General features: G+C 64.6%; 44 protein-coding genes. 16 read left to right on the top strand and 28 right to left on the bottom strand.

The window, feature by feature from the left end; all coding sequences use genetic code 11:
- The first annotated feature begins 1,131 nt into the window (after window positions 1-1,131).
- Window positions 1,132-3,270 carry a TonB-dependent receptor gene (locus QU44_RS11875; protein ID WP_033922428.1) on the top strand — a complete coding sequence of 713 codons (2,139 nt, stop codon included), beginning with the start codon at window positions 1,132-1,134 and terminating at the stop codon, window positions 3,268-3,270.
- A 132-nt stretch (window positions 3,271-3,402) separates the two neighbouring features.
- Here QU44_RS11875 and QU44_RS11870 read toward each other — a convergent pair whose 3' ends face one another.
- The 3 genes from QU44_RS11870 to QU44_RS11860 are packed head-to-tail and all read right to left on the bottom strand — an operon-like array spanning window position 3,403 to window position 5,824.
- Complete coding sequence (locus tag QU44_RS11870; protein ID WP_033922426.1) at window positions 3,403-4,806, bottom strand: sensor histidine kinase; 1,404 nt, start codon at window positions 4,804-4,806, stop codon at window positions 3,403-3,405.
- Window positions 4,807-4,808: 2 nt separating this feature from the next.
- Window positions 4,809-5,486 (bottom strand): response regulator transcription factor, encoded by a 678-nt coding sequence (locus QU44_RS11865; RefSeq protein ID WP_033922447.1) that lies wholly within the window; start codon window positions 5,484-5,486, stop codon window positions 4,809-4,811.
- Between the two features lie 26 nt (window positions 5,487-5,512).
- Window positions 5,513-5,824 carry a PepSY domain-containing protein gene (locus tag QU44_RS11860; protein WP_231621723.1) on the bottom strand — a complete coding sequence of 104 codons (312 nt, stop codon included), beginning with the start codon at window positions 5,822-5,824 and terminating at the stop codon, window positions 5,513-5,515.
- A gap of 142 nt (window positions 5,825-5,966) precedes the next feature.
- Here QU44_RS11860 and QU44_RS11855 point away from each other — a divergent pair, with 142 nt between their 5' ends.
- The 3 genes from QU44_RS11855 to QU44_RS11845 are packed head-to-tail and all read left to right on the top strand — an operon-like array spanning window position 5,967 to window position 8,353.
- Window positions 5,967-7,760 carry an ABC-F family ATP-binding cassette domain-containing protein gene (locus tag QU44_RS11855; RefSeq protein WP_033922422.1) on the top strand — a complete coding sequence of 598 codons (1,794 nt, stop codon included), beginning with the start codon at window positions 5,967-5,969 and terminating at the stop codon, window positions 7,758-7,760.
- A gap of 27 nt (window positions 7,761-7,787) precedes the next feature.
- Window positions 7,788-8,066: a ribbon-helix-helix domain-containing protein gene (locus tag QU44_RS11850; RefSeq protein ID WP_052134748.1), complete on the top strand. Its 279-nt coding sequence runs from the start codon at window positions 7,788-7,790 to the stop codon at window positions 8,064-8,066.
- Window positions 8,063-8,353 carry a type II toxin-antitoxin system RelE/ParE family toxin gene (locus tag QU44_RS11845; protein WP_033922421.1) on the top strand — a complete coding sequence of 97 codons (291 nt, stop codon included), beginning with the start codon at window positions 8,063-8,065 and terminating at the stop codon, window positions 8,351-8,353. The genes QU44_RS11850 and QU44_RS11845 overlap by 4 nt, the downstream gene beginning before the upstream one ends.
- On the opposite strand, the gene QU44_RS11840 is transcribed toward QU44_RS11845, so the two are convergent.
- The 5 genes from QU44_RS11840 to QU44_RS11820 are packed head-to-tail and all read right to left on the bottom strand — an operon-like array spanning window position 8,350 to window position 16,016.
- Window positions 8,350-9,165, bottom strand: coding sequence for an ATP-binding protein (locus QU44_RS11840; RefSeq protein WP_033922444.1), 816 nt, complete (start codon window positions 9,163-9,165; stop codon window positions 8,350-8,352). The two genes, QU44_RS11845 and QU44_RS11840, sit on opposite strands and share 4 nt — an antisense overlap.
- A 55-nt stretch (window positions 9,166-9,220) precedes the next feature.
- The gene (locus QU44_RS11835) at window positions 9,221-11,194 is read right to left on the bottom strand and encodes a tetratricopeptide repeat protein (protein ID WP_033922420.1); all 1,974 of its coding nucleotides are present in this window, start codon (window positions 11,192-11,194) and stop codon (window positions 9,221-9,223) included.
- Window positions 11,178-12,533, bottom strand: coding sequence for a PEP-CTERM-box response regulator transcription factor (gene prsR, locus QU44_RS11830; RefSeq protein WP_033922418.1), 1,356 nt, complete (start codon window positions 12,531-12,533; stop codon window positions 11,178-11,180). Before prsR ends, QU44_RS11835 begins: the two co-directional genes overlap by 17 nt.
- A complete protein-coding gene (gene prsK, locus QU44_RS11825; protein ID WP_033922416.1) occupies window positions 12,530-14,638 on the bottom strand; it encodes an XrtA/PEP-CTERM system histidine kinase PrsK in 2,109 nt (702 codons plus the stop codon). The genes prsR and prsK overlap by 4 nt, the downstream gene beginning before the upstream one ends.
- A complete protein-coding gene (locus QU44_RS11820; RefSeq protein WP_033922415.1) occupies window positions 14,628-16,016 on the bottom strand; it encodes a TIGR03013 family XrtA/PEP-CTERM system glycosyltransferase in 1,389 nt (462 codons plus the stop codon). The genes prsK and QU44_RS11820 overlap by 11 nt, the downstream gene beginning before the upstream one ends.
- A 164-nt stretch (window positions 16,017-16,180) precedes the next feature.
- Between QU44_RS11820 and QU44_RS11815 the strand changes: the two genes are divergently transcribed.
- Window positions 16,181-17,236, top strand: a complete 1,056-nt coding sequence (locus QU44_RS11815; protein ID WP_081988007.1) for a mannose-1-phosphate guanylyltransferase/mannose-6-phosphate isomerase — start codon at window positions 16,181-16,183, stop codon at window positions 17,234-17,236.
- A 39-nt stretch (window positions 17,237-17,275) separates the two neighbouring features.
- Here the strand turns inward: QU44_RS11815 and fdxA are convergent, their stop codons facing one another.
- Genes fdxA through QU44_RS11800 form a run of 3 tightly spaced genes read right to left on the bottom strand, consistent with a single transcriptional unit; the run spans window position 17,276 to window position 20,475 of the window.
- On the bottom strand, window positions 17,276-17,617 hold the full coding sequence (gene fdxA / locus QU44_RS11810) for a ferredoxin FdxA (RefSeq protein ID WP_033922413.1): 342 nt from the start codon (window positions 17,615-17,617) through the stop codon (window positions 17,276-17,278).
- 37 nt (window positions 17,618-17,654) lie between these two features.
- On the bottom strand, window positions 17,655-17,945 hold the full coding sequence (locus QU44_RS11805) for a S4 domain-containing protein (protein ID WP_052134745.1): 291 nt from the start codon (window positions 17,943-17,945) through the stop codon (window positions 17,655-17,657).
- A gap of 22 nt (window positions 17,946-17,967) precedes the next feature.
- Window positions 17,968-20,475: a helicase-related protein gene (locus tag QU44_RS11800; protein ID WP_033922409.1), complete on the bottom strand. Its 2,508-nt coding sequence runs from the start codon at window positions 20,473-20,475 to the stop codon at window positions 17,968-17,970.
- Window positions 20,476-20,719: 244 nt separating this feature from the next.
- Between QU44_RS11800 and QU44_RS11795 the strand changes: the two genes are divergently transcribed.
- On the top strand, window positions 20,720-22,231 hold the full coding sequence (locus QU44_RS11795) for a M23 family metallopeptidase (protein ID WP_033922408.1): 1,512 nt from the start codon (window positions 20,720-20,722) through the stop codon (window positions 22,229-22,231).
- A gap of 145 nt (window positions 22,232-22,376) precedes the next feature.
- Here QU44_RS11795 and QU44_RS11790 read toward each other — a convergent pair whose 3' ends face one another.
- The 9 genes from QU44_RS11790 to QU44_RS11750 form a co-directional block, all read right to left on the bottom strand.
- Window positions 22,377-24,071, bottom strand: coding sequence for an ATP-binding protein (locus QU44_RS11790; RefSeq protein WP_081988009.1), 1,695 nt, complete (start codon window positions 24,069-24,071; stop codon window positions 22,377-22,379).
- 87 nt (window positions 24,072-24,158) lie between these two features.
- Window positions 24,159-24,923, bottom strand: coding sequence for a TIGR02186 family protein (locus tag QU44_RS11785; protein WP_033922407.1), 765 nt, complete (start codon window positions 24,921-24,923; stop codon window positions 24,159-24,161).
- Window positions 24,920-25,834, bottom strand: coding sequence for a sulfite exporter TauE/SafE family protein (locus QU44_RS11780; protein ID WP_033922406.1), 915 nt, complete (start codon window positions 25,832-25,834; stop codon window positions 24,920-24,922). The genes QU44_RS11785 and QU44_RS11780 overlap by 4 nt, the downstream gene beginning before the upstream one ends.
- Window positions 25,835-26,016: 182 nt before the next feature.
- On the bottom strand, window positions 26,017-27,513 hold the full coding sequence (rpoN, locus tag QU44_RS11775; RefSeq protein ID WP_033922405.1) for an RNA polymerase factor sigma-54: 1,497 nt from the start codon (window positions 27,511-27,513) through the stop codon (window positions 26,017-26,019).
- A 57-nt stretch (window positions 27,514-27,570) separates the two neighbouring features.
- Window positions 27,571-28,347 carry an LPS export ABC transporter ATP-binding protein gene (gene lptB, locus QU44_RS11770; RefSeq protein WP_033922441.1) on the bottom strand — a complete coding sequence of 259 codons (777 nt, stop codon included), beginning with the start codon at window positions 28,345-28,347 and terminating at the stop codon, window positions 27,571-27,573.
- Between the two features lie 114 nt (window positions 28,348-28,461).
- The gene (locus QU44_RS11765) at window positions 28,462-29,004 is read right to left on the bottom strand and encodes an LptA/OstA family protein (protein ID WP_033922403.1); all 543 of its coding nucleotides are present in this window, start codon (window positions 29,002-29,004) and stop codon (window positions 28,462-28,464) included.
- Window positions 29,004-29,648 (bottom strand): LPS export ABC transporter periplasmic protein LptC, encoded by a 645-nt coding sequence (lptC, locus tag QU44_RS11760; RefSeq protein WP_033922401.1) that lies wholly within the window; start codon window positions 29,646-29,648, stop codon window positions 29,004-29,006. Before lptC ends, QU44_RS11765 begins: the two co-directional genes overlap by 1 nt.
- Window positions 29,641-30,261, bottom strand: a complete 621-nt coding sequence (locus QU44_RS11755; RefSeq protein ID WP_033922399.1) for a ribonuclease D — start codon at window positions 30,259-30,261, stop codon at window positions 29,641-29,643. Before QU44_RS11755 ends, lptC begins: the two co-directional genes overlap by 8 nt.
- 48 nt (window positions 30,262-30,309) lie before the next feature.
- Complete coding sequence (locus QU44_RS11750) at window positions 30,310-31,125, bottom strand: TerC family protein (RefSeq protein WP_033922397.1); 816 nt, start codon at window positions 31,123-31,125, stop codon at window positions 30,310-30,312.
- A gap of 211 nt (window positions 31,126-31,336) precedes the next feature.
- On the opposite strand from QU44_RS11750, the gene QU44_RS18880 reads away from it, so the two are divergent.
- The 3 genes from QU44_RS18880 (at window position 31,337) to QU44_RS11735 (ending at window position 34,027) form a co-directional block, all read left to right on the top strand.
- Window positions 31,337-32,155, top strand: coding sequence for a cold-shock protein (locus QU44_RS18880; protein WP_033922396.1), 819 nt, complete (start codon window positions 31,337-31,339; stop codon window positions 32,153-32,155).
- A gap of 97 nt (window positions 32,156-32,252) precedes the next feature.
- The gene (locus QU44_RS11740) at window positions 32,253-32,993 is read left to right on the top strand and encodes a glutaminyl-peptide cyclotransferase (RefSeq protein ID WP_231621722.1); all 741 of its coding nucleotides are present in this window, start codon (window positions 32,253-32,255) and stop codon (window positions 32,991-32,993) included.
- A gap of 83 nt (window positions 32,994-33,076) precedes the next feature.
- Window positions 33,077-34,027: a glutathione S-transferase family protein gene (locus QU44_RS11735; RefSeq protein ID WP_033922439.1), complete on the top strand. Its 951-nt coding sequence runs from the start codon at window positions 33,077-33,079 to the stop codon at window positions 34,025-34,027.
- 120 nt (window positions 34,028-34,147) lie between these two features.
- Here QU44_RS11735 and QU44_RS11730 read toward each other — a convergent pair whose 3' ends face one another.
- The 5 genes from QU44_RS11730 to QU44_RS11710 form a co-directional block, all read right to left on the bottom strand.
- A complete protein-coding gene (locus QU44_RS11730; protein WP_033922395.1) occupies window positions 34,148-35,743 on the bottom strand; it encodes a cisplatin damage response ATP-dependent DNA ligase in 1,596 nt (531 codons plus the stop codon).
- 12 nt (window positions 35,744-35,755) lie between these two features.
- Window positions 35,756-35,938, bottom strand: a complete 183-nt coding sequence (locus QU44_RS11725) for a DUF1328 domain-containing protein (protein ID WP_033922394.1) — start codon at window positions 35,936-35,938, stop codon at window positions 35,756-35,758.
- Window positions 35,939-36,140: 202 nt separating this feature from the next.
- Window positions 36,141-36,641 carry a Dps family protein gene (locus QU44_RS11720; protein WP_033922438.1) on the bottom strand — a complete coding sequence of 167 codons (501 nt, stop codon included), beginning with the start codon at window positions 36,639-36,641 and terminating at the stop codon, window positions 36,141-36,143.
- Window positions 36,642-36,793: 152 nt separating this feature from the next.
- Complete coding sequence (locus tag QU44_RS11715) at window positions 36,794-37,195, bottom strand: VOC family protein (RefSeq protein ID WP_033922393.1); 402 nt, start codon at window positions 37,193-37,195, stop codon at window positions 36,794-36,796.
- Window positions 37,196-37,207: 12 nt separating this feature from the next.
- Window positions 37,208-37,537 carry an ArsR/SmtB family transcription factor gene (locus QU44_RS11710; protein ID WP_231621724.1) on the bottom strand — a complete coding sequence of 110 codons (330 nt, stop codon included), beginning with the start codon at window positions 37,535-37,537 and terminating at the stop codon, window positions 37,208-37,210.
- 35 nt (window positions 37,538-37,572) lie between these two features.
- On the opposite strand from QU44_RS11710, the gene QU44_RS11705 reads away from it, so the two are divergent.
- Both QU44_RS11705 and rpmG read left to right on the top strand, forming a co-directional pair.
- Window positions 37,573-38,463: a PhzF family phenazine biosynthesis protein gene (locus tag QU44_RS11705; RefSeq protein ID WP_033922392.1), complete on the top strand. Its 891-nt coding sequence runs from the start codon at window positions 37,573-37,575 to the stop codon at window positions 38,461-38,463.
- A 127-nt stretch (window positions 38,464-38,590) separates the two neighbouring features.
- On the top strand, window positions 38,591-38,758 hold the full coding sequence (rpmG, locus tag QU44_RS11700) for a 50S ribosomal protein L33 (RefSeq protein WP_033922433.1): 168 nt from the start codon (window positions 38,591-38,593) through the stop codon (window positions 38,756-38,758).
- A 43-nt stretch (window positions 38,759-38,801) separates the two neighbouring features.
- On the opposite strand, the gene QU44_RS11695 is transcribed toward rpmG, so the two are convergent.
- Window positions 38,802-39,164, bottom strand: a complete 363-nt coding sequence (locus tag QU44_RS11695; RefSeq protein ID WP_033922432.1) for a response regulator — start codon at window positions 39,162-39,164, stop codon at window positions 38,802-38,804.
- Between the two features lie 38 nt (window positions 39,165-39,202).
- On the opposite strand from QU44_RS11695, the gene QU44_RS11690 reads away from it, so the two are divergent.
- The 5 genes from QU44_RS11690 to QU44_RS11670 all read left to right on the top strand — a co-directional run bounded on the left by QU44_RS11690 (window position 39,203) and on the right by QU44_RS11670 (window position 43,618).
- Entirely contained in the window at window positions 39,203-39,478 is a 276-nt protein-coding gene (locus tag QU44_RS11690) for a DUF3572 domain-containing protein (protein WP_052134742.1), read from the top strand.
- A complete protein-coding gene (locus tag QU44_RS11685; RefSeq protein ID WP_033922390.1) occupies window positions 39,478-40,104 on the top strand; it encodes a hypothetical protein in 627 nt (208 codons plus the stop codon). Before QU44_RS11690 ends, QU44_RS11685 begins: the two co-directional genes overlap by 1 nt.
- 17 nt (window positions 40,105-40,121) lie before the next feature.
- Window positions 40,122-40,586 carry a RidA family protein gene (locus tag QU44_RS11680; protein ID WP_033922388.1) on the top strand — a complete coding sequence of 155 codons (465 nt, stop codon included), beginning with the start codon at window positions 40,122-40,124 and terminating at the stop codon, window positions 40,584-40,586.
- Between the two features lie 195 nt (window positions 40,587-40,781).
- Window positions 40,782-41,624 (top strand): TorF family putative porin, encoded by an 843-nt coding sequence (locus QU44_RS11675; RefSeq protein ID WP_033922386.1) that lies wholly within the window; start codon window positions 40,782-40,784, stop codon window positions 41,622-41,624.
- 143 nt (window positions 41,625-41,767) lie between these two features.
- On the top strand, window positions 41,768-43,618 hold the full coding sequence (locus QU44_RS11670) for a CocE/NonD family hydrolase (protein WP_033922384.1): 1,851 nt from the start codon (window positions 41,768-41,770) through the stop codon (window positions 43,616-43,618).
- 9 nt (window positions 43,619-43,627) lie between these two features.
- Here the strand turns inward: QU44_RS11670 and QU44_RS11665 are convergent, their stop codons facing one another.
- Together QU44_RS11665 and QU44_RS11660 are read right to left on the bottom strand one after the other, a co-directional pair.
- Window positions 43,628-44,389, bottom strand: coding sequence for an ABC transporter permease (locus tag QU44_RS11665; RefSeq protein ID WP_033922383.1), 762 nt, complete (start codon window positions 44,387-44,389; stop codon window positions 43,628-43,630).
- Window positions 44,390-44,683: 294 nt separating this feature from the next.
- Window positions 44,684-45,619 carry an ABC transporter ATP-binding protein gene (locus tag QU44_RS11660; protein WP_033922429.1) on the bottom strand — a complete coding sequence of 312 codons (936 nt, stop codon included), beginning with the start codon at window positions 45,617-45,619 and terminating at the stop codon, window positions 44,684-44,686.
- Window positions 45,620-45,681 lie beyond the last annotated feature (62 nt).

Here is a 45,681-nt window from a genome sequence, read left to right as displayed (position 1 = left end):
CAGATCACCGGGTTGATGGAGGTGCTCAGCTTGCTATCCACGGACAAACCATAGCCTGCTAAATTGAAAGGGTTAATGTCCAATAATTCATTATTTCATCTTTGTTCCCGCCATATTCACGACGTTTTTTGAATAATGGTCCGTATTATACATTTATGTTGTAACTATATTTGACAATAGCCATACCGGAGTAAGCTTTTGCATTAGTCAAACAGATTATGTTTTATAGTCCGTTTGAGAGTGTTAATATCCTGGTTCAAAATCATCTGGTTTTATTTTTAGGAGAGATTCATACCATTATTGTCATATTTCGAAATAGCGTATCAGATCCTTGTTCCAACTCAGATATTGCCTGCCGGCCCAAATAATCCGCTACTGGTGTAGTGATATTTCATTCAGCTTTCCGTAATTCCCGGATCAACCGTCGGTGTCCAAATCAACCTGGTCTTCCAGGAAACGACACGGTTCCGGCAAGGCATTGGCCCTGGTGCCTTGCAGGCGCAATTCATCGACGCCAATGGCAACGTCAACATCTATCCGCGAGAGCGTTTTTTCGGGTCGACCGCTATCGGCTTCCTCCACCAGACGGTCTTGCCGTGACAGATGGGGTGATTGGGGCTCACCCTCGACTCGCTGGGTGGCTGCTCCTTGCAGATAGTAGAACGTGGTCCGTGTTGAGCGGCCACCACCATGAGGAGGAGCAACCATGCGCTATTATGCGGGCCTGGATGTATCGTTGGAAGAGACGGCGATCTGCATTGTCGGTGAAACGGGTGTCAACGGACACCGAAGTTTCCCTTAAAGTTGGCGCTTAAAATTCCCTGTTCTGGCTGGGGCGGGTTGGGTTCTGGTGATCAGCCGGATGCGAGATCGGCGGGTGCCTTCGATGTTGGGCGCGCCGCCGCTACCTTTCTCGATCGGCTTTGGCACCATCGTCGCCCCGCGCAGCCACGCGGTCGCAAACGGCGCTCCGCTTCCCGCAATGCCCGTCGTTCATCTGTGACATAACCGCATCACTTCAGCCGTTTCGCGCGCTTTTGCGCGAACATCCCGCATTGCCACAAAAACGTCTTGAGACTTTATAACATCGCAGTATGAAAGGCGCGTTCCTCAAGCGCCACGGACCCTTTCATGCTGTTTCGTACCCTATTAGCGACGTCGACCATGCTGGTCGCCTGCCCCGCCCTTGCCCAACCGATGGACGACGTCACCGCTTCGGCGACGACTGCCGAGGCTGAAGTGCAGCGCGGCGATCACACCAGCCAGTCGAACGACATCATCCTGACCGCACCTTATCAGCGCAACCGGCTCGACGTATTGTCGGGAACCACGGTGTTGTCGGGCGAAGTGCTGACGCGCGAGCTTCGGCCGACGATCGGCGAGACCCTCGCCCGCCAGCCCGGCGTATCTGCCACGTCGTTCGGCCCCAATGCCTCGCGCCCGGTGCTGCGCGGCTTTCAGGGCGATCGCATCCGCGTGCTGATCGACGGCATCGGCAGCATCGATGCTTCGACGACATCGGTCGATCACGCCCCGGTCATCAATCCGCTGACCGCCGAACGGATCGAAGTGCTGCGTGGCCCGTCGGCCTTGCTGTTCGGCTCATCGGCGATCGGCGGTGTCGTGAACGTGATCGACAACCGCATCCCGCGCAGCCTGCCCGACGAAGCGGTGCATGTCGACGCGCTGGCGACCTATGGCTCAGCTGCCGACGAACGCTCGATCGCGGGTGAGGTCGAGGCGCGGATCGGCGGCAATCTGGTCGCGCATGTCGATGGCACCTATCTTCGCACCGGCGATCTGCGGACCGGCGGCTATCTGCTGTCGCCCGGTCTGCGCGCCACCGCGCTCGCCAGCGACGAAGCCGAAGTACGCGAAAATGGCGAGCTGCGTGGTCGCCTGCCCAACAGCGCGGCGGAAACCTGGGAAGTCGCAGGCGGGCTTTCGGTCGTCACCGATCGCGGCCATCTGGGCTTCTCGGTCACGCGCTATGAAAGCACCTATGGCGTGCCCTCCAGGCTCGAATATGAGCATGAGGAAGGCGATGATGACCATGACGGCGAGGAAGGTCATGGCCATGAAAACGTCCGGTTGAACCTGAAACAGACGCGGTTCGACATTCGCGGCGAGGTCGAAACCGATGGCGGCTTACTCGATCGCATCCGGCTGCGGCTGGCGGCGGCGGATTACCGGCACGACGAGCTGGAGGAAGATGGCGGCATCGGCACCAGCTTCTTCAACCAGGGATATGAAGGGCGGCTTGAGCTGGTGCAGGCAAAGCGCGGCGGCTGGCAGGGCGCGACCGGCGCGCAATTCTTCATCCGCGATTTCGACGTGAACGGCGAAGAGAAATTCGTGCCGCGCAACACCACCCAGCAACTCGGCCTGTTCACGCTGCAATCGTTCGATTTCGGTGCGGTACGCGCCGAAGCGGGCGCGCGGTTCGAAAATACCCAGCTCAAGGCACAGGCCGATGCTGACCTCGACACACCGCTCAACCGGCGCGAGTTCAACGCCTTTTCCGGCTCGATCGGGGCCAGCCTTGGCTTGACCGAAACCGTTCGCTTCGGGCTGAACGCCTCGCACACCGAACGCGCGCCATCCGCCGAGGAATTGTTCGCCAACGGCCCCCATGCCGGCACCCAATCGTTCGAAATCGGCAACACCGATTTCAACAAGGAAACGAGCTGGGGCCTCGAGGGCACGCTGCGCGGCACCGCCGGGCCGCTCACCTTCGGCGCTGCGGCCTATTATAACTGGTTCGACGACTATATTTATCAGTCGCCCACCGGCGAAGAAATCGACGAATTGCCGGTGTTCCAATATGCCCAGGCCGATGCGCGGGTATGGGGCTTTGAACTCGAGGCGGCAGCGCGGCTGGCTGAGATTTCGGGCGTTGCGATCAATGTCGACGGCATCGCCGATTATGTCCGCACCACGATCACCGGAGTCGGCCCCGCGCCGCGCATCCCGGCGGCGCGCGTGCTCGGCGGTCTCGAAGCACAGGCCGATCGCATCGGTGGCCGGGTCGAGGTCGAACATGTGTTCGAACAGGACAGGGTGAGCAATTTCGAATTGCCGACCGCCGATTACACGATGGTCAACGCATCGCTCTCATTCCGCCCCTTCGGGCGCGGCAATGCGACGACGCTGTTGTTGCAGGCGACCAATTTGTTCGATGTCGAAGCGCGGCGCCACGCCAGCTTCCTCAAGGACTTCGCGCCGCTGGCCGGACGCGACCTGCGCGCAACGGTGCGGTTCCAGCTATAGCGCGGACTCCGCTCCTCACCCCCCTCCCTGGTCAAGGGAGGGGCCGGGGGTGGGTCGGCCCGTCGCTAAGCGAGCCACCCGACAATCGGCCCACCCACTCCAACCCCTCCCTTCCAGGGAAGGGGGAATATCCTACCGCGCCGCCGGCAACCGCAGCCGCACCATCAGCCCGCCCAGATCCTCGCTCTCCTCCAGGCTGACCGTGCCGCCATAGATTTCAGCTACGTCGCGCACGATCGCCAGGCCAAGCCCCGTGCCCGGCTTGCCGCTGTCGAGCCGCACGCCGCGATCGAAAATCCGAACCCGATCGCTCTCGCCAATCCCCGCGCCGTCATCCTCGACCAGGATTTCGACGAACCCGGCCTCGGCGCGCGCAGTGATGAACACGCTGCCGCCACCATATTTCGCGGCATTCTCGACCAGATTGCCGAGCATTTCATCCAGATCTTGGCGTTCGATATGCGCGATCAAATCGGTGCGCCCATCGACGTCGATGCGGACATGCTGATACAGCCGCGCGACGGCGCGTTCGACCGCCAGCACGCTTGGCCACACTTCGGCGCGGCTGTGCGCGCTGCCACGCCGACCGACGGCGCGCGCCCGCGCAAGGTGATGATCGACCTGCCGCCGCATCGTTCGTGCCTCGCGCACCACCGTCGCCGGCAGATCGTCAGCACCGGCGGTCGCTGCGTTCATGATCACCGTCAGCGGGGTCTTGAGCGCGTGCGCCAGATTGCCGGCATGCCGCCGCGCCTCTTCGGCCTGGCGTTCATTGTGCGAGATCAGGTCGTTGAGCTCTTCGATGATCGGGGCGACTTCGGCGGGCATCGGCCCATCGATCCGCGCCGCCCTGCCGCCGCGCATCTTGGCCAGCTCGCGCTGCAAATGCCGCAGCGGCAACAGCCCGTACCAGGTCTGCAACGCCGCCATCAGGATCAGCCCGACCCCAAGCAACAGGAAACTGCGGGTCAGCGTTTCGCGCAGCGCCAGGATCTGCGCGTCGAGCAATTCGCGCTTCTGCGCGATCTGGAACCGCCACCACACTTGCGAACCCGGCAACCGGACGTCGCGCTCGGCAACGCGCAGCTTTTCGTCGGCGAACTCTTCTGAATCATAGAAATGCGCAGAACCGCTGGGGGTGTGGGTCGTCACCCGCAGCCGCCGGTCCCACAAGGAACGCGACGGCTTGGGATCAAAACCCTTGCCGCTCACCTGCCAATACAGCCCCGAATAGGGTTCGAAAAATCCCTGGTCGGCAAGCTCGCGGCTGAAATCGATAGCGCCATCGGGACCGATCTCCGCCGACACGATCATCGATGTCAGCAGATAATCGAGCTGCTCGTCAAAGCTGCGCGTGATCGCGCTCGTCAGCACCCGATCGAGCGCGAAGCCGCCGCCCGCCAGCAACAGCAATATCCACGCGCTGGCGATGATGATCATCCGCCGGCTGAGCGACCCCGTCACCCGCACATAAGGGCGCGGGCGATCATGCGGCGATTCGGCGGACAACGCTTTGTCGGGGGCGGATGACGCCATGGTCAGGCCGGCGGCGGCGTGCCCGGCTCGTCAAGGCTATAGCCCATGCCGCGAATCGTGGTGATGACGTCGGAGCCGAGCTTCTTGCGGATTCGGGTCACGAACACCTCGATCGTGTTCGAATCGCGATCGAAATCCTGATCATAGATATGCTCGATCAGCTCGGTGCGGCTGACCACCTTGCCCTTGTGATGCAGCAGATAGCTCAGCAATTTATATTCCTGCGCGGTCAGCTTCACCGGCTCGCCGGCGCGCGTGACCTTGCCGCTGCGCGTATCCAGCCGGATGTCGCCCGCGGTCAGCTCGGCCGAGGCGTTGCCCGATGCCCGGCGAATCAGCGCGCGCAGCCGGGCGATCAGTTCTTCGCTTTGAAAGGGCTTGGCGACATAATCATCGGCCCCGGCGTCGAGTCCGGCAACCTTGTCCGACCAGCTGTCGCGCGCGGTGAGCACCAGCACCGGCGTGGTCTTGCCCTCCTTGCGCCAGCGATCGAGCACCGTCAGGCCATCGACCTCGGGCAGGCCCAGATCGAGGATGATCGCATCATATTGCTCGGTCGAGCCGAGATAATGCCCCTCTTCGCCGTCGCTCGCCTGATCGACGGCATAGCCGGCACCAACCAGGGTATTGTTCAACTGCTGCCGCAGATTGGGTTCGTCCTCGACGATCAAGACGCGCATCATGGTTCCTTCTGAGGCATGGGTGGTCAGTCGCCCGATCGCCCGAGGACTTGCCCCGACCGTCCATCGACCTCCACCCAGATGACATTGCCATCGCGCAGGAACTTCAGCGTGTAAACCGAACTTCCCGAATCGAAGTCGAAGCCTAGGTATCGGGCGGTACGCATCTGCGGCACGACCCGGCGTTCGATCTCCCGAACCGGCAACAGCCGCCCCTGCATCCGCGCTTCGTGCGCGACATCATGGTCGCCGCGCAGCTTTTGCGACGAGTCGGCGGCTGCCGGGCCAAAAGGCACCAGCAGGCACGTTATGCCTAGAAAACCACGCTTCGCCGACATTCTCATTGGCTTTGCATAGGGTTCGCGCCTTGAACAGCCTCTGAATGAAAACGTCGCCATTCGGCAACGTGCGCGTGGCGAAATGGCAACGCAGTACGCAACCATTGCCGCTAAACCGTCCGCGCCCTAGAGCGTGCCCATCATGGCAGCACCTCTTCTCGCATTCGAAAATCTCGGCCTCGTTCAAGGCTCGGGTTGGCTCTTTCGCAATCTCGACATCCATATCGGCGCGCGCGACCGCATCGCGCTGATCGGCCGCAACGGCGCGGGCAAGACGACCTTGCTCAAATTGCTCGGCGGCCAGGTCGAGGCTGATGAGGGCCGCCGGGTAATCGTCCCCGGCACCAACGTCGTCACGCTGGAGCAGGAGCCGCGCATGACCGGCTGCCTGACGCTGATGGACTATGTCCTGTCGGGCGACGATGCCCCGGCGCGGCACGAGGCCGAATCGATCGCCGACCAACTCGGCATCGACCTGAGCCGCGAAGCCGCAACCGCGAGCGGCGGCGAGCGGCGGCGGGCGGGCATTGCGCGCGCGCTGGCGCAGGATCCCGACGTGCTGCTGCTCGACGAGCCGACCAACCATCTCGACATCCACGCGATCGAATGGCTCGAGGAATGGCTGAACCGCTATCGCGGTGCCTTCGTCGTCATCAGCCATGACCGGACCTTCCTGACGCGGCTGACCAAGCAGACCTTGTGGCTCGATCGCGGATCGATGCGCCGCGCCGAGATCGGCTTTGGCGGGTTCGATGCCTGGACCGAACAAGTCTATGCCGACGAACAGCGCAATGCCGAAAAGCTCGACGCACGGCTGAAGCTCGAGGAACATTGGCTCCAGCGCGGCGTGACCGGGCGACGCAAGCGCAACCAGGGGCGGTTGAGCAAGCTGTACGAAATGCGCGCCGAACGCGCGGCGATGACCGGGCCGGCAGGCGCGGCGAACCTCACGACCGCCGCCGACAATTCCAAGACCAAGGTGGTGATCGACGCCAAGGGCGTGAACAAGGGCTATGGGACCGGTGACGATTGGCGCCCGATCATCAACGACCTGACGCTGCGGATCACGCGCGGCGACCGGATCGGCATCGTCGGCAAGAACGGCGCGGGCAAATCGACCTTGCTCAAGCTGCTGACCGGCGAGATCGAACCCGATAGCGGCCATATCCGCCTCGCCAAGACGCTCGATCCGGTGATCATCGACCAGCAGCGCAGCAAGATGGCGCCGGAGAAGACCGTGCGCGAAGTCGTCGCCGATGGCGGCGAATGGATCGACGTGCTGGGGGTTCGCAAGCATATCCACGGCTATCTGAAGGAATTCCTGTTCGAACCGACGATGGTCGAGGCCAAGATCGGCACGCTATCGGGCGGCGAGCGGTCGCGATTGCTGCTGGCGCGTGAATTCGCGCGGCCATCGAACCTGATGGTGCTCGATGAGCCGACCAACGATCTCGACCTCGAAACGCTCGACCTGTTGCAGGAAGTGATCGCCGATTATGACGGCACCGTGCTGATCGTCAGCCATGACCGCGACTTTCTCGATCGCACCGTGACGATGACGATCGGGCTCGACGGATCGGGAACGGTCGACATGGTGGTCGGCGGCTATGCCGATTGGGAAGCCAAGCGCAAGGTGCGCCAGGTTGCGGCGAAAAAGGCGGGCAAGGCCAGCCCCGACGCCCCGAAATCGAAGCCGGTGAAGCTCAGCTACAAGGACCAGCGCGATTTCGAATTGCTGCCCAAGCGAATCGAGGAGCTGGAGGCGACGATCGCGCGCGACGAGGAGCGGCTGGCCGATCCCGAGTTGTACGCGCGCGATCATGACGGTTTCGACCGGCTGATGGCAACAATCGCCCGCGCGCGCGAGGAAAAGGAAGCCGCCGAGGCACGCTGGCTGGCGCTGGCCGAGCAGGTGGAAGCGCTCGCGGCTGGGTGATAGGCTGGCCCGCGATGGAGGCTGAAAATGGGTGCGATTCGTAAGATCACGATCGAGGTAGATGAAGCCGAGGCTTCAGGAATCGACCATGCAGTAGCTGCGGGCGACTATGCCGACGCAGAAGCGGCAGTTCGAGCAGCAGTGCGATTTTGGAATCGCGCCCGCGAAGCCGAGATTTCAAGGCTGCGCGCACTGATCGAGGAAGGACTCGCAAGCGGCGACCCGATCGACATGCCCGACGACTTTTTTCAGGATATTATTCGTCGCGGCAACGAACGCCTTGCCGCCGCGCGCGCGGGGTCGTGAATCTTCGCTATCTCGCAAAAGCGCGCGACGATCTCGACGAAATCTATTTTCATATCGCCCAGGAAAATGAGGCAGCCGCCGGTCGCCTCGTCAACAAACTCGAATCGGCGGTTCAGCGGCTAGGCAATTTTCCCCGCAGCGCCCCGGACCGAAGCGAGCTTGGTGAAGGACTGCGCGGGCTGACCACGGGGGGTTATGTCATATTCTACCGGGTCGAGCCGGGCACTGTTACAGTGTTGCGCGTCATCCATGCCGCACGCGACCTGCAATCAATCGACCTGACCTAAACCGCGCGCCCCTCGCGCCCCGCGACTTCGGTGACATATTGCCACGCCACCCGCCCCGATCGGCTGCCACGCCGCGTCGCCCATTGCACTGCGTCATGCGCGTCAAAGGGCAGGCCTTCGGCATCGCAATAACCGCGCACGATCGCGAGGTAACCGTCCTGGTCGAGCGCGTGGAAGCCAAGGCTGAGTCCAAAGCGATCGGCGAGCGCCAGTTGGTCATCGATCACGTCGCGCTGGTTGATCGCGCTTTCCTGCTCGGCGATGTCGCGCGGGATCAAATGGCGGCGGTTCGATGTCACCACCAGCCGCGCATTGCCGGGCCGCGCTTCGGCCCCGCCTTCGAGCAGCGAACGCAGCGACCGCGCATCGGCGGCGGTGTCGAATCCCAGATCATCGACAAAGATCACGAACGCGCGCGGCGTGCCGTCGATCGCTGCGAACAAGGCGGGCAAGGTCGCGACATCCCCCGCCGCCGCCTCGATCAGCGCCAGCGCGCCGCCTTCGGCCTGCACCGCGCCGACTGCGGCCTTCACCAGCGCCGACTTGCCGGTGCCGCGCGCGCCCCATAGCAACGCATCCTGCGCCGCATGCCCCGCCGCCAGCCGGCGCAGATTGGCGAGCAAGGTCGCCTTTTGCGCGTCGATCCCAACCAGCCGCTCAATCGGCAAGGGATCAAAGGATCGCGCCGCCACCAACGCTTCGCCGCGCCAGACATAAGCTGGATGCGCTAGTGGATCGGCGGCGGCCAAGCGCGGCGGTGCCAGCCGATCGAGCGCATCGGCGATCCGCGCCAGTGTTTTGGATGTACCCATAGCCGCCCATTTCCAGCCAACCGGCCAAAGCGTCAAGCGATCCTGCTTCATCCCCTCAATATCCGGCCAGCGTCTCCGCCAGATGCGCGCGGATCGCCGGGTGGCGCGGGGCGATCGTCGCCGCCTTTCGGAACAATTGCACCGCCCCCGCCCGGTCGCCGGTCGCTGCCAGCGCCTGGCCATAGGCATCGGCCACCACCGGGTTTTGCGGCTGAAGCGCATAAGCCGCGCGCGCATATTCCAGCGCACGCCCCCCTTCGCCCACGCCGACATAGGCGGCGGCCAAGCCTGCCATCACCCCGGCATCACGATTGCCGATGCGCGCCCGGATCGCCTCCAGCGTATCGACCGCGCCGCCATATTCGCCGCCCGCCAATTGCCACGCCCCGGTCAGCCGAAGCGCGGCAAGATTGCCGGGATGCTGCGACACGAACAGCGCCAGCGCATTCGCCGCGCCCACCTGCTGCCCGGCGGCGGCGCGCGCCTCGACCAGACGCAGCAGGATCGGCTCGTCGAAACCGATCGACGCGGCGCGCGCAAAGGCTTGCGCGGCAGGCACGGGCTGTCCGGTCAGCATCAGCACGTCGCCGATGGCGGCATGCGCGGCGGGAAGGCCCGGATAGCGCGCGGCCAGCGCCTGCGCCTCCGCCAGCGCGCGCGCGGCTTCGCCGCGCAACACCAGCGCGCGGACGAATGCGATGGTCGCTCCCGGTGCCCCACCCGCCGCGCGGGCCGCCGCCAACAGCGCCGGCAGGTCGCCGCCGCCGGCAAACGCCACCGCTTCGCCGCGCGCCGGGGTCGCCGCGCGATCGAGCAGCGCGCTGGCGGGCTCACGCTCACCCATCCGCTCTAACGCGCGCGCCGCCAGCGCCAGCGCATAGCTGTCGGCATCCCCGCGCTGGACCACCGGACGCAGCACGTCGGTCGCGCCGCGCGCGCCGTCGGATCGGGCGAGCGCCAGCGCCAGCAGCCGCCGCGCGCTGCGGTTGCGCGGCTGGCGATCGACCAGCGCTTGCAGCGCTTCGATCGCCTGTTCCAGCCGCCCGGTCTGAAGGTTGATGCTCCCCTTCAACAGCAGCACGCCGGGCATCCCCTCGCCCGCGCCGCCCAGCCGCTGGACGATCGCCTCGGCCAGATCGAAGCGACCCGCGCGCGCGGCCAGCACCGCTTGCAGATACAGCGCACGCGGCGCGGCGGGGCGCACCGCCTCGGCCCTTCGCACCGCTGCCAGCATCGCGCGCATCCGCCCGACATCGCCCAGCGTGGCGGCATATTCGATCAGCGCTTCGAAATGCGCGGGGTCGCGCGCCACCGCCCGCTCGAACCAGGGCAGCGCCGCCATCGGCCCGAACTGGCTCCGCACCATTTCGGCACGCAGCCGCAAGCTATCGACCTGGCGCGGATCGGCGGCATGGGCACGGGCGCTGGCGATAATCGCGCCGCCCGCATCACCGTTTTCCAGCCGAAGGCGGCCAAGCGTCACCCAGCTTGGCCAATCGCCCGGCCGCGTGGCCACCGCCGTTTCGAGCAGCGCCCGCGCCCGATCGCCCTCGCCCTGATCGGCCAGCGCCATCGCACGAACACGATCGGCATAGCGGGCATAGCGCGGATCGCTACGCTCCACCTCCGCCAGCGCGCGCGCGGCATCGCCCTGTAGATAGGTCGCATGCGCGCGCAATTGCCCAACGCGCCGCAGGTCGAAACCCGCCTTGCCCGCACGATCGAGCGACGCCGCCGCCCCGGCACCGTCGTCGAGCGCCAGTTGCGCGCGGGCCAACACCGCATGCGCCAGGCCGTAGCCGGAATCGGCCAGCACCGCCGCCCGCGCTGCCGCCACCGCCGCACTTGGGTTGCCGGTCTCGAGTTCACCCAGCGCGCGCGCAATCGCCGCATTCGATCCGGCGCGATCGCTACGCTGGGGCCAAACGGCACGAACGCCTAGCAGCAGCACGACCAGGAGGGCGATTGCCGCCCCGCCCATCACCAGCCGTCGCCGCACCGTCCGCCGCGACCTACGGCTGGAGGCCATAATTCTTCATCAGATCGTATAAAGTCGGCCGGCTGATCCCCAGCAGCCGTGCGGTGCCCGAGATATTGCCCTCGGCGCGCGCCAGCGCCTGTGCGATGGCACCGCGATCCGCCGCTTCGCGCACCGCGCGCAGGTTGATCGGCAATGCCGCGTCACGTTCGCCCAGATCGAGATCGACGGCGGTCACGCGGGCACCATCGGCCATGATCACCGCGCGCTTCACCCGGTTTTCCAGTTCGCGGACATTGCCAGGCCAGTTCCACCCCTCGATCGCGGTCACCGCATCGGGCGCAAATCCCTTGACCCCGACCTTCATCGCTTCGGCATGGTGGCGCAGGAAATGGCGGGCGAGCAGCACCGCATCGCCCGCGCGTTCGGCAAGGCCCGGTATCCGCACGACAATCTCGGCCAGCCGATAATATAGATCCTCGCGAAACCGCCCCTGCGCCACCATCGCGTCAATATCCTGGTGCGTCGCGCAAACGATCCGCGTGTCGACCGCAATCGCCTTGCGCCCGCCGATCCGCTCGACCACGCGCTCCTGCAGGAAACGCAGCAGCTTCACCTGCAATGCCAGCGGCACATCGCCGATCTCGTCGAGGAACAAGGTGCCGCCCGATGCCTGTTCGATCTTGCCTTCGGTGGTCTTGATCGCGCCGGTGAACGCGCCTTTTTCATGGCCGAACAGCTCGCTTTCCAGCAGCGTTTCGGGGATCGCGGCGCAATTTATCGCGACGAATGCGCCCTTTTGCCGCGGGGAGGCGTCGTGCAGCCCGCGCGCCAACACCTCCTTGCCGGTGCCGCTTGCCCCCAGCAGCATCACCGATACGTCAGCAGCGGCGACCCGCTCGATCGTGCGGGTGACTTTCAGCATTTCGGGGCTGGCGGTGACCAGACCGCCTAGTGACGTGCCGCCCTCCACCCGCGCCGCCAGCCGCTGGTTTTCGGCCTCGAGCGCGTGGACATAAAATGCGCGCGCGACGATCAGCCCCAGCGCGTCAATGTCGATCGGCTTGGCATAGAAATCATACGCCCCGTCGGCGATCGCCCGCAGCGCGCTGGCATGCGCGCCATGGCCCGATGCGACGATCACCTTCAGGTCGGGCTTCAATGCCAGCATCTCGGCCAGCGTGGCAAAGCCCTCGCTGGTGCCATCGGGATCGGGCGGCAGCCCCAGATCGAGCGTCACCACCGCAGGCTCTTCGGCGCGCAGCAGCGTCATCGCGCTGGCCCGATCGCCGGCGACCAGCACCTCATACCCTTCATAGGCCCAGCGCAATTGCCGTTGCAGGCCGACATCATCCTCGACGATCAACAATTTCTGCACCGGCTGGTTCATGCCGCCCGCTCCATTTTTCCTGCGCGCGCGACCGGCAGCGTCAGGCGAAAGCGGCTTCCCTCGCCCTCACGGCTGGTGACGTCGAGCGTGCCGCCCATCGCCACCGCATGCTGCCGCGCTTCGAATGCGCCGATGCCAAAGCCGTTGGGCTTGGTCGAAACAAACGGTTTGAACAGCCGATCGCGGATGAACGCCGCCGACATGCCACAGCCCTGATCAATAACCTCGACGATGACGCGATCCCCCTGAATAGCGACAGCGATGCCCACGGGTTCGCCCGGCGGGCTCGCCTCGATCGCGTTCTGCACCAGGTGCAACAGCACTTGTTCGAGCCGAACCGGATCGGCCAGCGCCAGCGCATCCGGCGCGCCGGTCACCACCACCGGATGCACCATCCGCCGTGCACTCGCCACAGTCTGCGCCAGCGCCAGCAGCGGCACCGCGCGCGGCGGATCGGTGCGCGGCAGCTTTGCCTGCGACAATCGGGCGATCAGGTCGTTCATGCGCGTGGCCGATTCGTTCAGCGTGGCGATCATGTCGGTGCGAAAGGCGGGGTTGTCGGCATGCCGCTGCGCATTGCGCGCGACCAGGCTGATCTGGCTGACCAGATTCTTGATGTCGTGCAGGATGAAGGCAAAGCGGCGGTTGAACTCCTCGAACCGTTCGACCTCGGTCAGCCGTCCTTGTGCGCGCGCTTCGGCCAGATAGCTGCCGGCCTGTCGCCCGACGACTTTCAGCAGGTCGAAATCTTCCCAATCCAGCGCACGGTCGATCGGCGGGCGCGCCAGCACGATCACCCCCGCCAGCGTCGCCAGATGCGGCAACGGCACCACTACCCAGGCATCGGGCAAGTCGATCAGCCATTGCGGCACCGCGTCCAAATCGCCCGGATCACCACGCCCCGCGCGCACATCGTCCAGCTCGATGATCCGGCCGGTCGCCGCGAGATGCTGGACCAGCTCGGGTGCCGTCGCCGCCGCCGGCAGCGCCGCCACATCCCATTGCCATGCCGCCCCGGTGCCCAGCCCGCCGGCATCGGGCACCAGCAGCAGACCGGCGGGCGAATCGGTCAAATCGGCAAGCGCCTTGACCATGCGCTCGTCGAGCGGTGCGCTATCCTCCAATCGGCCCAGCGTGTCGGTGAAGCGCAGCCATTCGGCGCGATAATCATAACGATGCTGGAACAGATGTTTGGCCAGCTTCACCCGGGTCCAGGCGCGCAATCGCCCGGTCGACAGGATCGCCAGCGCCGCTGCGGTCGATCCGAACACGAATGCGGTCTGCCACACTCTGGCCTGCGCGCCGCCCACCGCCTCCAGCCCCCCGGTCACCAGCCCGAGCAGCGCGAAATAGCCAAGGATGGCAAGTAGCGAGAGCGACTGCATCGCCGCCGCGCGCGACAGTCGCACTGGCCGCGAACCCCCGCGTGCAAAAGCAGCGGCCAGCACCGCCGCCAGTACCACCAGCACACCGCCGCGCGCCGCCACCAGTTCGTGCGGCCATGCGCCGCTGGCCCAGGCGAGCGTCAGCAAATTCACCTCGACCAGCCAGATCGCCGCCGCGATCCGCGCGATCATCCGTTGCTCGCCCCCGGCAAAGGCAATATATGCGCCTCGCGCCATCAGCAGCGCGCCGATCGACGCCAACAGGCGCAGGATAAACCCCAGTTCGAGCAGCGCCGCCGTCCCTGTGGGGTCGCTGACCCAGGCGACCATGCCGGTCGCGACACCGCCCATGACAAAGACCGCGCCGATCGTCAGGGAGCACGCCAGTACCGCCGAAACCGACGCCGCCTGCCCCTGTCCCTGTCCCTGTCCCTGTCCCTGTCCCTGTCCCTGTCCCTGTCGATGCAGCCAGTGGACGACCACCAGCCAGGCGAGGTTGCGGAGAATGTCGACCAATTGGGCAATCGGCGCATCGCCGCCGATACCCGCCACCGCCAGCGCCCATAATGCCGTCAGCCCGAATGCAGCGACCAGCGCGGCGCGCCCGCCGCCCGCCGGACGCTTGAGTGCCGACAGCGCAAGGACCGAAAACGCCAGGGCCGCCAGGGCGTGACCCCATAGGATCATCACCGCAATCGTCATCGCCGGATCACCGGGCACCCTCGGGCCACAGCACCACGCGGATCGTCTGCAACAGGATCAGAATATCGAGAAACGGCGAATAATTCTTGGCGTAATACAGGTCGTATTCCAGCTTTTGCCGGGCATCTTCCATCGATGCGCCATAGGGATAGTTGATCTGCGCCCAGCCGGTAATGCCCGGCTTCACCATGTGCCGTTCGGCATAATAGGGCAGCTGCTGTTCCAGATCGTCGACGAATTGCGGGCGTTCGGGCCGCGGGCCGACAAAGCTCATCTCGCCCTTCAGCACGCTCCAGCATTGCGGCAGTTCGTCGATCCGCGTCTTGCGGATGAAGCGGCCGACGGCGGTGATGCGCGGATCGTCCTTTTCGGCCCACACCGCCTGTCCATCGACTTCGGCATCGACGCGCATCGACCGCAGCTTCACGATGTCGAAACCCTGACTGTACAGGCCGACCCGCCGCTGCCTGTAAAAGGCCGGCCCCTTGCTGCTCAGCTTCACCACCACCGCCATGATGATGATAACCGGCAGCGCCAGCATGAGCAGCAACAGGCTGGCGGCGACATCGAACAGGCGCTTGAACGCGCTCGATAGCATCCGGCCTGACGAGAATCCGTCGGAAAAAATCAGCCAGGACGGGTTGAGACTGTCGAGATCGACCCGCCCCGTCTCGCGCTCGAGAAAGGTCGAGATTTCGTTGACATGCACCCCGGTGGTCTTGATCCGCACCAGGTCTTTCAGCGGCAGCGCGTTGCGGCGCTCCTCGAGCGCGAGCACGACTTCATAGGCGTTGAGCAGCACGACATGATCGGCCAGGTTGAAGATCGCATCGCGCGCGATCGCCTCGGGGATCACGCGATTGGCCTCGCTCATCGACACATAGCCGACCACGACGAAGCCAGCGCCCGGCGCACGCGCCAGCGCCTTCAGCCGCGCGGCGCGCGGCCCCGCCCCCAGCACCACCACGCGGCGCTTGAACACCTGGCTGCCCAGCGTCTTGCCCACCAACAGGCGCAGCATGAACAACAGTCCAACCGCAGCGACCATCGCGTACAGCAGGTTCGAGCGCCAGAAGGTGAGCGCGGGCACCAGGAAAAACAGCACGGCGAGGAAGATCGTGCCAAGCGACACCGCAACGATCAGCCGCGCGGTCGCCACCCGCATCGATGTCAGCGCCTCGGGGCTATAGGCACCCACCGCGACCATCGCGGTGCCCAGGCTGGCGGCGAAACTCAGCAACTGCGGGATTCGGGTCGTAAATGCTTCGGGGTCAAGGCCAAGCTCGTGGACGCGATACTGCCAGCCAAACTCGGCGGCGGCGATCAGGCACATGCAATCGAGCAGCGCGAGCAATAGCACCGCATTGGGCACATAATGCTTGAACAAGCGGATCATCGCATGCGCTCCGCATCAATGGGTGTAAGGTTGGCCGACACATGTCGGGCATGCCAACAATTGACGAAGAAAAGCTGAACGAACGCCAGCGTCGCGGGTTCTAGATGCTTTCCCTGCGCCCGCGGTCGGCGCATAGCGACAATAAATCTAGGAAAGCCCGGTCTATGGCATCATCGAACCCGATCATCCCCGTCATCCTTTCCGGTGGATCGGGGACGCGATTGTGGCCGATGTCGCGACCCGAAATGCCCAAGCAGTTGCTGGCGCTCACCGCCGAACACACCATGTTACAGCTCACCGCCAAGCGCGCGAGCATTGCCGAGCGGTTCGCGCCGCCGATCGTGGTGGCCAACGCCTATCATGCCGACCTGATCGATGCCCAACTGGCAGAAGTCGACGCCGCCGCCGACTCGCTGATCCTCGAACCGACAGGCCGCAACACCGCGCCCGCGATCGCGCTGGCGGCGATCGCGGCGGGGGGTGGCGAACAGCCGCTGCTGGTGATGCCGTCGGACCATGTCATCGCTGATCTGCCGGCGTTCCATGCGGCGATCCACCGGGCAATGCCGATGGTGGCTGATGGGTGGATGGTGACCTTCGGTGTTACCCCCGACGCGCCCGAGACGGGATATGGCTATATCCAGGTGGGCGAAGCGATTGCCGACGGCGTGCATCGCGTCAAACGGTTCGTCGAAAAGCCGCCGCGTGCCGATGCCGAAGCGATGCTGGCAAGTGGCGACCATGCCTGGAATGGCGGCATCTTCCTGTTCCGGGCCGATAAATATCTGGCGGCCTTGGCCACTTACGCCCCCGAAATACTGGCGGCGGTCGAGAAATCGATGGCCACCGCCCGGCGCGAGGGCAACCGGATCTGGCCCGATTCGCAGGCATTTGCCGCATCGCCATCCGATTCGATCGACTATGCCGTGATGGAAAAGGCCGAACGGGTGGCGGTGGTGCCGGTCGCGATGGGATGGAGCGATGTCGGCAGCTGGGATGCGCTGCACGCGATCAGCGAAAGCGATGCCGGCGGCAATGTCTGTCGCGGCGATGTCGTGGCGATCGACACCGCCAACTGCTTCATCCGCGCCGATGGCAAGCGAGTCGCGCTGATCGGGGTATCCGACCTGATCGTGGTCGCGAGCGGCGACGATGTGCTGATCCTGCCGCGCGGCCGCAGCCAGGAGATCAAGCAGCTACTGGAAGCGATGAAAAAGTAGGGTCCGATCCCCCTCCCACTGGCGGGAGGGGGGAAAAGCTCAGTCGCCTGCGCCGGGTTCGGCGGAGAAATGCTCTTCGAACTTGTTCGCCACGCCCTTAAACGCATCGGCATCGTCGGGGGTCTGGCCGGCATTGCGGGTGACGTTGGGCCATTGCGCCGAGAAGGTGTTGTTCAGCTCGAGCCATTGCTCCAGCCCACTTTCGGTGTCGGGCAGGATCGCCTCGGCGGGACATTCGGGCTCGCACACGCCACAATCGATGCACTCGCTGGGATTGATCACCAGCATATTCTCGCCTTCATAGAAGCAATCGACGGGGCACACCTCGACGCAATCCATGTACTTGCAGCGGATGCAGGCGTCGGTGACGACGTAGGTCATTGGCAGTGTTGCTCCAGTAAGCAGGTCGAAGATGCTGCTATGCCGCACCATCCTGCACGTCAACGCCCTTGGGGGTAACCGGGTCCAGACTGCTGTAGTGGATCACCGCCTCGGCGGGCGGCCCGCGCCGGGCCGGCAGCGCTTCGACCCGGACCACCCGGATACGGCCATGCAGCGGGAATGCCAGCACCGATCCCACCCGAACACAGGCCGAACTCCGCTCGATCCGTCGCCCGTCGAGCCGCAGGGTTCCCGCCTCGGCGATGCGCTGTGCCACGGCGCGGGACTTGGCGAAGCGGGCATACCATAGGAACAGGTCGAGCCGCATTTCCGCCAAGGGAGCCCCAGCACTAGCCATTACCGGGGACCAGTTCGCGCAGCGCGGCAAAGGCGTTGCCCGGTGTTGCCTGCACCGGCGCGGGACGCGGCAACCGGCTGCCCCGCCAGGTCCAATGCGGCGAGCCATCGGCCTGCGCTTCGCTGCGAAAGCCCAGCAACACCATCAGCTTGGCAAAGCTGTCAGGCGACATGCCGATCGAGGTTGCCAGCGCCGGATCGGGCACGAATGGCGCGCGGCCAGCACGGGCGTCATGCGCGGCGCGGGCAATCCGCTCGACCAGATCGACTCGCACCGCCTGCGCCCCGATCGTGCGGAAACCGACGCCCGGCTGCGCGTCGCCTGCACCAAGCACCGTCGCACCCACCGGCAATACAGGTGCCACCGGCTCGCCGCACCGCGCCGCCAGCAGTGCGCGACGCCACCGCGCGGGCAATGGCTTCAGCAATCGCGGATCGAACAGGTCAAGCGTGCCGATCACCAGCCCCGCCTTGCGAAGCCATTGCCGGGCCTGCCCATCGAGCGCCGACACCGCCTGCACCACATCGGCGCGCGGCGCTATTCCGCCCGCCTCGCCCAGCGCCGTGGCCACCGCGCGAAGCGCCGCCGGCGCAGCGGGATCGCGCGCCACCATGTCTAGCCAGACCAATGCGGGCGTATGCCGCTGCATCTGGCGGGTGACCCATGATTCGATCCGCGCGGTCACCGCATCGCGCGTTCCCCGGTCGAGGCAATCGAGCGTGCGATCGGGGCGAATGCGCGGGCGGGCGGTGGCAGGCCCGGCGACCAACCGCGCCACTGCATGCCCGTCCCACGCGATCGCCGGCTGCTCGCCCGTTTCGGCGACCAGCATCAGCGCGCGATCCTCGGCGGCGATCAGCGCGTCGGCCCGCCGCTTCCATTCGCCCACCAGCCGCTTTTCGGCGGCGGCCAGCAACATGCGCTTGTCGCCCGCGCGCGCATCGGGGGCGACGGTGAAGCGAAACCCGTCGAGCCGCCCGAGCACCTGTTCGTCGACCAGCACTTCGCCATCGCCGCCGATCGTAACCGGCAATGCACTGGCATCGGCCCCGATTTTGCGCAGCAGCACCGTCGTCCGCTTGTCGACGAAACGCTGTTGCAGGCTGGCGTGGAGCGCGTCGGACAGTCGCTCCTCAATCGCGCGGGTGCGCTCGGCCCAATGCGTCGGATCAAGCAGCCAGTCCTTACGATGCGCGATATAGGCCCAGCTTCGCGCGCCCGCGATCCGCCCGGCCAGCGTTTCGACATCGCCCTCGGTCCGGTCGAGCCGCGCAATCTCGTCGGCGAACCATTGGTGCGGCAAATGGCCATTGCCCTCGGACAAATGCCCGAACACCCGGCCGACGAAGCGCGAATGCGGGTCAAGCCCCAGCTTGCGGAAATCGGGCAGGCCGCACGCCGCCCATAGCCGCTGCACCATCGCGGGCGATCGCGTGCGCGCGCGGACCCAATCTTCGTCGGCCAGCCGCTTGAGCACCGCCAGGTCGATCGCCTGCGGTGCGGCGCGAAGCATTTGGTGCGCAGGGCGCATCTCCAGGCTGGCGATCAGTCCGTCGAGCGAAGCGAAATCCGGCTCGCCCTCGCGCCAGTAAAGCTGGCGAAGCGGCGGCACCTGATGCTCCTCGATCGCCATCACTTCCTCGGGGCCAAAGGCGCTCGGCCCTTCCTCGTGCAGCGCGCCGAAGGTGCCGTCGCGCTGGTGCCGCCCCGCGCGCCCGGCGATCTGCGCCATTTCGGCGACGGTGAGCCGGCGGGTGCGCCGCCCGTCGAACTTGTGGAGCGAGGCAAAAGCGACGTGCGCGACGTCCATGTTGAGCCCCATGCCGATCGCATCGGTCGCGACCAGATAATCGACCTCGCCCGCCTGGAACATCGCCACCTGCGCGTTGCGGGTGCGGGGGGAAAGCGCGCCCATCACCACCGCGGTGCCGCCGCGCAGCCGCCGGATCGCCTCGGCAACGGCATAGACTTCCTCGACCGAGAAGGCGACGATGGCGCTTCGTTTGGGCAAGCGCGACAATTTGCGCGCGCCGGCATAGCTCAGCGTCGAAAAGCGCGGGCGGCTGATAATCTCGGCCTCGGGCACCAGCGCCTTGAGCATCGGCTTGAGCGATGCCGATCCCAGGATCATCGTCTCCTCGCGCCCGCGTGCGCGCAGCAAGCGATCGGTGAAGACATGGCCGCGCTCGGGATCGGCGCTCAACTGCGCTTCGTCGAGCGCAACAAAGGCCACGTCGCGGTCGGTTGGCATCGATTCGGCGGTGCAGAGGAACCAGCGCGCCTTGGGCGGCAGGATCTTTTCCTCGCCGGTTAGCAGCGCGACTTCGCTCGGCCCTTTCAGCGCGACGATCCGGTCATAGACCTCGCGCGCCAGCAGCCGCAGCGGAAACCCCATGATACCGCTGGAATGCGCGACCATGCGCTCGACCGCGAGATGGGTCTTGCCCGTGTTGGTCGGGCCAAGCACGGCGGTAACGGGGCTACGCTCGGACTGGCTCATCGCGTGAACAACATCGGGGGTACGAGGGCCATGCGCAAGCGGGCATTCGGCTCACCCTGCCCATCGCCCCGCCAGGCTTTCAAGAGCGAAAGAAGATTTGGGCGTCCACCGTCGATCTCAAACGCCTTGTCGCGGTTCACACCCCTCCGGCGCCGGGTTAATTTGACTTTAAACTCCTGGTTGCACAGTCGGAACATCAGCGGCCGGAGCGGGGCGGGCGCGGCTGTCGGGGGCGAACACGCTTTTGTTCTTACGCAACGACCTTGGATTGACCGGCGGTGGCGGCGCGACTGCGCTAACCTTTGGTCGTGCGGGAATGGTGGCGGCACCGGCCAATGACTGGTCGGGCCGGCTGCGCGCGTGGCTGGCCACGGTCGACCTGGTCCCCGATCTCGGCGCGCAGATCGGATCGCGGCAATGGTTTCGCGGGGCCGCCACCTGCGCCGCGCTCTGCAGCTTCACCATCGCGCTGTCGCCAGGCCTTCAACCCCGCCTGATCGCGCAAATCCCCAGCGGCATTACCACCACCGACCATGACGAGCTTGCCTCGCAATCGATCGCGCCGCTGGCGTTCGGCGCGACCACCGGGCGGCGAATGGGCGCGACCAATGCGGTCGCGGTGCTCGCCGACACCCCCGAACGCCCGATCATCGAACTGAGCGCAACGATGGGCACCGGCGATGCGCTTCGGCGCGCGTTGGTGCGAACCGGGGTGGGCGCTGCCGAGGCCGAGCGCGCCGCCGATCTGGTCGCCGGCACCGTTGCGCTCGACACCATCCGCCCCGGCACCCGGCTCGATGTGACGCTTGGCCGCCGCGCGTTGAAAACGGTGCCGCGCCCGCTCGAAAAACTTGCCTTCCGCGCCCGGTTCGACCTTGCGCTCGAACTGGTGCGCGCCGATGCCGGGCTGGCGCTTCGCCGCATCCCGATCGCGATCGACAACACCCCGCTGCGAATCCGCGGGCGCGTCGGCTCCAGCCTCTATCGCTCGGCACGCGCCGCCGGCGCACCGGCTCGCGCGGTGGAGGCATTCATCAAATCGATCTCGGCCAAGGTGCCGATGGCGCGCCTGGGCGCCAACGACGAATTCGATCTGATCGTCGAACAGGCGCGGGCCGCGACCGGCGAGGTGCAACTCGGCAATCTGGTCTATGCCGCGATCGACCAGGGCGGGCGCGACGTGCGGCTGGTGCGCTGGGAACAGGCGGGCAAGACCATGTGGTATGATCCCAGCGGCACCGGCGAGCGCAAGGGCACGATGCAGATGCCGGTGGCCGCGCGGATTTCATCGGGCTTTGGCTGGCGGCGGCATCCGGTGCTGGGCTTTCGCCGGCTGCACAAGGGGCTGGACTTCGCCGCCCCCTATGGCAGCCCGATCCGCGCCGCCAGCGACGGGACCGTCGCCTATGCCGGACGCAATGGCGGCTATGGCAATTTCGTGAAGCTCAACCACGGCGCGGGCCTCGCCACCGGCTATGGCCATATGAGCCGGATCGCGGTGCGGCCGGGCACGCGGGTCACGCGCGGCGACATCATCGGCTATGTTGGCTCGACCGGCCTGTCGACCGGGCCGCATCTTCATTATGAATTGTGGCGAAACGGTGCGCCGATCAACCCGCAGTCGGTGTCTTTTTCCACCGTGGAGCGGCTGACCGGTCAGGACCTGTCGGCGTTCCGATCGAAGGTTGCCAGCTTGATGGCAGTGCCGATCGGGGTTAGCCCAAAAGCCAATAGCGAATCATTGCGGCCCCAGTAGCTTGATCGGGCCTTGGCAGCGCGGGCGGCCTGTTGCCGCGCACCGCCGCTGCCGCACATGGTGGGGAGAGAGGCGAACTGATTGCTGTCCGTAGGCCCCTCTCCCGCCCGCACCCGGAAAGGGGACGGGATTCGTTAAACTCTTATCAGTGCCGTTGGCTGCGCCAGCGACGGATCGTTCGATCGATCAACCCTTCTTCACCGCCGGTCTCGCGCCACAATAGGGCAAAAGAAGGGTCAGCCGATGCCGGGCGACGATTTTCTTCCAGATCGTCGAACAACACCCGGATCGGCGTCGACACGCCCTCCCCGCAGATGATGCTTTCGCGATTGCGAAGCGCCGGGATTGAATCGAGGAAACCGCGCGCACCCTCGGGCATTGCTGACCGTACATACGCCTGGTCACGCTCATTGTTCAGTCGCATGGCTATAATCGTGCCGCATTGCGACAACACGCCCTCGGCAAGGTCAGACGGCCGCTGTGTGATAAGCCCCAACGACACGCCGTATTTACGCCCTTCCTTGGCGATCCGGCTAAGGATCCTGCCGACCGAAGACCCGTCGGCGTTACGCTCGTTGGGCACATAACGATGCGCTTCCTCGCATACCAGCAATATGGGACGAACCGTTTCGCCGCGCGACCAGATCGCGAAATCGAACACCATCCGGCTGAGCACCGACACGACGACCGAAGTGATTTCGGATGGCACGCCCGACACGTCGATGATCGAGATCGGCTTGCCATCGGCGGGCAGGCGGAACATCCGCGCAAGGAAACCCGCCATCGTGTCCGCCACCAGCATGCCTGAAAACATGAACGAATAGCGCGGATCGGTCTTGATCTCGTCGATCTTGGTCTTCAGCCGCAGATAGGGCGCGCTATCGCCCGCGCGGTCCATCTTGCCCATCTCGGTCTGCACCAGATTGGTGAGGTCGCTGAGCAAATAAGGGATCGGCGAATCGACCGTCAGCTTGACGTCGGCGGCCAGCCGGTTCTTGCCGCGCGCCGCGAGCAGGCATTTGGCCAGGATGTCGGCGTCGATCTGGCGATCATTGCCGTCGCTGGTGAGAAACACCTCGCAATGTTCCTCGAAGTTCATCAGCCAATAGGGCATCGCCAGATTGCCGACGTCGAAGATCGCACCATTATGCTTGAACGCGGCGGCATATTCGCCGTGCGGATCGACCATCACGATATGCCCCTGCGGCGAGGCTTCGCAGATGCGGTGCAGGATCAGCGCGGCGGCGGTCGATTTGCCGGTGCCGGTCGATCCCAGCAGCGCGAAATGCTTGCCGAGCATCGCATCGATATACAGCACAGCCCGAATATCGCGCGTGGGGTGGACGGTGCCAACCTCGACATTGGGGCGATCATCGGTCGAATAGATTTGCTTGAGGTCGGCGGTTGAGACCGGAAAAACCTCACAGCCCGGCATGGGGTAGCGCGTGACGCCGCGGCGGAACTTGTAGAGCTTGGCCGTCAGCCGCTCTTCATCGCCCTCGCCCAAAAAATCGATCTGCGCGGCGATGTCGCCATGCCCGCCCGCCGCCAGCTTGAGCGAGCGGATATTGGCCACCAGCCACGTCATGCCGACGCGCATCTTGACCTGCGACCCGACCTGGCCCGCGCCGGCGATCGCCGGATCGGCATCACCGCGAAGCGCCTCGATCGTCGCGCGGTCGATCACGATCTGGCTGCCCGATCCGCCAATATCGGTGACCAGACCGATGGGTGTCGCATGCACAACCCCAAGCGGACCCGATCCCGCCTGTGACCTTGCGCCGGCACCGGGCTCGCCAAAGTCTTCTGTCGCGTGCGCCCAGTCGCGTCCTACCGGCATGTCCATTCCACGTACTCGCCCCGAACCTAGTTCGGACCGGTCATGCATGCTGCGCGGTAAAGATTGTGTTCTCCAATGGTTGCCCGGTCAGAATCGCCGCCACAACGCCCCCGCGCCCCAGCCGAACAATACCGACAGCGCCACCGCGATCAGACCATATAGCACCGACTGGTTTTCCGCCGCGCGCGCCACGAAACGCTCGAAGCCCGACTTGCGAATGTCGATCTCGCGCACCGCCGCCGCCAGCACCCGCCCGTCACGGATCAAAAAGGTTTCGGCGGTGAAGCGCCCCACCGGCACCCGCGCCGGAATGGCGATGCGCGCGCGATACAGCACGCCGTCGGTAATCTCGACCGCAGCGGGCGCTTCGTCGAACAGGCCGGTTCGGCGGCGAAGATCAATCAGCCCCTGGACGAACTTTGCCTGCATGCCCGCGGGCGCGCTGGTGATCGGCGACAATTGCAGGCTGTCGAGCCCAAGCTCGTAAATCGCGCGGGTGCGTTCATCGACGATCTGGTCGATCGGCTTGGACGAGGCGATGGCGTAAAAGGACGGCACCGAACGATAGCGCATCGATTCGGCATTCACCCAGATGCCCGCAATCTTTTCCTTTTGCCGCATCAGCACCGACTGCACCGGGCCGCGCACCACCACCACGATTTCGGCGGGATCAGCATCGGGATCGGGCAGGCTGCGATCGGGATACAGGATCGCGCCGAACAGCAGCAATTCGGCCCCGGTGAAGGAATAGATGATCTCGATGTCGCGCTGCGAAACATCGGGCACCAGCACCGGCTTGGCCCCGCCCAGCAGCAGCGCCGCCAGCAGCAAGGCGGCGATCCGCGCGATCATGCCGCCTCGACCGAATAAAGCTCGCCCGGCCGCCAGGCCAGGCCCAACCCCATCCGAAACGCGACCACCAGCACCAGCAACGCCAGCGCCAGGCGCAGATATTCGGGGCGCATCTTTTGCGCCAGGCGCGATCCGATCTGCGCGCCGGCAACCGATCCGAGCAGCAGCAGCACCGCCAGCACGATGTCGACCGCCTTGGTGGTCGTCGCATGCACCATCGTCGCCGCCGCCGTGGTGAACAAAATCTGGAACAGCGACGTGCCGACGACGACCTGAGTCGACATGCCCAGCAGAAACAGCATCGCCGGAATCAGGATGAAGCCGCCGCCGACGCCCAGCAGCATCGTCAGAATGCCGGTGAGCATGCCCAGGATCAGCGGTGCCAGCGGCGAGATATACAGCCCCGAACGATAGAAGCGCCACCGCATCGGCAGCGCCGCGACCAGCGGATGGTGCCGCCGCCGCCGGGCCGGGGCCGCCCGGTGCCCCCTGGTCACGCGGATGCTGTCGACCGATTCCTTCAGCATCAGCCCGCCGATCGACCCCAGCAGCAGCACATACAGGATCGCGATCGCGGTATCGATCAGGCCACTGGCGCGCAGCACCTCGAACAGCCAGGCACCGACGAACGAGCCGAGCACCCCGCCGACCACCATCACTCCGCCAATATGATAATCGACCCCCTTGCGCCGGCTATGCGCGATTACGCCCGACACGCTGGCACCGGTAACCTGCGACGCAGCCGACGCGGCGGCCACCGTCGGCGGAATGCCATAGAAGATCAGCAACGGCGTGGTCAGAAATCCACCGCCGACGCCGAACATGCCCGACAGCAGCCCGACCCCCAGCCCAAGCGCGATAATGACAAGCGCGTTGACCGACAGATTGGCGATGGGAAGGTACAGATCCATAGCTGATCAGAGCGTTACACAGGTGAGGGGCGAAGGCGAAGCGCGGATGTCGGCTTTGTGCGTCAAAACCTTCGACAGCCCCTCACCCTTCCGCGGCTGTGCCACTCCCTCCCTCTCCCGCAAGCGGGAGAGGGAGGGAGCGCGAAGCGCCGATAGGGTGAGGGCCTGTCGCCGCGTGAGAACTACCCCTCCAGCGCCTTCGCCCGCCGCCGCTGCACCGAACTGCCGATCCCCAGCGCCTCGCGATATTTCGCCACCGTCCGCCGCGCGATGTCGAACCCGCGCGCGTTGAGCAGTTCGACCAGCGTGTCGTCGGACAGGATTTTCTTGGGCTCCTCGGCGGCGATCAGCGCGCGGATCGCGCTCTTGACCGCCTGCGCCGACACCGCTTCGCCGCCATCGGCCGATTGGATCGCAGAGGTGAAAAAGAATTTCAGCTCGAACAGACCGCGCGCGCAGCTCAGATATTTGTTGCTCGTCACCCGGCTGACGGTCGATTCGTGCATCTCGATCGCCTCGGCGACTCGCGCCAGCGTCAGCGGGCGCAAATGCGCGACGCCGTGCAGGAAAAACGCCTCCTGCTGCTTCACGATCTCGCTCGCCACCTTGATGATCGTGCGTTGCCGCTGGTCGAGCGCCTTCACCAGCCAATTGGCGCTGGTGAGGCAATCGGACAGCCAGCTCTTGGACGCCTTGTCATGGCTGCCGCCCGACAATTCGACATAATAAGCCCGATTGACCAGCACGCGCGGCAGGGTGGCGGCGTTGATCTCGACCGCCCATCCAGCGCCGCGCCGCGCAACGAACAGATCGGGCACCACCGCCTGCGACGGTTCGCCGCCATAACGACAGCCGGGCTTGGGATCATAGCTTCGCAATTCGCGGATCATGTCGGCCATGTCCTCGTCATCGACGCCGCACATCCGCTTGAGCTGTGCCAATTGACCGCGCGCGACCAGATCGAGATTGTAGATCAGCCGCGCCATGCACGGATCATAGCGATCGGCTTCCTTGGCTTGCAGCGCCAGGCATTCGGACAGGTTGCGCGCGCCCACCCCGGTCGGGTCGAACGTCTGGATGACCCCCAGCACCGCCTCGACCCGCGCCAGCGGAACGCCCAGTCGATTGGCGACGTCGAGCAGCGACACCGTCAGATACCCGCACTCGTCGATCTGGTCGATCAGATGCGCTGCGATGAACAGGTCGCCGCCCGCCACGGCGGTGCCCGCCTGCCCCATCAAATGATCGGCAAGGCTGATGTCAGTCGCCGCGAAACTGTCGAAATCCAGCCCGTCTTCGCCCACACCGCCGCCGCTGCCCGAGCCGTTCAGCCCAAGCCCACCATCCAGGCTGCCGATCGAATCGGCGGCGCTGTCGTCGCTGCGATTGGCGATCGCCAGCTCGCCGTCGAACACCGGCTCGCTGTCGCTGCCGCCTACGGGCAGTTCGTCGGCAGGCACCGGATCGCCGCCGACCGGCGTGGCGATGATCATGTCGCCGCCATCACCATCATCGCCGCCGCCGGTGCTTTCCAGCAACGGATTGCGCTCCAGCTCCTCGGCGATAAAGCCTTCGACCTCGAGGTTCGACAGCGCCAGCAGCTTGATCGCCTGCTGCAATTGCGGCGTCATCACCAGCGATTGCGACTGGCGTATATCGAGGCGCGGGGCGAGGCTCATCAGGCTCGCCGCTTGCCGTTCAGACCAGACGGATGGGATGCTACATCCATCATCACACTACAGCGAGAAGCCCTCGCCCAGATACAGCCGCCGGACATTGGCGTCGGCGACCAGCTCCTCGGGCGATCCGGCGAACAGCACCCGGCCGTCATAGATGATGTAGGCGCGATCGACGATTTCGAGCGTTTCGCGGACATTGTGATCGGTGATCAGCACGCCGATGTCGCGCTGTTTCAGGTCGCGCACCAGATCGCGAATGTCGGCGATCGAAATCGGGTCGATGCCCGCGAACGGTTCATCGAGCAGCATGATCGACGGGTTCGCCGCCAGCGCGCGCGCGATTTCGGCGCGCCGCCGCTCACCGCCCGACAGCGCCATTGCCGGCGAATCGCGCAACCGGGTAAGCCCGAATTCGTCGAGCAGCGTATCGAGCCGCGCCATCCGCACAGTCTTGTCGGGCACCGCCAGTTCGAGCACCGCCAGAATATTCTTCTCGACCGTCAGCCCGCGAAAGATCGAGGTTTCCTGCGGCAGATAGCCAAGGCCCAGGATCGCGCGGCGATACATTGGCAGCGCGGTAATGTCCTCGCCATCGAGCATGATGCGTCCGGCATCGGGCTTCACCAGCCCCATCACCGAATAAAAGCTGGTGGTCTTGCCCGCGCCATTGGGGCCGAGCAGACCGACGACTTCGCCGCGCCCCACGCTCATCGAGACGTCGGAAAGGACGACTTTTTTGTCATAGGCCTTGGCGATCGACACGACCGACAGCCCCGAATCGACCGGCTTTTCGACCACCGGTTCGATCGTCTCCAGCGTGGTCACGTCGTCCATCATCATCCCCTGCGCCGCCCGTGCGGCAACGCTATGTCGCGCATCGTCATGGCGCTTGGCAAGCTTCGTGCATGAAACAGCGGATATGGCTTGGTGCAGATCCGCGCGGCGCGGTTAGCGCTGCGGCACCGTAAACCGCCCGGTCACCCGGCCCTGCCGCCGCTCGACGCCGTTTTCGGCAGGCGATGTCGCGCCGGTTGCGCCCGTGGTCGATCCGTCGAGCGTCGCGCGCCCGGTATCGAGGTTGATCGACAGCCGCCCGCCGCGCAGCGTGTTGTTGCCCTGAATCAGCGAAACATCGCCCAGCATCGTCAGCACTCGCTTGTTCAGGTCGTACACGCCATATTGCGCCCGTGCGCGCTGGGTTGGGCGCACCACCGTCACCCCGCCCGAGGCATCGAGCCGCGACACCTGCGGCGATCCACCGATCACCTGCCCGGTATAGGCAACGGTCACCCGTGCGGCGGTGAGCGTCAGATCGGCCTGGCGGATAGTAACGCCCCCCGACAGTACAGCGCGATTGGCGCGATCCTGCAATTCCAGATTCTCGGCGGCAAAATCGATCGGCGCGTTGGTATCGTGCCGCTGTGCCGCAGCAGGGGTCGCCCACAGCGAGGCAGCCGCGATCAGGGCGGATAAATGGGGCGCGCGTTTCATCATCGCCTATTTGCGCGCTCGGGCACAATCCGCAAGCGGGCATTGCCGCTGAGCTTCACCGTGCGTGCTTCCAGATCGGCGCTCAGCCGGTCGCCGCTGAACGTCCCCTGCGGCGTGGTGCCGCTGACCGCGCTGCCCGATTGCAGTTGGCGGGTCTTGAGGTCGATCGTCGCATCGCTTGTGTCGAGGGCATAGCCATCGGCGGCACGGAACTCGATCGGCCCCTGCATCGTCACCTGCTCGCGCTCCATATCATAACGACCGCGATCGGCGCGAAGCGTGGCGGGGCCACCCTTCATGCCAAGCGCCGCCGACAGCTTGTTCAGGTCGACGACTCGCTCAGCCGAGCTTTTCTGGATCGCGGACCCAGCGTCGAGCACGAACGGCTTGCCCTCGCTATCGGCCCCTTGGTAGCGTGCAGCCTGGATTCGCATCCGTTCCTCCGCGACGTCGACCTTGTTCTTGTCGAGCACGAACGACACGTCGCCGCCCATGAACAAAGGTGCCATCACCAGGAACGCCGCGAGGATGCCGATTCCCATCGGCAGCAGCACCTGCGCCACCTTCACCATCGCATCATGACTGCCACCGGGTGCCGCCCAGCGTTGCCGCTGCGACCGCACCCGGCGGGCAATGTCAGACATGCGCGAAAATATCCGTTTCGGGCCAACCCGCCAGATCGAGATCGGCGCGATGCGGCAGGAAATCGAAGCAAGCCTGCGCCAGCGCCATCCGCCCTTCGCGCTCCAGCCGGCGATCAAGCTCGGCCTTCATCGCGTGCAGATACCGGACATCGGACGCGGCATATTCCTTTTGCGCGTCGGTGAGCACCGGATTGCCCCAATCGGAGGATTGCTGCGCCTTTGACAGTTCCTGCCCCAGCAATTCGCGCACCAATTCTTTCAGGCCGTGGCGATCGGTATAGGTGCGAACGAGCCGCGAGGCGATCTTGGTGCAATATACCGGGGCCGCGACGGTGTGCAGATAATGCCGGATCGCGGCCAGATCGAACCGCGCGAAATGATACAGTTTCAGCCGGTCGGGATCGCCCAGCACCGCGCGCAAATTAGGCGCGGCATAATCGCTGTCGGTGCCGAAACGCACCAGATGTTCGGTGCCCGAGCCATCCGAAAGCTGGACGACGCACAAGCGATCGCGTGGGGTGATCAGCCCCATCGTCTCGGTATCGACGGCGATCGCGGCCCCCGGCGCAAAAGTGCCGGCGGGCAAATCTTCTTCATGCAGATATACGGTCATCACGCCCGCATAGGCGGGCGTGGATGAACGCTCAATGGGCGATTCGGTTTATTCGACCTTGCCGCTGCGGACGTTCTGCAAATGCGCTTCCTTGCGCAACCGCGCCCGGCGGTTGAAGATGTTGAGCATTTCCACCAACGCCGAAAACGCCATCGCGGCATAGATATAGCCCTTGGGCACATGCACGCCGAAGCCCTCGGCGATCAGGACCATGCCGATCATCAGCAGGAATCCCAGCGCCAGCATGACGACCGTGGGGTTCTGGGCGATGAAATTACCCAGCGGATCGGCGGCCAGCAGCATCACCGCCACCGCCACGATCACCGCGACATACATGATCTCGACATGATCGGTCATGCCGACGGCGGTCAGGATCGAATCGATCGAAAACACGATGTCGAGCAACACGATCTGCACAATCGCCGCACTGAAGGCGGTTTCGGCGACCTTTTTCTTGTCGAGCAAATCATCCGATACGCCGGTATCGACCGAATGATGAATTTCCTTGGTGGCCTTCCACACCAGGAACAGCCCGCCGACGATCAGGATCAGGTCGCGCCACGAGAACAACGTCTCGAACGCCGGCCGCCCATATTCGTCGATCGGCCCGACGATGCCGAGGTCGAACACCGGCGCGGTCAGCCCGACGATCCACGCGACCATCGTCAACAGGATCAACCGCATCACCAGCGCCAGCGCGATACCGATTCGCCGCGCTTTTTGCCGCTGCGCTTCAGGCAATTTGTTCGAGATGATCGAGATGAAGATCAGATTGTCGAGGCCGAGCACGACCTCCATGATGATCAACGTGACCAACGCCGCCCAAGCGGCGGGATCGGCAAGTAGCGCTGCTATACTGTCCATAAGCCGGGCTCTGTACCCGTGCATTTCATCGCCCCGCAAGCAGCGTTCGCCACATGCGCCATAATTGCGACGATTTCATTCGCCCGCATGCATTTTTTCGGATATGTAATTGCAGTGGCGCGAGGTTCCGAAGCGCCCAGACACTTGCGTTTTTCGTCCGGCGCCAGGGTTTAAGGATATGAATCGGGCGATCGGGAAGACGAACAGGGCAATGAGTTTCGATCGAGGGCGCGGCAACGGGCGCGGTGGGCGCGGCAAAGACAAGCGCGAGTTTTTCGGCGATGAAGGCGGCGGCGGTGGCGGCGGCTTCCCGAGCTACGGCGGCGGTGGCGGCGGTGACCGCTTCGGCGGCGGTGGTGGCGGCGGCTTCGGTGGCGGCGGTGATCGCTTCGGCGGCGGCGGTGGTTTCGGCGGCGGTGGTGGCGGCGGCTTTCGTGGCGGCGGCGCTGGTGCCGGCGGCGGCGGCGGTGGTCGCGGCATGCCCCCCCAGGTCGTCGGCGAGGCGACCGGCGTGGTCAAGTTCTTCAACGCGCAAAAGGGCTTCGGCTTTGTCGTGCGCGATGACGGCGGCGAAGATGTGTTCGTCCACATCTCGGCAGTCGAGCAAGCCGGGCTTACCAGCTTGGCCGAAGGTCAGCCGATGGGCTTTACGCTGGTCGATCGTGGCGGTCGGATCTCGGCAACCGATCTGAAGATCGATGGCGAGCCGATGGCGGTTTCGGATCGCGGCCCGCCGCGTGACGCAGCCCCCGGCGGCGCACGTGGTTCGGCAGGTGCAGGTGCAGGTGCAGGTGGCCCACAGCGCCAGCTCACTGGCGAGCGTTCGAGCGGTACGGTCAAGTTCTTCAACGCGATGAAGGGCTTCGGCTTTATCCAGCGCGATGATGGCCAGCCCGATGCGTTCGTACACATCTCGGCAGTCGAGCGTGCAGGCATGATCTCGCTCAACGAAGGCGACCGTCTCGAGTTCGAACTCGAAGTCGATCGTCGCGGCAAATATGCCGCAGTCAATCTGAACCCGTCGCAGTAACCAGCGCGCAAGCGCTGGCACCGTGATGGTGCTGAATCGACTATCTCATATCGCCGCGTCGGTTCTTATCGGCGCGGCGTTATGCTGTCTGGCTCCCGTGAAGGCGCAGGACACCCCAGCTCCAGCCCCGGCCCCAGCCTGCTCCATTCCGCCGCTCGAACAGGCCAGCATCGTCGCGCGCCTGCCGCATGATCCGCTGGCCTTCACCCAGGGGCTGCTTTGGCATGACGGCGCGTTGTTCGAGAGTGTCGGCCAGACGGGCCGCTCCGAAGTGCGGCGGGTCGATCCTGCCACCGGCAAAATCAGCGCGCGGCGAGCGATCCCCCGCCAGCAATTCGCCGAAGGGCTGGCGCTGATCGGCGACGAGCTGGTGCAGCTCACCTGGACCAGCGGCATCGCGCATCGCTACGCCGTCCGCAACCTTCGCCCGCGCGGCAGCTTTCGCTATACCGGCGAAGGCTGGGGCCTGACGACGCTGGGCGATCGACTGGTGCGATCCGATGGCAGCGACGTGCTCACCTTCCACGCCCCCGCCGATTTCGCCGAAACCGCACGGATCGCAGTGCGCCTGGGTGACCGAAAGCTCATCGAATTGAACGAGCTGGAAGCGATCGATGGCGCGATCTACGCCAATGTCTGGATGCAGCCGGCGATCGTCGCGATCGATCCCACGACCGGCTGCGTCACCCGCCGGATCGACTTGTCGGCGCTGGTGGCCGAAATCGGTTTGACCGACGAGGATTCGGTGCTCAACGGCATCGCCTGGGACGCGCAGCACCGGCGGTTGTTCGTCACCGGCAAATACTGGCCGACCCTGTTCGAGATCGCGCTTCGCTGACGCGAAACCGAGCGTTTCAATGGCGGAAGCGGATCGCTCGCCTTCCTCGCCGGTTCGTTCTTCATAAGCATAGGAGCATGACGATGGGTCAATTGACCGACGGACGCTGGAGCAACGAACAACCGGTCGCGCCGACCGATGAGAAGGGCGATTTCCAGCGCGCCGATTCGACCTTCCGCGATTGGCTCACCGCCGACGGCTCGCCCGGCCCCGATGGCCAGCGCGGCGTACGCGCCGAAGCCGATCGCTTTCACCTTTATGTCAGCCTCGCCTGCCCCTGGGCACACCGCACCTTGATCGTCCGCGCGCTCAAGGGGCTCGAGGATTTGCTGCCGGTCACCGTCGTCGGCCCGATCATGGGCGAGCACGGCTGGAGCTTTCAGCGCGCATTCGGCGGCACCGGCGATCCGCTCTACGGCTTCGATCACTTGCACCAGATCTACACCCGCAACGATCCGAAAATGTTGGGCAAGGTGACCGTGCCGGTGCTGTGGGACCGCAAGGAAGCGCGGGTCGTGAACAACGAATCTTCCGAAATCATCCGCATGTTCAACACCGCGTTCGACGATCTCGGCGCGAAACCCGGCGATTTCTATCCTGCCGAACTCCGCGGCGAGATCGACGCGGTCAACGACCGGGTGTATCAAACGGTCAATAATGGCGTCTATCGCGCGGGCTTCGCCAAGCAGCAGACGGCGTATGAAAAGGCCGCCCGCGCGCTGTTCGAATCGCTCGACTGGCTGGAGGGGCACCTCGACGGTCGCGAATGGCTGGTCGGCGACCGGATGACCGAGGCCGATATCCGGTTGGTCACCACGCTGATGCGCTTCGATCCGGTGTATCACGGCCATTTCAAATGCAATTGGCGGCGGATCGTCGACTATCCGCGCCTGCACGGCCTGATGGAGCGGATGATGGCGGTGCCCGGCATCGCCGAAACGGTCGACCTCGACCACATCAAGACACATTATTATCGCAGCCATCCCGACGTGAACCCCACCGGCATCGTGCCGATCGGCCCTGCGTCGATCTGAGGTTTCATCGGCAACAACCTCGTCATTCCCGCGAACGCGGGAATCCATAACGGCTGCACTGGATTATGGATTCCCGCCTTCGCGGGAATGACGAAATGAAAAGCCGGACCTGACTGTGCTTCAAGTCGCGAGGCGCAGCAAGGCTTCGATGTGATCGGCTTCCCCCGCAGGCTTGTCCTTGCGGATTCGCGCGATGCGGGGGAAGCGCATCGCCACCCCCGATTTGTGCCGCTTCGAGGCGTGGATCGAATCGAACGCGACTTCGAGCACCAGGGTCTTTTCGACCTCGCGTACCGGGCCGAATCGCGCGACGGTGTTGTTGCGGACAAAACGATCGAGCCATTTCAGCTCCTCGTCGGTGAAGCCCGAATAGGCCTTGCCCACCGGCAATAGCTGGCCGTCGGGCGTCCAGCAGCCGAAAGTATAGTCGCTGTAGAAGCTCGACCGTTTTCCGCTGCCGCGCTGCGCGTACATCATCACGCAATCGGCAACGAGCGGATCGCGTTTCCATTTATACCACAGCCCCACGCGCCGCCCGGTGACATAGGGAGAGTCGCGCCGCTTGAGCATCACCCCCTCGATCGCCGAATCGCGCGCGCCGTCGCGGATCGTGGTGAGTGCGGCGAAATCGGCGGCTTCGATCACTCGGCTGAGATCGAAGCGGTCGGGGTCGAGCGCGGCGACGAACGGCTCCAGCCGCGCCCGCCGCGCGTGCCAGGGAAGTTCGCGCAGGTCTTCGGGGCCGTCGAACAAGATGTCGTATAGCCGGACAAAGGCGGGATACTCCGCCTGCATCTTGGCCGAAACCGTCTTGCGCCCCAGCCGCTGCTGCAGCGCGTTGAAGCTCGCCGCGCCGCCGCCCTCATCGAGAGTCCCACCCTGCGCCTCGCCCTTCACCAGCAATTCGCCGTCGAGCACGCCGGGGGTGCGATAGGCAGCCGCCACCTCGGGAAAACTCCCGGTGATGTCGTCGCCGGCGCGACTATAGAGTCGCGTCTCGCCCGCGACATGGACGATCTGGACGCGAATGCCGTCCCATTTCCATTCGGCGGCATAGTCGGCCAGATCGACCTGCGTCTCCTCCAGCGGATGCGCGAGCATGAAGGAGCGGAACACCGGGATGTCGGTCGTGCTCGGCTGGGTGCCGCGCCCCTCGGCCCATGCGAACAAGCTGTCATAGGGCGCGTCGAGCCCGTGCCAGACTTCCTCGACCGCCTCGACATCGATGCCGAACGCCTGCGCCAGCGCGGTTTTGGCAAGCCGCGCCGATACCCCCACCCGCAACCCGCCGGTGGCGAGTTTGAGCAGCGCATAGCGTTCGTCCGAATCTAACTGGTCGAGCATGTCGGCAAGGATCGCCGGCGCATCGGCGCGGCTAAGGCTGCCCAGCTGCTCGATCACCCGCGCGACGGTCAGCACCTCGGCATCGGCGGCACGCGCAGGATTTTCGGGCCAGAGCAGGGCTACGGTCTCGGCGGTATCGCCGACGAAATCGCGGCTCATCGCGAACAGTACCGGATCGGTGCGCTCGGCGATCAGCGCGCGGACGGTGCCAGATTTCACCGCGGGCAAATCGAGATCACCCGTCAACGCAGCGAGCGCCCAACCCCGGTCGGGATCAGGCGTCTCGCGTAGATACTGGCCGATCAACGCCAGCTTGGCGTTGCGCGACCGGGTATAGATCAGCCGATCGAGCAGATCGGCAAAAGCGCGCATCGCGGCTCAGGGTTAAAGCGAGTTCTTTACCTTATTGCCCGCCATCAGTCCCAGCACCAGCAGGACGACAAAGATCGCGACTGCAATGAAGAACAGAATCTTGGCAATTTCGATGAACGCGCCACCAATACCGCCAAAGCCGAGGACCGCCATTACCAGGCCGACCACCAGAAATATTACTGCCCAACGCATCATGTCTTGTCTCCCTACTGTGTAACCGAAACAACCAAGTAAGCGCCGGAAAGGTTCCAGGCGGTGCGCGATTGGTTGGCAGGCGGGCGATGACCGCACCTCGACGATGCCGGTTTGCGCCGATCTGGCCCGAGTAAGCACAGCCGACAGAATTGCCCCCCGGCTGCTTGGCAACCGGGGGACTGGTCTTCACCGCACTACGTCATCAGCCCTTGCGGCTTGACTCGAACAGAAACCAGGCGCGCTCTTCGGCCTGGTCGGTCCAGTCGTCGAGAATGCCGCTGGTGGCATTGTCCTTGGCTTCATCGACAATGTCCTTAGCTTCGCGCAGCAGTTCGACCAGCGCCAGATTATCCTCGCGCAGTTCGACCAGCATGTCGGCCGCCGACACGAAATCCTGGTCGTTGTCCTTGATCGTCTGGTGGCGGGCGATGTCGCCGATCGAGCGCAGCGTCGTGTTGCCGGTCTTGCGGACTCGCTCGGCGATGTCGTCGGTGGTGGCGAGGATCTGTGCCGCCTGATCGTCGAGCATCAGGTGATAGTCGCGGAAATGCGGACCCGACACATGCCAATGGAAGTTCTTGGTCTTCAGATAGAGCGCAAAGCTGTCGGCCAGAATGCCGTTGAGCGCCTGCGCCACGGTCTTGGCGTCATTGGCACCAAGGTCGGTCGGGGTCTTCAATGCGGGGTTGGTCGTGTCAGCCATGCCATGCTCCATCCATGCGAAAAGTCGGTTCGGGTGGCTAACGATCGGCCCGCCAATTGGCTCCAACCAGCACGACGATCATTGCCATCGGAGCAATAGATAAGAAGGGAGGTGGCAAGGTTCGAGGTCGGAATAACGATTGCTCGCGCCGATCAAACAGCGTCGGGGCGAAACACGACATGCACCTTGTTGCCGTCGGGATCGCGCAGATAGGCCCCGAAATAGCCCGGCGCATATTGCGGGCGGGGGCCCGGTGCGCCGGCATCGACGCCGCCATGTTCGATGGCCGCGGCATAGGCCATCTCGACCGCCTGAGCAGACGGAGCGAGGAAAGCGACCATGCCGCCATTGCTGGGCGATGCGGGCCGACCATCGAACGGCAGATAAGCATAAAAATAGGGCAGCCCGGCACCGGGCACATGCCAGCTCAGCGACGGCGGACCGCCATCGGCCGTCACTGGCCGCCGGGCAAAGCCGAGGGGTAGCAGCAGCGAATCATAAAAAACGCCCGCGCGATCGAGGTCGCAAACGCCGACGGTGATGTGGCTGAACATCGCGCACTTCCCTCAAATATCGCCGACGATCGCCATCAGCGCGCCGATTCGTTCGGGATCGCGGCGATAAAAGGTCCATTGCTTGATCCGTTTCGCCGTCACCAGCCCGCTGGCCTGAAGCACCCGCATATGCTCGCTCAGGGTCGATGCGTTGATGCCCAGCTTTTCAGCGATCAGCTGGCCGCACACTCCGTCGGTCACCAGATCGCCGTCGCGTTGCGGGGGGAAATGGGCGACCGGGTCTTTAAGCCAGCCAAGGATCTGCAAACGGCGATCATTGCCAAGCGCGCGGAACAGTTCTGCTTCCTGCATTTGGCTGGTTTGCCAATCGACGAAATGCATGTCAATCAATCGTCGATCCCTGCCGGAGCCAAGCCATGCCGATGCTGCCTTTCCACACCACCGATGTGTTCACCGACATCCGTTTCGGCGGCAACCCGCTGGCCGTCGTGCTGAACGGCGAATCGCTCGATTCGGCGACGATGCAGGCGATCGCCGCCGAGTTTAACCTCAGCGAGACGACATTCGTCCTCCCCCCGGCCAATCCCGCCAACACTGCGCGTATCCGCATTTTCAACCGGACCGCCGAGATGGCCTTTGCCGGGCATCCGATGGTAGGCACCGCCTTCATCCTGGCAAGGTTGCAGCCCGACCTTGCCGAGGCCGCGTTCGAGATACCGGCAGGGCTGGTCCGGGTGCGGATCGATCGCGATGCCGCCGGCCAAGCCATCGGGGCGATGATCGCCGCGCCGCAGCCGCTGAGCATCGGCACGACAATCGCGCCCGACGTAATCGCGGCGGTACTGGGCCTCGCCCCCGGCGATGTCGTGACGGCGGCGCACCCCCCGATCGTCGCATCGACCGGCAACCCCTATGTCATCGCCGAATTGACCAGCGAAGCGCTGGCGCGTTGCTCACCCGATCTGGGGGCATTCAAGGCAGCGCTCGCCGCCCACCCCGAACAGGGCAGCCGCTTTTCGGTGCATGTCTATTGCCGCGACGGCGGCGACACGCTGCGCGCGCGCATGTTCGCGCCGCTCGCCGGCACCTGGGAAGATCCGGCAACCGGCAGCGCCAACGCGCCGCTCGCCTGCCTGTTGCTGTCGCTGAACGCCGATGCCGACCGTCTTTCGCTACGGATACATCAGGGCGTCGAGATGGGCCGACCCAGCCTGTTACGGGTTGAGGCCAGCCGCACGCCGGAAGGAATTGTGGCGACACTGCGCGGCACCTGTATTCCAGTGATGCACGGCGAGCTTTGCGTCTAACGCCAAGCGCATCGCCTTGACATTCGCGTGTCACTGCCGCATGCGCTCGCATCAATCGGCGGCCGCTTCGATGCGTGCCGCCTTTCGCATTTTCGCCTTATGGCATCACGAAGACAAGGATTGGGCCATGGCCAAGCCGACTACCGTAAAGATCCGGCTGGTAAGCACCGCCGACACCGGCTTCTTCTATGTGACGAAGAAGAACCCGCGCAACCAGACCGAGAAGATGTCGTTCCGCAAGTACGATCCGGTCGTGCGCAAGCATGTCGAGTTCAAGGAAGCCAAGATCAAGTGATCTTGATTGCCCTCTCCTGCCGCGCGGGAGAGGGATTTGGCGATCACGCCAGCGCGCGTATTTCGTCCATGAACCGCATCACCGAAATCGGTTTCGAGACATAGGCGGTCGCGCCAGCCGCGCGAATCCGATCTTCGTCGTCGCGCCCCGAATAGGCGGTCACCGCCATGATCGGGATTGCGCGCAGTCGCGGATCGGCCTTCATCCGCTGGATGAGTTCATAACCGCTGACGTGCGGCAACTGAATGTCCATTACCACCAGGTCGGGCATCACCTCGCGCGCGCGCGCCACCGCCTCGCGCCCGTCGCGCACCGGCTCGGCGATATAGTTGTGCGCGCGTAGCAGATCGCAAAACAGCTTGAGGTTCAGCTCGTTGTCCTCGACAACCAGCACCTTCTTTGCCACGTCCGCGGTCTGTTCCTGCATAAGACGAGGGCTAGCCCATGCCGATCCGCGAGACAAATCCCGAACGCGATTCGCACCTGATCGCGTTGCAGGCGCTGGTATGGGCGCTGGCCGAACCGCGCCGGGCCGAACGATTGCTGGACACCACCGGGCTGAACCCGCAATCGCTGCGCGACGGCGCGGGCGATCCCGCGATATTGGCGGCGGCGCTTGGGTTTCTGGAAGCGCATGAGCCCGATCTGATCGCCTGCGCTAACGAATTGGGCATCTCGCCCGCGCTGCTGGTACAGGCCCGCGAGGCATTGGAGCAATGATGAAGCCGCTGCTGATCTGCGATTGCGACGAAGTGTTGCTGCACATGGTGCGGCATTTCCGCACCTGGCTCGACGAAGCCCACGATATTGATTTCACGATCGGGCATGGCGATTTCTCGACCGCGATGACTAGGCGCAGCGACGGCAGCACCGTCGTGCGCGACGAGATGTGGGGGATGCTCGACGGCTTCTTCCCCGCCGAAATGGCGCGACAGACGCTGGTGCCGCATGCGCGCGAGGCGCTGGCGGTGATCGCCGAGACCGCCGACATCGTGATCCTGACCAATTTGAAGGACCATTGCCGCAGCCACCGAATCGATCAGCTCGCGGCGCACGGCATCGCCCACCGCGTCGAATGCAACCAGGGTGGTAAGGGCGATCCGGTCGCGGCCTTGGTCGCCGAACATGGCCATCCGGTGACGGTGTTCGTCGATGATCTGGCGGTGCATCACGAATCGGTCGCTCGGCATGCGCCCGGCGTCCACCGGCTGCACATGGTATCCGAACTCGAACTCGCCGCCGCGACCCCGGCTGCCGAGCATGCACATGCGCGAATCGATGACTGGCGGCTGGCGGGTGACTGGATCGCCCGGCGATTCGCTTCGGGCTTGCCCGCCGCCGCGTGACTCGGCACATCAGGCCCATGAGCGACACCATCGAAGCAAAGCTGGCCGATCTCGGCCTCACCCTCCCCACCCCCGCTGCCCCGGTGGCCGCCTATGTCCCCGCGGTGATCGCGGGCAACATGCTCCACATCTCGGGCCAGTTGCCGTTCGACGACGGCGCGCTGATGACCGGCCGAGTCGGCGAGGATCGCGATCTCGATTATGCCGCCCACGCCGCCAAGCGCTGTGCGGTGATGCTGATCGCCCAGATGAAGGCGGCGCTCGACGGCGATTTGTCGCGAGTCGCGCGGATCGTGAAGCTTGGCGTGTTCGTCAATTCGGCGGCGAGCTTCACCGATCAGGCAAAGGTTGCCAATGGCGCGTCCGAATTGATGATCGCCGCCTTTGGCGATTCGGGCCGGCATGCACGCAGCGCGGTCGGCGTGCCGGTATTGCCGCTGGGTGCGGTGGTGGAAATCGACGCGATCGTGCAGATCGCTTGATCGATCCATTGTGGCCTATTCGCCACACAAATATCCATTGATGCCTCGGATAGAAGAATAAAGTTGTGCGTTGCCGCATGTTGCGGCAACCTTACTGCGTTCAACTAGTATTCGCGCGCATGTCCCTGGACATCGGCAGACGCGGACCGTTGGGCAGCAGGAGAGAACCATCGCCTTCTACTCGAAAGGGACCCGATGCGTTTCTCTACACTGGGGCTTTCAGCCCTTCTTTTGACGTGCGCTACCCCTGCATTTGCGCAGGAAGAAACCGCACCGCCCGAACCGGTTACCGTATCGGGCAGCGTCACCCTCGCCTCCGACTATCGCTTTCGCGGCGTCTCCCAGTCCGACAAGGGCTTCGTGGTGCAGGGCGGCGCGACCGTCGCGCATGAAAGCGGCGTCTATGGCGGCTTCTGGGGCTCCAACCTTTCCGGCTGGGGTACGTTTGGCGGGCCAAATCTCGAACTCGATCTGTTCGCCGGCTACAAGATGCCGATCGGCAATGGCGGCACGCTCGATGTCGGCGCGACATGGTATATGTATCCCGATGGTGCCAACACCACCGACTTCGTCGAGCCCTATGTGAAGCTGTCGGGCACCGCCGGACCGGTATCGCTGACCGCCGGCATCTTCTATGCGCCTTCGCAGGAAGCGCTTGGCCGTGCATTCTTCACCGGCGCTGCCGCTGCGGCGGGCACGCCCGACGATCCCGGCGACAAGGAAGACAATCTCTATCTGTCGGGCGACGCCGTCGCCGCCATTCCCAATTCGCCGATCAGCCTGCGTGGCCATATCGGCTATTCGGACGGTAATCCGGGCCTTGGTCCCAATGGCACCAGCATCGCCCCCACCGGGAAATATTGGGATTACGCGCTGGGTGCGGACCTGACCTATAGCGGTCTCACCTTCGGCGTGACCTATGTCGGCACCGACATCAGCGATGCCGAGCGCGCCTATCTGCTCCCTAATTTCGCCAAGGGCGGGGTGGATAGCATTTCGGACGGCACCGTCGTCTTCTCGCTCACCGCTGCGTTCTAAGCCGAACGACTGCCAGCCTTTTCGTCATTCCCGCGCGAGCGGGGATGGCGACCGGGCCCCGACAAAGCCTCCCAGACAAAGCCTTCTCGACAAAACGCCGCGCGTGCGCTGTTCTGCCGGCATCCAACCGGAGCCTTAGCCGAATGCGCCTTTACACCCCCCTGCTCGCTCTGCTGCTTGCCACCACCGGCATCGCAAATGCCGCACCTCGGCAACAGGCAAGTGCGACCGCCCCCTTCACCTTTGAAGAAGTGATGGTGCCGATGCGCGACGGCGCACGGTTGCAGACGGTGATCCTGCGCCCGACCGGGAAGACCGGCCCGCTGCCGATCCTGTTCCAGCGCAGCCCCTATGGCGTCCCCGGTGGGGCTCCCGCGGCCATCCCCGCCGATATGCGCTTCCTGGTCGAGGACGGCTATATCCTCGTGTTCCAGAACATGCGCGGCCAGTTCAAATCCGATGGCGACTTCACCATGTCGATGGCACTCGCCCCCGCCGGATCGGACGCGGTCGATGAAGCGACCGACGGCTATGACAGCGTCGACTGGCTGGTGAAGAATGTCGCCGGCAACAATGGCAAGGTCGGCATGTGGGGGGTATCCTATCCCGGCTATGCCGCCGCAGTCGCGCTGGCCAAGCCGCATCCCGCACTCAAAGCCGTCAGCCCGCAGGCGGCGTGGAACGATTGGTGGATCAACGACGATCTCCACCGCTATGGCGCGTTCCGCCTGTCCTACGCCACCGACTGGCTGTTTTCGCTGCAGAACAACGATCAGGGCCGCGATTTCGATTATGGCGGCAAGGGTGTGGTCGATAGCTATGCCTGGTTCCTGAAGCTCGGCCCAGTCGAGAATCTCGATACGCAGTATTTCAAGGGCAGCGTGCCGATGCTGCGTTCGATCATCGATCGTTCGAATTATGATTCGTTCTGGAAGGCCAATCGCTGGACCGATCGGCTGGGCAAAACGACGGTGCCCACGCTGCACGTCGCGGGATTCTGGGACCAGGAAGACCCGCTGGGCAGCTGGAAAATCTATGAACGGATGGAGGCTGCCGATCCCGACGGCCTCAACATGATCGTCGCGGGCCCCTGGGCGCATGGCAGTTGGCGCGGGCCGGGCAGCGATGTCGGCTATATCAAGTTCGGCACCGAAAGCGGCACTGCGTTCCGCCGCGACATCGAAGCGCCGTTCTTCGCGCACTGGCTGCACGGCAAGGGCACCAAGCCAGCGTTCGAAGCGCGGATGTTCCAGAGCGGCTCCTGGGCGTGGAAGGATTATCCGCAATGGCCGCCGCGCGCCGCCGCTGTGACCAACCTGTATCTGCGCGCCGACGGCAGCCTGTCGTTCACCGCGCCCGCGGCGGGCGAGAGATGCCGCGACTATCTGTCGGACCCCGCCAATCCGGTGCCGTTCCGCGAACGTCCGATCTCGCGTACCTATCCCTCCCAGGAATGGCGCTGGTGGGAAGCCGCCGACCAGCGTTTCGTCGATGGCCGCCCCGATGTGTTGACCTATACCAGCGCACCGCTCGAGGCCGATCTGACCGTCACCGGCGCGGTTGCGGCGCGGCTGATGGCCTCGACCAGCGGCACCGACAGCGACATGGTGGTCAAGCTGATCGACGTGCTGCCCGACGATTACGAACCCGCCCCCGGCCGCGCGCTCGGCGACTATCCCAGGACGCTCAACGGCTATCAGTTCCCGATCGCGATGGAGGTCCGGCGCGGGCGCTGGCTCGAAAGCTACGAGACCGCCAAGCCCTTGGTGCCCAACAAGGTGGTGGCGTGGGACGTGCCGATGAAGGACCATGACCATGTCTTCAAGGCGGGGCACCGGATCATGGTGCAGGTCCAGTCGAGCTGGTTCCCGATGATCGACCGCAACCCGCAGAAATTCGTGCCCAATATCTACACGGCAAAGGCGGAGGATTTCGTGAAGGCGACTCAGCGGGTTTGCACTGGCTCCTATGTGACGCTGCCGGTCATGCGATAGGCAACGCCCTCACCGCTTCAGCCGGTAGCCGGTCTTGAACATCCACCCGACCAGCGCGACGCACGCCAGCAGGAACGCGAACGTCACCCCCAGGCTGAGCCAAACGCTGACATCGCCCTGACCGAAGAAACTCCAGCGAAACCCGCTCACCAGATACACGACGGGGTTGAACAGGCTCACCGTCCGCCAAGGGTCGGGCAGCATGTCGATCGAGTAAAAGGCACCGCCAAGGAACGTCAGCGGCGTGATCAGCAACGCGGGGACCAGCGACAGTTGCTCGAACCCCTTGGCCCAGATGCCGATGATGAAGCCGAACAGGCTGAAGGTCACCGACGTCAGGATCAGGAAGGCGACCATCATCGCCGGATGCTCGATCCGCAAGTCGACGAAGAAGGTCGAGGTCGCCAGGATGATCAGCCCGATCAGCATCGACTTGCTCGCCGCCGCGCCGACATAGCCGAGCAACAGCTCGAAGGTCGAAACCGGCGCCGACAGCAGTTCATAGATCGTGCCGGTGAATTTCGGGAAATAAATGCCGAACGACGCATTCGACAGGCTCTGCGTCAGCAGGGTCAGCATGATCAGCCCGGGGACGATGAAGCTGCCATAGCCGACCCCGTCAATCGCCTCCATCCGGCTGCCGATCGCACCGCCAAAGACGATGAAATACAGCGCGGTGGTGATCACCGGGGTAACGATCGATTGCCAGAAGGTGCGCCCGAAGCGCGCCATTTCAAAGCGATAGATCGCCCAAACGCCGTGGAGGTTCATGCTGCGCGCTCCGTCTGGTGCTTCCCGTCATGCCGGGCTCGACCCGGCATCCATGCGCGCCGATCGCCGCCGGCGTCTCGCCCGTACTGCGCGAATCGCATGGACCCCGGATCAAGTCCGGGGTGAAGAAGGGGTAAGGGCGCGCTCATGCCGTGCGCTCCGTCCGACACTTCCCGTCATGCCGGGCTCGACCCGGCATCCATGCGCGCCGATCACCGCCGGCGTCACGCCCGTACTGCGCGAATTGCATGGACCCCGGATCAAGTCCGGGGTGACGAAGGGATGAGGTCGCGCTCATGCCGTGCGCTCCTCGACCAGATCGACGAAAATATCCTCGAGGCTCGACTTCGACGTGTCGAGATCCTTGAACGCCACCCCCATGTCGGCGAGGCGGCGCAGCAGCGAGGGGATGCCCGTCCGCTCGGCCTGGGCATCAAAGACATAGCGCAATTTATGCCCCTCATCGATCAGCGCCAGATCCCATTCGGCAAGCTCGGGCACCACCGCGACCATCGGTTCGACCAGCGTGATCTCCATCTGGCGCTTGCCCAACTTCTTCATCAGATCGGCCTTGCGCTCGACCAGCAGCAATTCGCCCTTGTTAATGACGCCGACGCGGTCGGCCATTTCCTCGGCCTCCTCGATATAATGCGTCGTCAGGATGATCGTCACGCCGCGTTCGCGCAGCCGGTGGACCAGCTTCCACATGTCGCGGCGAAGCGACACGTCGACCCCCGCCGTCGGCTCGTCGAGGAACAGGATGTCGGGCTCATGGCTCAGCGCCTTGGCGATCAGCACCCGGCGCTTCATGCCACCCGACAATTCGAGCAGCTTGGCATCGCGCTTGTCCCACAGCGACAGGTCGCGCAGCACTTGTTCGAGATACGCATCATTGCGCTTCTTGCCGAACAGCCCGCGACTGAAGCGCACCGTGGCGATCACGCTTTCAAACGCATCAGTCGACAATTCCTGCGGCACCAGCCCGATCACCGAACGCGCATAGCGATACTCGGCCTGGGCATCGCGCCCCGCCACGGTGATCGTGCCGGTCGTCGGAGTGACGATGCCGCAGACGATCGAGATCAGCGTGGTCTTGCCCGCGCCATTGGGACCGAGCAGCGCGAAAATCTCGCCCTTGGCAATATCGAGATCGACCGATTTGAGCGCCTGGTGCCCCGAGGCATAGGTCTTGCTGACGCCGCGAATGGCGAGGATCGGATCGTTCTGCATAGGCCCCCGCGTCAGTTCGTATTCGCGATAGCTAGGGCGCGCGGCGGGGTTGGGCAAGGCGG

Origin of the sequence: Sphingomonas sp. 37zxx (assembly GCF_000786205.1) — a bacterium.
Taxonomy (GTDB): Bacteria; Pseudomonadota; Alphaproteobacteria; order Sphingomonadales; family Sphingomonadaceae; genus Sphingomonas.
Note: the sequence above shows the minus strand (reverse complement) of the source record. Positions and strands in the feature narration are given on the sequence as shown.

What these genes read in the sequence shown, in the direction of transcription:
- QU44_RS11690 (WP_052134742.1), top strand. Translation starts at nt 39,203, where the DNA reads ATGCCGATCCGCGAGACAAATCCCGAACGCGATTCGCACCTGATCGCG.
- QU44_RS11730 (WP_033922395.1), bottom strand. Translation starts at nt 35,743, where the DNA reads ATGCGCGCTTTTGCCGATCTGCTCGATCGGCTGATCTATACCCGGTCG.
- QU44_RS11870 (WP_033922426.1), bottom strand. Translation starts at nt 4,806, where the DNA reads ATGGCGTCATCCGCCCCCGACAAAGCGTTGTCCGCCGAATCGCCGCAT.
- QU44_RS11840 (WP_033922444.1), bottom strand. Translation starts at nt 9,165, where the DNA reads ATGGGTACATCCAAAACACTGGCGCGGATCGCCGATGCGCTCGATCGG.
- QU44_RS11765 (WP_033922403.1), bottom strand. Translation starts at nt 29,004, where the DNA reads ATGAAACGCGCGCCCCATTTATCCGCCCTGATCGCGGCTGCCTCGCTG.
- QU44_RS11680 (WP_033922388.1), top strand. Translation starts at nt 40,122, where the DNA reads ATGAGCGACACCATCGAAGCAAAGCTGGCCGATCTCGGCCTCACCCTC.
- prsR (WP_033922418.1), bottom strand. Translation starts at nt 12,533, where the DNA reads ATGAACCAGCCGGTGCAGAAATTGTTGATCGTCGAGGATGATGTCGGC.
- fdxA (WP_033922413.1), bottom strand. Translation starts at nt 17,617, where the DNA reads ATGACCTACGTCGTCACCGACGCCTGCATCCGCTGCAAGTACATGGAT.
- QU44_RS11875 (WP_033922428.1), top strand. Translation starts at nt 1,132, where the DNA reads ATGCTGTTTCGTACCCTATTAGCGACGTCGACCATGCTGGTCGCCTGC.
- QU44_RS11785 (WP_033922407.1), bottom strand. Translation starts at nt 24,923, where the DNA reads ATGATCGCGCGGATCGCCGCCTTGCTGCTGGCGGCGCTGCTGCTGGGC.
- QU44_RS11865 (WP_033922447.1), bottom strand. Translation starts at nt 5,486, where the DNA reads ATGCGCGTCTTGATCGTCGAGGACGAACCCAATCTGCGGCAGCAGTTG.
- QU44_RS11835 (WP_033922420.1), bottom strand. Translation starts at nt 11,194, where the DNA reads ATGGCCTCCAGCCGTAGGTCGCGGCGGACGGTGCGGCGACGGCTGGTG.
- QU44_RS11705 (WP_033922392.1), top strand. Translation starts at nt 37,573, where the DNA reads ATGCCGATGCTGCCTTTCCACACCACCGATGTGTTCACCGACATCCGT.
- QU44_RS11710 (WP_231621724.1), bottom strand. Translation starts at nt 37,537, where the DNA reads ATGCATTTCGTCGATTGGCAAACCAGCCAAATGCAGGAAGCAGAACTG.
- QU44_RS11725 (WP_033922394.1), bottom strand. Translation starts at nt 35,938, where the DNA reads ATGATGCGTTGGGCAGTAATATTTCTGGTGGTCGGCCTGGTAATGGCG.
- QU44_RS11735 (WP_033922439.1), top strand. Translation starts at nt 33,077, where the DNA reads ATGGGTCAATTGACCGACGGACGCTGGAGCAACGAACAACCGGTCGCG.
- QU44_RS11755 (WP_033922399.1), bottom strand. Translation starts at nt 30,261, where the DNA reads ATGACCGTATATCTGCATGAAGAAGATTTGCCCGCCGGCACTTTTGCG.
- QU44_RS11750 (WP_033922397.1), bottom strand. Translation starts at nt 31,125, where the DNA reads ATGGACAGTATAGCAGCGCTACTTGCCGATCCCGCCGCTTGGGCGGCG.
- QU44_RS11800 (WP_033922409.1), bottom strand. Translation starts at nt 20,475, where the DNA reads ATGAGCCAGTCCGAGCGTAGCCCCGTTACCGCCGTGCTTGGCCCGACC.
- QU44_RS11860 (WP_231621723.1), bottom strand. Translation starts at nt 5,824, where the DNA reads ATGTCGGCGAAGCGTGGTTTTCTAGGCATAACGTGCCTGCTGGTGCCT.
- rpmG (WP_033922433.1), top strand. Translation starts at nt 38,591, where the DNA reads ATGGCCAAGCCGACTACCGTAAAGATCCGGCTGGTAAGCACCGCCGAC.
- QU44_RS11665 (WP_033922383.1), bottom strand. Translation starts at nt 44,389, where the DNA reads ATGAACCTCCACGGCGTTTGGGCGATCTATCGCTTTGAAATGGCGCGC.
- QU44_RS11780 (WP_033922406.1), bottom strand. Translation starts at nt 25,834, where the DNA reads ATGGATCTGTACCTTCCCATCGCCAATCTGTCGGTCAACGCGCTTGTC.
- QU44_RS11685 (WP_033922390.1), top strand. Translation starts at nt 39,478, where the DNA reads ATGAAGCCGCTGCTGATCTGCGATTGCGACGAAGTGTTGCTGCACATG.
- QU44_RS11790 (WP_081988009.1), bottom strand. Translation starts at nt 24,071, where the DNA reads ATGCCGGTAGGACGCGACTGGGCGCACGCGACAGAAGACTTTGGCGAG.
- QU44_RS11675 (WP_033922386.1), top strand. Translation starts at nt 40,782, where the DNA reads ATGCGTTTCTCTACACTGGGGCTTTCAGCCCTTCTTTTGACGTGCGCT.
- QU44_RS11850 (WP_052134748.1), top strand. Translation starts at nt 7,788, where the DNA reads ATGGGTGCGATTCGTAAGATCACGATCGAGGTAGATGAAGCCGAGGCT.
- QU44_RS11805 (WP_052134745.1), bottom strand. Translation starts at nt 17,945, where the DNA reads ATGCGGCTCGACCTGTTCCTATGGTATGCCCGCTTCGCCAAGTCCCGC.
- QU44_RS11660 (WP_033922429.1), bottom strand. Translation starts at nt 45,619, where the DNA reads ATGCAGAACGATCCGATCCTCGCCATTCGCGGCGTCAGCAAGACCTAT.
- QU44_RS11820 (WP_033922415.1), bottom strand. Translation starts at nt 16,016, where the DNA reads ATGATCCGCTTGTTCAAGCATTATGTGCCCAATGCGGTGCTATTGCTC.
- QU44_RS11815 (WP_081988007.1), top strand. Translation starts at nt 16,181, where the DNA reads ATGGCATCATCGAACCCGATCATCCCCGTCATCCTTTCCGGTGGATCG.
- QU44_RS11720 (WP_033922438.1), bottom strand. Translation starts at nt 36,641, where the DNA reads ATGGCTGACACGACCAACCCCGCATTGAAGACCCCGACCGACCTTGGT.
- lptC (WP_033922401.1), bottom strand. Translation starts at nt 29,648, where the DNA reads ATGTCTGACATTGCCCGCCGGGTGCGGTCGCAGCGGCAACGCTGGGCG.
- rpoN (WP_033922405.1), bottom strand. Translation starts at nt 27,513, where the DNA reads ATGAGCCTCGCCCCGCGCCTCGATATACGCCAGTCGCAATCGCTGGTG.
- QU44_RS18880 (WP_033922396.1), top strand. Translation starts at nt 31,337, where the DNA reads ATGAGTTTCGATCGAGGGCGCGGCAACGGGCGCGGTGGGCGCGGCAAA.
- QU44_RS11715 (WP_033922393.1), bottom strand. Translation starts at nt 37,195, where the DNA reads ATGTTCAGCCACATCACCGTCGGCGTTTGCGACCTCGATCGCGCGGGC.
- QU44_RS11855 (WP_033922422.1), top strand. Translation starts at nt 5,967, where the DNA reads ATGGCAGCACCTCTTCTCGCATTCGAAAATCTCGGCCTCGTTCAAGGC.
- lptB (WP_033922441.1), bottom strand. Translation starts at nt 28,347, where the DNA reads ATGGACGACGTGACCACGCTGGAGACGATCGAACCGGTGGTCGAAAAG.
- QU44_RS11670 (WP_033922384.1), top strand. Translation starts at nt 41,768, where the DNA reads ATGCGCCTTTACACCCCCCTGCTCGCTCTGCTGCTTGCCACCACCGGC.